Below are 57,671 nucleotides of genomic sequence, written 5' to 3'. Positions count from 1 at the left end.
TTGTTTTTTCGGTAGATAATTGAGGTGTTTTTGCCAGAACAGCTTCAGATTTCAGCAAGGTAACTGTTTCTCTTAATCCGTTTTTGAATAAAGTACTTCCTGAGCTTACAATATCACAAATTCCATCGGCCAAACCAATATTGGGAGCGATTTCTACAGAACCGGAAATAATGTGAATATCAGAAGTAATTCCTTCTTTTTCTAAAAAATTTCTAAGGGTATTGGGATAAGAAGTCGCAATTTTTCTTCCCTGAAAGTAAGCGGGATCATCGGTTTCTATTTCTTTTGGAACCGCTATGGAAACTCTGCATTTTGAAAAACCAAGCTTCTGCACGATCTGGATATTCTTTTGTTTTTCAATCAAAAGATTTTCGCCTACGATGGCAATATCCACCACTCCATCTTCCAGATATTGTGGGATGTCTGAATTTCGCAGGTACATAATTTCCAGGGGGAAATTGTCTACAGAAACTTTAAGCTGGTCTTTTCCGTTATTGACCAATATTCCGCAATCTTTGAGAAGCTGTAGAGATTCTTCGTAAAGCCGGCCGCTTTTTTGAATCGCAATTTTTAATTTACTCATTTCGCCTTTTTTGAGTCTGAGTAAATAAAAACTGATCTATTGAAAATTTCTGAGGTGAATTCAGGAAACAAAAAAACCGCCTATTTACTCAGACGGTTTTAATTATTTTTGATTTTAGCACAAACCTATATCAATCAATTCCGCCTAACAGAGATGATGATAATAATGATGTAATGCTAAAATAGTTGGTTTCATTGTATTGAATTATGATGCAAATGTAGGACTTATTTTTAAACTGCAAAGTTTTTTTATAGTAATTTTTGATAAAAATTCATCAATTCCTGAGCAATAGGTTCGTCATTAAACCTCTGAACAAACTCGAAACCCTTTTCCTCACGGCGTTTTCTTTCGGATTCATTTTCCCATAGAAATTTTATTTTAGCTCTTATATCCAGTTCGTTATGGGGATCAATATAAACGGAGTCTTTTCCTCCTGCTTCAGGCAGACAGCTTGTATTGCTGGTTACCACAACAGTTTTTGAGAAAAGAGCTTCTATCACCGGGATTCCGAAACCTTCGAAGAAACTTGGATACACAAAAATATCAGCCAGTTTATAAATAACAGCCAGTTCATCCATGGAAACGCCTTCCAGAAAAAGAACTTGTTTATCCATTTTGTTTTTTTTGAGGAAACCGGCAATTTTCTGATAATAATTAGTCTTTCTTCCTACAACAACCAAAGGAATTCCGGTTCCTTTAATGGCTTTTACCACATTCAACAGATTCTTTCGGTCTTCTATGGTTCCTACATTCAAAATAAATCTTTCGGGAAGATTATGTTTCTGTTTTGTTTTTTCTATTAATTCCTGAGATTGTTGCTCTTTAAAGGCATGATGACAACCCTGGTAGATCACCTCAATTTTAGATTCCGGAACTTTCAGAAATTGTATAATATCTCTTTTCGTTTGCTCTGAAATGGCAATGATTTTATCTGCCATATCTGCCGCTTTTTTAAATTTCCAAAAATGGATTTTACGATCAAAAAAAGAATAATACTGTGGATATCTCACAAAGATCAGATCATGAATGGTAACTGTTTTTTTGATCTTTTTCTGGTCCCATTGCAAAGGTAATTCGCCGGATAAACCATGAAAAATATCTGCTCCAAGCTTCTGAGCATCTTTTCCCATTTTCAACTGACGGGAGAATTTCCCTTTTGAAGTGGCTACAAATTGAACATTTGGACGCTCAAGAATATCTTTTCCGCGTTCAGATTTGTTTTTATTCAATAAGAAATATTCGTTGTCCGGTTCGTATTGTGAGAGTATTCTTACAAGATCTCTTGAATAGTTGCCCAGGCCGGACGTATTATGGAAAAAACGTTTTGCGTCAAAGGCAATTTTCATATGTTTTTTATTTTTTATATCGTTGATAGTCATTGTTTTTTATAGCATTATTTATACTAAAATTTAACCAATAGCATCAACGTTCTATCTGTTTTTGAAATTCCTGAAATGTTCCAAAAGTATGACCTTTTTCTTTAAGCCATCCAACAAATGAATCGAATCTTTCTACCATATCTTTTCCTGAGTTTTTTACTGTAAAACCAGGAAGTTTAAAGGCTTGATCTTTAATTTCCGCAAATTCCCAAGGATGGAAATAAATATTCAGATATTGATCCTTTTTAAGGACATCTGACACCAGTTTTTTATACACTGAAAGAGGAAAGTTGTGAAAGCTCAACCAAAACAGAGGAACCCTGAAATTGGGTGATACAGAGGCTGGAACCTGTGTTACATTTCCTTCTTTATAGTAGGTTCTGGATACTTTTAAATTGTTATATCTTCCCGGTAAAAAGGTTGGGTTGATCGAAGAATTGTAAGAATATCCTGCTTTTTCCACTTCTTTGTCGTCTACAGGCATCATTCTTGGCATTCTTAATCCTGTTACTTTTGTTGAAAATAACTCTTCCAGTCTCTCACGTGATTCTTTCAGATGTTTGTTTTCAAATTCTGAGTGAAACCATGTATGAGAAGCCAGTTCGTGCCCCTCTTTCAGTAATCTTTCAATGAGATATTTGCTGTTTTCTGCAAAAACTACCGTTGAAAAGAAGGTAGCTTTAGCGCTATGTTTTTTAAGGATATCAAGAATCCTCTCTAACCCTGTTTGTGAAATTGAAATTTGCTTTTCAAAGGGAATCTCACCCTTATATTCTAATGGCATATCAAATTCTTCAATATCAAAACTCAATAAAACCATTCTAAAAATTTTTGTTTTTAATAATATAATTAGGTCTGTCTTTCACCTGTTTAAATATTTTGCCTAAATAAATCCCCATGATTCCGAGGATAATCAATTGAAGTCCTCCAAAGAAGACAATGGTCATAATCAATGACGCCCAACCGGATATCTCGGTTCCGGCGATGAAGGAATGCAGAACATATGCTCCATAGCCAATAACTGAAATAGCGGAGAAAAGAAACCCTAAATAAGCCGCTAAATAAAGGGGTTTTACACTGAAAGCTGTAATTCCTGTGAAGGCAAAGGTAAACATCTTTTTAAGATTATAACTGCTTTGTCCGGACAGTCTTTCATTGGCTTTAAAGTCGATTCCTGCTTGTTTGAAACCCATCCAGCTCGTAAGCCCTCGCAGGAAAAGATCGTCTTCATTAAAGGATCTCATCACTTCAACAGCATTGGCATCCATAAGTCTAAAATCTGAACCACCGCCTTTGGTTAAATTAACATCCGACAAACTTGATAAAAGTTTATAGAAAAGGTCCGAGGTTTTTCTTTTGAAATACGAAATTTCTTTAGGATAGGTTCTTACGGTAAAAACAATATCATATCCTTCTTCCCACTTCTGAATCATTTCCGGAATAAGCTCCGGCGGATGCTGAAGATCACCATCCATGGAGATTACGGCATTTCCTTTCGCATTATCCATTCCAGCTTTTACAGCAGGCTGATGACCAAAGTTTCTTGAAAATTCAATGAATTTAACTTCGTTATACTGACGGGAAAGTTCTTCTAATTTTTGTTGTGTATTGTCACGGCTGCCATCATTTACAAATATGATTTCAAAGTCATAGTTGTGCAGACCCTCAAAAACTTCTTTTATTTTCTGATGGATCATGGCAACGTTTCCTTCTTCGTTATAGGCAGGAATTACAATTGAAATTTTCTTCATATGTACTAGTTCAGGCTGTAATTTTTCTCAAAATCTTTTGTTAAAAGCTCATAAGTTACTCTCAACCAGATCACAATACAAGGTACTGCTTTTAATGAATATTTAATAATATAATTCTCTTTCACAAATTTCGGGAATAAATCGGAAGTTGAAAAGCAAGTGAAAATAATCACAAAAACAAGCAATCCGATGATAAGCGGTGTTCTCTCTTTTTGAAGGAAAAACCACAATAAAACTCCCACCACAGCAATAATGTATGTTGGAGATTCTGAACTGGAGCTGAATAAAACCAGGAACAGCAATGTGGAAGCAAGGATCATCAGTTGGAAAGCATAATGCTTATACTGCTTTATTCTGATATAAGGTAATACAAACAGCGGTAAACCAAATCCAAGGAATACCAGGTTGGAAATAGATGCATCCCCCAAAATTCTTCTTACGAAGCCCATTAAGGAAATATCCTGCATATTACCCAACACCTGATTTTCATTGTTCTTTTCTACAATAGACTGAAACCAGTCTGAGTAACACTGAATTACAAAGCTTGGGCTTGAATAGACCATAGGAAGTACAAAAAACAAAATGGCAATTCCAATTCCTGAAAGAATAAATTTAGTTTTGTTTTTAATGAAGAAAAACTGGGTAAGTCCTACAATTCCGTAGATTTTCACAAATACACCTACCAATATTGCCGTAACCGATTTTACTTCTTTTCTTTCGTAAATATATACTGCAGATAATAGTAAAAGCCCCGTTAATGCAACATTAAACTGCAAACTTAAAGCCGCTGTAATATATTCCTGAAGGCAAAGCAAGCCGAAAATCGCTTTTTTAGCATCAGAAAAAGGAAGCTTATAAATTCCGTAGATGAAGATGAATGTATTGGCAATATTCCAGAGAGAGATTCCCAACCAGTCAGGCATCATCGCAAAAGGAGCAATTAATGCACTGAAAAAGACTCCGTAATGATTTAAATCAAAATAGAGGTTTGGATAATGGATGAATAGGTTTTTCTGATGGATGGTATTAAAGAATACATTTTTAAAAATCAGATAATTATTGATCGCATAATCTCCTCTGAAGTACTTGGAAATTGCTGTAACAACCGATATAATAAGATAAACCCCAAATATATATTTAGGGTTTAAAAGTATTTTAAGAAATTTTTCTTTCAAGATGTGTATATTAGTTTAAAATATAATCTTAAACAGCTACATTGTTATCTCTCAATGCATCATTCAGAGACGTCTTCTTATCTGTAGATTCTTTTCTCTGACCAATGATCAATGCACAAGGAACCTGATATTCTCCTGCAGGATACTGTTTAGTATAGCTTCCAGGAATTACCACTGAACGTGCAGGCACTCTTCCTTTGATTTCAATAGGAGTATCTCCTGTAACATCAATAATTTTTGTAGAAGCCGTCAATACTACGTTGGCACCCAATACTGCTTCTTTTTCTACGTGAACTCCTTCTACAACGATACATCTTGAACCGATAAAGCAATCATCTTCAATGATAACCGGTGCAGCCTGTAATGGCTCCAATACACCACCGATACCTACACCACCGCTTAGGTGAACGTTTTTACCGATTTGTGCACAGCTCCCTACTGTAGCCCAAGTATCTACCATTGTTCCAGAATCTACATAAGCACCAATATTTACGTAAGATGGCATCATAATTACTCCCGGAGCAATATAAGCTCCTTCTCTCGCCACCGCATGGGGTACAACTCTCACACCTTTTTCAGCATAGTTTCTTTTCAAAGGCATTTTGTCATGAAATTCGAACGGACCTACTTCAATAGTTTCCATTTTTTGGATCGGGAAATACATTACTACTGCTTTTTTCACCCATTCATTTACCTGCCATCCGTTTTCTGTAGGTTCAGCAGTACGAAGTTCACCTTTATCAACTAAAGAAATAACCTCTCTGATCGCCTTCTGGCTGTCTTCATTCTGTAATAGATCTCTATTATCCCAAATATTTTCAATAGTTTGTTGTAACGACATGTTTCTTATTTAAATTAGTTTGAAAAATTATACCGGCCAAAGATACAAAAAAGTTCAGCAAAACTGTTTTTAACATTATGGTTTTAATAAAGGTTTAATATGCGTCTCACCTTCTTTTTGTAAGCCAGATAATTTTGTCCATACTCTTTCAGCAAATACTCTTCTTCAAGCCTTATTTGAATTTGCATCAACATACTTCCTATCACCAGAAAAGAAAGTGCAATGATAGTTGGAAAAGCAATAAAAAATCCCAAGAGACTGATGGTCATTCCCAGAAATATAGGGTTTCTTGAAAATCTGAATAAGCCATGCGTTACCAACTCTGTTTTTGTTGTATTATCGATCCCGATTCGCCATGAATCCTTCATTTGCAATTGAGCTATAATAACCCATATTAAAGCAAAAGCCATCAAAACAACACCTGTGCATTGAAGAATATTACTCTCTAAAAAATTGATTTTAAATATTCTAAAAATATATTCCGGTAGAAATAATATCAGCATTGCATAAATAAAAAGCGTAAGCAAAATCAGCTTGAAGTAAATTCCTACAAGTACGTATGCTGAACCATCTCTCGGAAGAACGTTAGGACTTTTCCCAATCTGTTTGGCCACTTTATAACTGATCCCAACAAAGGAAACCGAAAAGAAACATATAAAGTACAAAGGAATAAAGAATCTGATGAAATCTGTCATATATTAATAATTTTGAGCAAATTTCACACATTTCGTGATGCAATGCTATTGCATCAAAAGTGAATCACAAAAGAAACATTTTTTTAATATTTAAATCTCCAGCGTCAGGTATCAATAGTATACATAGGTTTTGGTTAAAGTCTGTTTCTATTAAATATCTTATTTGATTTTTTTTAAGAAGCTTCATCTTATCTAAACTAATGATTTAGCCGCGCTCTTATTTTTTTTGAACTCTGTAAGGCTTATTTTATGCTTTTTTTTAAAAAACTTATTCAGGTGACTTTCATCTGAAAAACCAAACTCTGTAACAATCTCATTGACTCTCATATCACTGAAAAGAAGTCTGTGCTCAATCAATCTCAGTTTGTAATTTAAGATATAATGTGTTATCGTTTCTCCGGATTGGTTTTTAAAATAACTTCCAAGGTAAGTTTCTGAAAGTCCAAACTTTTGAGAGATCACAGAAACTTTTAAAAGAGCAGGATCGTGTATATTTCCCTGGATATAGTCAATAATGTCCAGTATTCTCTTATCCGTATTGGAGCCCACATGCTCAGCACGCATCTTTGAAATATTCCTGGCAGCAATGACAATGAGTGCATTTACATAGTGGAGAGTAAGTTCTTCCTGATAGATGTCAGGATAATTGATCCCATGAAGAAGTGATGAAACAATAGATTCCACCAGGATCACATCCGGTTTATTCTGTAAGATGCATCCGGAAAGGTAAGAGGCACCATATAACAAACATCCTATTGAATTGATAGTTTTCCATTTATAGTCTTTCACATACCGTTCGCTGAACTTTACCAGCAGTAGTTCAGTTTTTTCTTCAATGTCTAGATGATGTTGATCATCAGGGGTAAGAAGAATCAAACTCCCTTTACTGTAAGCAGAAATATTGTTGTTGATTGTAAAGGCTCCTTTTCCGGAAATGACATACACAATCTGAAAAAATGAGAATCGGATGTCTTTTAAAGGACAGTTTTCTGTTTGGTGATATTCAACTTTTACCAATTGATCTATATTCTCTCTTTTCATGTAGCAAAATTACTTATTTATCATTAAATTATACTGATTTTTTACATTTTTTCTGTCCAAATTTGCTACGTAAAAAATTTAAGATTTAATGAAAAATTCAATTTATGTCCTGGCTTTGGGAGCTTTTGGCATTATCACTACCGAATTCGGAGTTGTTGGTATCCTTCCTACCATCAGCCGTCAATTCGGAGTATCCATAGATACAGCAGGTTGGCTGCTAAGTGCTTTTGCCATAACCGTTGCTATCTCATCACCTTTTATCACATCTTTCACAACTAAAATAAACCGAAAGCTGCTTCTATGTCTTGTAATGAGCGTATTTGTCCTTTCCAATGTGTTATCTGCTTTTTCCACCAACTTCACCATGCTCATGATTGCCCGTATACTACCGGCTGTATTGCATCCGCTTTTCTGGAATATCTCCATTGCCATTGCCTTTAAAGAAAAAGGAGCAAAAGGAGTATCTACCGTAATGCTCGGACTTAGTCTTGCAACTGTTCTCGGTATTCCGATGACGACCTATGCTGCTGATCTCTTTCATGATTGGAAGGCTTCTTTTTTCCTAAGCAGTATAATCAGCTTGATTGCATTTATTGGATTATTACTTTTTATTCCTTCTCTACCGGCAGAAAAAGAAAAGTCTTCACAGAATCAATTAACCCTATTGAAAAATCCTTTTTTATGGATTAACCTTATTTCTACCATCGGTACATTAGCTGCTATGTTTTCCAGCTATACTTATCTTACTGCATATCTTGAAGAAATAACCAAAATGGATGGAGCGCAAATCAGTATTATGCTTCTCCTTTTCGGAGGGATGGGAACACTTGGAAACTGGCTGATCGGGATTGCTTTACATAAAAATGTACAACTCACAACAAGGCTTTTCTTACTGCTATTAATTACAGTACAAATTTTCGCTTATTTTCTGGGAGGTATTTTTATTCCTATGATTATTATTGTTTCTCTTTGGGGAATGATCCATACCGGAGGATTTTTAGTTTCTAATATCCGTACCACACAGCATATTCCTCATCATGCATTGGAATTCGTTAATAGCTTACTCACATCATCTTTTAACATTGGAATTTCATTGGGTGCATTTCTTGGAGGAATTGTTAGTTCCTATTATGGAGTCCAGCATATTCTTTCAGTAAGCGTTTTACTTCTTAGCGTTACATTTGTTCTGAGTTTCTTTTCTTTCCCAAAAAAGATTGAAGAAGATGAAAATGAAGAACAAAATGATTTTGCCCCCCCTGTCTGTGAACAAATTTAACTGTTCATCAGAAAGATGATATTTCCAAGACAACCCTTCTCGAAAGAAGGGTTGTCTTTATTTTATCGTATTTATCATTTTATGAAGAGTACAAATTATCTGTTAGGTTTTGACTAAAGTTTGCTCTTATTGAATACAAAATGTATTTTACAGTTATTATTCTCTTCGCAAATTTAAACTCCATCATTTTTTAATATACTTTTTCAATCAAATTTTTTAAAGACCTGTAATAATTATATTTTTCTGATCTGTGGTCAAAATTTCCACATAGTTTCCCGATCATTTAATAATGGTGATGTTATTATAAAAGACCTTAACCGTTTTTGCCTGTTTTAATAAAGGTGAAACTTTGGTTTTTCAATTTCTATGAGGATCAATGGAGCAAGGCTTATATTACAAAACCCTTTGAGCATGAAGATAGGCTTTATTCCAGTATTTTTCGTTCAGAGACGAAATAATAACTCCTTTTGAAGTAGACGCATGAATAAATTTAACTTCACCATCCGGCCCAATATCGTGAACAATTCCCACATGAGATACTCGGCTTCCTCCAGCGGTTGCAAAAAATAATAAATCTCCGGGTTTCACTTCTTTGATGTCTATATTTTTTCCGGCTTCAGCCTGATCAGAAGATCTTCGGGGAAGGTTGAAATCATTTTCTTCAAATACTTTTACCGTAAAACCAGAACAATCAAATCCGGAGGAAGTATTGCCCCCAAATTTATAAGGGGTACCCATGTATTTTTCAGCATCCTTTAAGATATCGTTGATGGATCTGGAAATTTTGCCATCAAATTTCGAATCCAGTTTTCTTAGATTCTCAGATTTCGCAATGTTCTTCGAATTCGAGTTTTTACTTGCGGAAGCACTTTTGGATGAACCGCAGGAAACTACAAAAACAGAAGCTGCCAGTACAACAACAATCTGTTTTATTTTAATTTTTTGTTGAAATAATTCCGTTCCCATACTCTTCTGATTTATAATTAATTAACAAAACTTATGACAAATATACATTTTATATTTTAATAATACTATAACTATACTACAACTATATGATAAATATATGTTAAAATTTTGTTTTCAAGTATTTATTGGTATCTTTGATTTCTATTTTGAAGATATGGCAACCTATGAAAGTATAATCAAGATCACAGGATCTGTGGGCGATTTGGTATTTTATAATCTGAACGGAAAGAATGTGGTTCGGAAGAAAAGTGGATTCAATAAAGCTGCTTTTAAGAAAAACCCTTCTTACGAAAAGGTACGCCAGAACAGTTCGGAGTTCGGACATTGTTCTAAAATCGGTAAAGCGATTAGGAAAAGTCTTGAGAGGTACATCAAAAACGCGGGCGATCCCCTCCTCTACCAGAAGTTTGCCAAGGTGATGACCGAAATAAAAGATCTGGATATCGTTTCTGAAAGAGGAAAAAGAAATGTAGAAAACGGATTGAAGACTTCGGAAGGGAAAAAGTTATTAAAGGCATTCCAGTTTGGAGAGATAAAGAATATACCGTCAGATATTGTCATTGAAAATCAAACGTTATATCTGAAAAAAGATTATAAAGCAGATAAAGCTGTCGTTTTAACAATAAAACTGGATTTTGAAAATTATACTACTGAATTCGCAGAAGAAACTATAGTTCTGAATTCATCACAAAAAATAGATTTTAAGAAACACTTTTCTGAAGATGCTGTTCTGCTCTACTTTCTAGCGTTGAAAAGTGAAGAGGATGAAATAATTTATATGGGATTTGTGTAAAATAAAAAAGTCTGCAGATTACTGCAGACTTTTTGTTTTATTTTTTCTCTCCTTTCCATGAACCTGATCTTGCAGGCGTTGGAATTGAGTTGGACCAATTTCCGCTTCCTTTTTTATCTGTTCCCAGTTTTCCTTTGAAGTCTCCTTCTGAAGGAAGTCCTACTGATGCATTAAGATCTCCTGTTTCACTTAAATTTCCGGAAATGTTATAGTTTTCTTGATTTACATCGGAATGCATTGTTCCCACCACTTTACCGTTGGTGTCCACTACAATATTCCAGACTCCTTTATCGCTTCCGTCATAAGTACCAGACCACGTTCCTACATAATCATAAATGGTATCATCATTGGAGCTACAACCGATAAATAAAAACGCCATTAAAAAAAGTAAAAAAAATTTCTTCATAGTTTCAGTAGTTTTATAACCTAAAAATCCCTGTTATTCTCTGTTTTTCATTTCTGAAAAATGACACACAAAGAATAGTATTTAATATTTATTATTTTTTGTTCCGTGCAAATCTACTAATTTTTTCTTCAAATTATCTGAATTTTAATTAGTGGTCAATATGTTTATTAAAAAACAACATTTTCCTGCTAAAATACAAATATTTTTCAAACAAATTTAAGATGTGGAAATTTTGAGTTATTTTGAAAATTTCATAAAAAGACATCTTTGTTTTTAAAATTTATTTAAGTTTTTTTTAACCCAAATACTGTGATCACTTTTCGCCATTTTTTAATTTAAATATTACTATAATCTTTTATTTCTAAGTATAATATTACTTTATTTCATTTTAAAGTAAATTATTATTCCTTTTTACAGGATATTTCTTACCTTAGTGAAAAAAATAAACTTATTCAAATTATAACATGAAAACAAAGACATTTGCATTGTCCTTATTGGCATTTTGTGGGAGTATAAATGCACAAGTAGGAATTAACACAACCTCTCCTACACAAACTTTAGATGTTAACGGGCTGGTAAGGGTAAGAGCACTTTCAAACCCTGACAATAAAATTGTAGCGGCCAATGCTCAGGGAGTTTTGACCTTGATTTCTCCTGAGGAAATTTTTGCACCGAAAGCTTTGCTTAATACTTCAATGTCATCCGCTGAGCAGCGGTTTACCATATATGAAGGAAAATGTTTCCAACCTACAGATAACGCTTCTTCATGCACTGTTTCTCTGAATCATTATACATCTTGTGCAGGATTTACGAATCCTGTGGAAACACAAATTGTTGTAGGACAGGGAATTAATACAGGAAACGGTCAATTTCTAGGAAGCTGGACTGCAAGATATGTTGACAATAAAGGGCTTGTATCAGCAACCTCTACAGGTAATCAAACCCCACCGGATTATCCCAGAATTACCTATAACACAAATCTCGCTAACTATTTAGGAAGTGGGAGCTTTGGTGGTCAGTGTAATACCGATATTACTACTACTATTAATCAGACAACCGGAGATATAAAAGTAGAATCAGTAAAAAGAAGCATGTATGCTCATCTTGTTTACCTTATCAATATCGCCCGCTCCAGAACGCAATAATAAAACGATCTGATTTCATATAGCCTGCTGTGACGAATTCGTACAGCGGGTTTCTTTTTATATAAGAATCGCATAAATTCAGTAAGTTAAATATTATAAAAAGAGAGGTAATAATAAGGAGATAGTGGTCTATTTCGTTATATTTGAGTTAAATTCAAAATCAGATCACATGGAATTCAAAATTGGAGATACAGTTTATTTAAAATCGGATGCGAGAACAATAATGACCATTAATGGTGCTTCGGCAAAGGGTGACGGCTACTATGAATGTGTATGGTTTTCACAGGAACTTTTACAGATTGGTCACTTTCATAAAGATACATTGGTAAAATATGACAGAGAAAAATAAAAAAGCCCTTTATCAGGGCCTTTTTTATGTATTCACATATCATTTTAATATTCTTTTAACAATATGCTCAGAAAGTTTCCTTTCAAATTCTTCTAGCTTTTTTGGAAATATATTTTGTTAATTATCTGGTGCACGATCTAGTACACGATTAATGCAATTATAAGACAAAAAAAATGACAAACCCTCTATTGAAAAAGGTTTGCCACAGTGGAGAATACGGGATTCGAACCCGTGACCTTTTGACTGCCAGTCAAACGCGCTAGCCAACTGCGCCAATCCCCCATTTTTTGCTTAAAGCGTTACAAAAATAAGTATTTAATCGGTATTTACAAGGATTTTCTTTACTTTTTATGAAACTTATTTCCCATTTTCATAACACTATAATGTAAGTTATTGTTTATCTGAAAAATATAAAAAGAGATATGTGACAATAAATGTAATTTTGAAAGCTTTGAAAGAAAATGCATAAGGGCTTTTATCTATTAAATATGTTAAAATTACTAACAGAAATCCCTCATTTTTGAGAAATTATACCTTATTTAGAAATGCAATTGCAATACATACAACATCTAATCCGCAGAAACAAGTTGCTTTACTAATTATGGAAATCCACAATTGGTTTACTAACAATAACAGTATTTTAGAAGAATGAAATTCACATTCCAGAACTTTATCATCCTTACTATTATAGACGCTTTGAAGAATACTTCATATGGCCAAGGAATTAGGATTCTACATGAAATTAAGATAATAAGAGGTTCGCAACAGTCTTCTATAGAATTTATACGTAAAGATGGTAAGGAAATAAAGTTTAATGAATTCTTTATGATGGCTTTAATATGTGAGTGGACGAAAATATAATTTTGTTAAAATAAGTAAATTGTAAAACTGATAAAACAAAAATCCCCAGATCTTTCTGAGGATAAATGTAATAACTATGAAAAACTCAAATTACATATGAGTTATACTTTAATTAATAGCAGCCTTCCCTTTTCACCTATGTGTAAAGTGTGCCTATTATAAGAACAGCTATCAGAATAGTCTGAAGAAATTGTATCATTAGACCTTTCGCGAGAATAAACTGTAATAAAAATCTATAGTAAAATTATTTTTTTCATGTATGAATGATATATTTGATGCAAAAATATATTACCTGGGTAAAGATAAAATACGGCTTTCCGTAATAGTTCTTATATTTTGGAAAACTAGTGTTTGATAGCTATCTTTGAGAAGCCCTTTTGTTGTATTTGGGTGAAAAAGCTAAGTAAAGGAATACAAACTTGAGGTATTAAAAGAAGATAAAGTAAAAGATCATTCGATCATTTAATAAGATAGAGTCTTATACTAAATTAGCAAAAAACAACGCAATTCTGCAATAGCTTCTAAGTATTTCATGTAGCGCGTTTGACTGGCAGTCAAAAGGTCACGGGTTCGAATCCCGTATTCTCCACTGGTATAAATGAAGAAATCAGGGTTCTGGTTATAAAGAAAGAATATTCCAAAGGAATTCATACCCGCTATGTCACAGCAAGATCCTATGTCCAAGATTTTATAAAGTATAAGTATACAATGAGCAACAATATTCATTTTAGGTGTTTGAAAACTTTTCCCTCCAAATTCGACTTTTTGGGGAAATATCAAACACCCAATCGTTCTATAGTCTCTAGCTTTCTATCATAGATAGCAGTCTTATTAAAAAAGATTTTAACATGATTATCACTAAAATTTGAATTAAAAGGTTTGAACGCATTTTAAACCCGGGATCGAAGTGTTCTTTTAATAAATATTATAGCATATAATAATATTCTCAAATATAAGAAGTCTATAGGAATCTTCTACACTTTCACTTTCAATTTTAACTTTATACCACATTATATTTGTTTACTTTAATTCGAGTTACAAAATAAGAAGCCAAAAGAAATAACACTCCAGCGACTGAAATGGCGTAAGACGGATTACTGCCTAATACATATTGATACACTGTTCCGAAAGTAAGCGTTTGTATAAGCATAGGAATGACAATCATCATATTGATAACCCCCATATAAACACCCCTTTTTTCTGCAGGTATCGATGAAGAAACCATCGAATAAGGTAATCCCATCATGGCAGCCCACCCTATTCCAAAAAGAACCATCGGCAACAGGATCAGATATTCATTATGGATGTTGGGTAAGATCAATAAAGATATTCCGGTAGCAAAAAGACAAAATACGTACACATATTTGGAAGAATATTTGAGTGCAAAAGGAATTAAGAGTAATGCTGAGATCATTGTAATAAAATTATAGAAACCATTCATTAATCCTGTTTGTCCTACCGCTGTTTCTACCAAATTCTGGATATTTTTTGCCCAGAACAGATCACTTTGAGAAACTGACAGTCCATCTTTTGAAAGTTCAATAAAATGATTGGCTCTTTGTTCATCAGTTTCAGAAACTTTATACAAAGTCTGCTTGATCATCGGTGTTATGAATTGCCAGTAGCAAAAAAGTGCATACCACTGAAATAGATAGACCAGCGCCAATTGCCAAAGGATTTTAGGCATTTTCACAATAGCTGTGAAAATATCAACGAACGGCGTGAAAACCGTATCGTTTTCTTTCTCTGCTTTTAGCTTTACCAATTCTTCCTCAGTTGGTGGAATTTCGGGAGTTTTATACACGGACCAAACCACGGAAGCAATGGAACAGAAAGATCCTAAAAAAAACGAGTAATAGACCCATGCAGGAATACCTCCGGATTCTGAGCTTCCACCAAAATATTTCTGAAAAACAAATAAAGAGAGATTAGCCAATGTAATTCCGCCTCCTACAAACAGACTCTGCATCTGAAAACCATAGGTCTGTTGTTCTTCAGGTAGCTTATCTCCGATAAACGCCCGGTAAGGTTCCATAGCGGTATTGTTTGCGGCATCCAAGATCCATAAAAGTCCTACTGCCATCCAAATTGAAGAACTGAATGGAAAAACAAATAAAGCCAAGCTGCAGAATATTGCACCCAATAAAAAGAAAGGTTTTCTTCGCCCCCATTTCACACTCCAGGTTTTATCACTTATTGCTCCAATCAACGGCTGTATCAATAATCCTGTAACAGGACCTGCCAAATTAAGGATCGGCAGCTGATCAGCATGAGCTCCCAAAAAAGAATACAAAGGATTAACAGCAGTTTGCTGAAGCCCAAAGCTGTATTGAATCCCGAAAAAACCAACATTCATATTCCAGATCTGCCAAAAATTAAGCTTAGGAATTATTTTTTTATTCATCATTTATGGCTTTACAATTTGATAGTTTTTACCTAGCACAATGTCTGCTTTCTCTTTGAAACGGCGGATAATCTCGTGTTCAATTTCCAATACTGCTTCAATAAAATCACTTTGTTCATCTCGGTTTCTTTCCATTCGCTTTTCGTAGGTATCCTTGTAAATACGATCAATAAAAATACTGAAGTCAAACTCATGAATACTCAAAATATAAGTCCCTTCAATAATCAATACCTGAACATCTTCAATATCAATAATTTCCTGAGCGATCGAATTATCCTGATAATGAATCAAAGGCTTTTCAATACAGAGTTTTCCATCTTTAAATTCCTTTATATTTTGCTCAATCAAGTCTAACTGAACTTCTTGTAATCCTACATTATCAATACTTTTTAGGCGGTTCTCATGATTCGTTTTGGGTGGAAGCTTAAAATAGTCATCCATTTGAATCACATAACCTCTGATTCCTTTCTCTTCCAGAATTTTTTTCAGTGCAAATGCTGTGACTGATTTTCCGCTTCCACTTTCTCCGCAGATTCCTACAGTCCATTTTTCAGTGTTCTTTTCATTCTGCTTTATTATTCTGTAAATGCTTTCTGCGGTATCCAAATGTCTTTGCTCCAAATTAATTACATCTCCAATCATTGTTTAATCTGTTATAAAATTAAATAGTTTTTGTTTATATTTCTTGGTCAGCATCATTCAACTTCATCAGAAGATATCCGGAAGCTGAAAAACATAATTGATCTGTTCCTGAAGGAATTAAATGATCTGTAGAATAATATTCTTTGAAACTTGCTCCTTTTTCACGGAGAAGACTCTCATATTGAGCGACAATCTTTTCAGGAATTTCAAGGTACCCCCTTCTTTTCAACCCAACACAAAGCCATCCAAGATAAATTGGCCAGGAACCTCCGTTATGAAACTGATAGGGCCTATTTTTAAAGTCATAGCTGTAATTGTTTTCAAGTAAGTTCCAATCAGTATCTTTTGGGAAGATGATTGGATAAAAAACTGGAAGCATCCAATGATTAAACTCTTTGTTTACTTTTTCTAAAAACTGAGTGAAAGAATCGAGATCTACATCAAATCCTAAAAGGACTGCCAAAGCATTTCCTGCAAGGTCGAAGCGTTCGTCATAGCCATTGGCATTTAGTGATGCCCATAGGTACGGTTTTTCATTCGCTTTCTGATAGGCAGTTGGGTGGTATCTGCATTCATCAGAATTATTTTTCCTATAATTATTTTCGATTAGTTTTTTAGTAGTTTCAGCTAAAGATTTCAATTGTTTATCTTGATATATTTCCGCTGCATTTTTAAGAGCCCAGTACCGGAGAACATTATCGTACAAAACATACCCTGAGGTAACATATTCGTCTGCCCAGTTTCCACCTAATGGGCTATATATAAGACCTCTTTGGTTAAACTCCCAAGTTTTCAGACATTCAAAGGCTTTATAGATTTTATCTTTTAAGGTCTCTTTTAAATCTTTATCTTTAGAATATATCAAATATTCACAAGCTCCGACAATCCACCAAATCGTTGCATCAGTTCTTCCAACAAGCGTCCCATAACTGGCCTTTTCTCCATACACATTGGAAGGAATCTGCCCGTTATCTGTCTGATGATCCACCAAAGTTTTTATTGATTTTTCCAAACCATCAACAATCAGCTGATTTTGAATCAGAATTCCTGTAATTCCTGTCATCATAGAATCTCTTGACCAGACTCTTGCATAGTTGTCCTTTTGCTCGCAAGATGCAAGAATTCCCTGTTCAGAAACGGCCTGTTCTATAACGTGTAAGGCTTCTTTTGTAAACATATTTTTTTTAGTAGAATTAATTATATCAAATGATTTTGTTTTAAATTACGATCCGTAATAATCTGACATCTATTGTTCATTATTAAAAATCAAATTTCACGCTCGCTCCGAAAGTCCTTCCCGGAAGTGTTCTCGCTCTGATGATTCCATTCGTACCTTGTAAAGTTCCCTCTTCTGCTTCTGTAATCGCTAATGCATTAAATACATTATTGGCATTGACATTTAGCGTTAAATTACTCAACAATCTGTATGAAATGTATGGATTTACAATAATGTATCCCGGCATAATCAGTTTATTACGGTCTTGGGTATACGCTTTTGTAGATCCCACCGCAAAGAAACCAAAGCTTAACTTTTCAATATTCACATTTGGATTAAAGGAATACATCACTTTCGGGGTTCTTCTCGGTATATTGCCAATGATCGTTTGATCAATCGCATTTTTAATTTCAGCGTGGGTATAGGTCAATCCGGCTTTGATATCAAAGTTTTTATTAAATTTATAGAATCCATCAAACTCTACCCCGAATGATTCGTATTTATTTTCTGTTCTCAATTGAGTGGTAGCTTCGTAATTGGCTTCAATCGTTCTTGCCTGAAACAATGTGGTATTAAGAAAATAGTTTGAACCTCTCAATTTGTAGCCTACTTCAATCTGATTTAGTTTATTCACTTTTACAGCATCTAAAGCAGGATCATCATTATTGGTATAGTTATATCCTGCAAAAAGAATTCTATCGGCTGAAGCACTTCCGCCCTGACTTACTCTTGCAAAAACTGCGTTACGGGAATTCAAAGTATAATTAGCTCCCAATGAATATCCGAAAATACCATATTTGTAATCAACAGGAACCGTTCCGTTTACCACTTCAACTGCCAGTTCAGGGGTTTCCAGAGTTCCGTTTTGATTAACATCAATAGCTTTTGTGATATTATGTACTCCTGAAAAACTTCCTGATACATTTCCGAAATCATATCTTGCACCGATATCCAGGGTAAGATTTTGAATAGGATTGATTTCAATTTGAGCATGTGGAGCAATGACAGAATATTTGGTATCGTAAATTCTGTTTACACCTCCAAACGCAGGAACCCCATAGTTAAGAAGTCCGTTATCTGTGATCTTAGTTCCGGTACTATTCAAAACATCCACAAGTCTCGCATTATTGTCTGAAACTTCCATCAGATAGGTATTCCAATTCCACGAAAGATTGATATTTTGGGAACTGTTATAGACCCCAGCATTCATCTTTACTTTATCCCATTTTTTGATGACGTTCACATCACTGAAAAAATTATTCAGATTATTCAGTTTCGTATTGAACAGGACGGTTTTCATATATTTTGCATTGCTATCCACTACTGTATTGGTTCCTGCATAGACTGCACTTCCATATCCTGCAACAGATTCTAAAATTTCAGCTTTACTCCCTACAGAAGCGGGGAATGGGGCTAAAAACTGTCCGCCATTGGCAGCATACCTCGCTTTCGCATCTACTTTCCAACCTGAACCAAAATCATAATTGAACTCCATCCCTACGGCCTTAGATACTGAATGCATTCCATCACGGATATCACTCTTCAGGATTTGTCCGTTTGCACCAAGGGTAATATCATTTTTGAAATTAGAAGACTGGAGAGCACCGGTTAAGATATTATAATTTGTTAGAGAGCTGTAATCCGGATGAGAATCTGATCCTGAAACAGCGATTGGCATCGGCATATAAGCTGCCGTTCTATCGTCCAAATATTTACCATACACACGGATACTTCCTTTTTCAAATTTCTTTAATAAAGATAATCTGAACTGCCCTCCCTTATTGGAAGTATATCCTGTTTTTCTAGGTCCGTCTCCACCCCTGTAAAAACCACCGACTCCAATATAAAAATCTTTGCCAAGAGGTGTTCCATAGTCAATATCGGTTCTGAAATTTTTATAATTCAATCCTACCTGCTGAGTGATACTACCACCTTCTTTTTCACCGGTTTTTGTTATAAAGTTGATAATCCCTGCAGGTGAGTTGGAGGCAAAAACTGATGCAGAACCGCCTCTTAATGCTTCAACACGAGATACAAAGGTATCAAATCTTGTAAACTGATCCTGAGTCCCAAAAGCAATATCTCCGAACTGCATTACCGGAAGCCCATCTTCCTGAATTAAAAGATACCTTGAACCACCTGCAGAGACAGGAACTCCTCTCACAGTAATATTTGAATTTCCTTCACCTCCTGAAGATTCGGCCCGTATTCCTGGAATGGTTCTGAAAATTTCAGCAGTAGTTCTTGGAGCCGAATTGATAATATCAGCCGGTTTCAAGGTAGAAATTGATGTGCTGGTTTTAATGGAAGCTTTAGGATTAGAATTTCCTGTAATTACAACTTCATCAATTGTTTTGTTTCTGGTAGATACCGTATCTGCTATTGTCGTCTGAGAAAACATAAAAGCAGCGATGTTCATTGTACCGAAAATCAGTAGTTTCTTTATTACCTGTGATTCCATAATCTAAATGAGTTTTTGTTATGTCTCAAAAGTATTTTTTTTACGATAGCAAATATGAATTTAAACAGAGTGTTAACAGTTTGAAAATATCAACCGTTTGCGCAATCGTTTGCGGTGGAAAACTTTTCATTAAATTAACGTTTCATTAACAAATAAGATGTAATTATTTAACAATTATTAACAGAATAAATGAGTATAATTATTCATTATTTCTCCCAATAATTGATGTGAATATTCAAAATGAAAAGAACAACCATAAAAGACCTTGCTGAGATGCTTAACATTAGCGCCTCTACAGTTTCTAGAGCATTGAAAGATCATCCTGATATCAGTAGTTCCGTAAAACTCAGGGTAAGAGAGGCTGCTGAGACTTTTAACTATATTCCTAATGACTTTGCAATCAATTTCAGAAAGAAATCTTCTAAAGTAATTGGGCTTATCGTTCCTGAGATCTCTATGTTTTTTCTGCCATCGATCATCAATGGTATTTCATCTGTTCTCAATAAAGAAGGATACCGATTTTTCATCCTGTCCTCTAATGATTCTTTTGAGACTGAAAAAGAACATATAGAAACCTGTATCAATTCCAGAGTGGATGGAGTTCTGATCTCCATGACCAATGAAACAAAGGATATTGAGCATTTAAAAAAATTAAGAGAAATGGAAATACCCACTATAATCTTTGATAAGACGGTGAACCAAGATATTTTCGAATCTGTAACTTTTGATAACAAAAAGAATGCTGAACGTTCTGCAGAAAAGCTGATCGATCACGGATGTCAAAAGATACTGGCCATATTCGGTGATGAAAACTTAGAAATTACCCAAAGCAGATTGATGTCTTTCAAAAATACAATTGAAAAATCTCCTGAAATTTATCTTTACACCATTTTCTGTAAATCAGCTGATCTGGTAAAGAAAAAATTAGATGTATTGTTAGATAATCAATCATTTGATGGCTTCTTTGCGATGAGTGATGAGACACTTATGGGACTTCACAGCTCATTAATAAAAAGAAATCTAAATAATACCAATAAAAAAATTGTTGTCATCAGTGAAGGAAAGCTCCCTAAATATCTTGATGAAAATTATGAATATCTAATCAATGACGGATATGAAATGGGAACATTTGCGGCTACAAAATTGATGGACAATATCAAAAATTCGCACACTGATCCTTTAAACAAATCTTCCCAACATTATTATTTATAATATTGGGAAAGTTTTGATAAAAGATTTACAAAACTAATTGCCTACTATCTGTATACTGAGAAATAAAGTACAGTAATTTTTAGTACGTTAAATAGGATTGATCTTATTTTAATCCGACTTTATTTTTGAAAGGTCAACACCCAATTTTGTAAATTCTTTTTCTCCTTTTTCAGTAATATAGTAATGTCTGTCAGTAGGGTTATCTTTAGTAATCCAGCCTTTATCAATGAATTGTTCTAAAAGAAGCTGACCTAGTTTTCCTCCAATATGCTCATAGCATTTTTTTGCAGGTTTTCTGTTATTCAATTGGTTCATAAATTATGATATAATTTTTAGATATAACGATTTCTTGTTAAGTGAATTTAAATGAAGAAAATTTCAGGATTTCAAAGCTGTAAAACTTTTCCAATCTTTATATAAATTATTATCTGTAAATTTTTATATTAAATACTACTCATTTATTCAGACAGTTTTTAGGTAACATTTTTATTAGAAATAACACATGGTTTTCTACAATTGTTAGAACCAGAAATATTGATTTGTATCAATCCGGGCATTGACCTATAATCTTCTTGATTATATGGGTCCTCTGTGCCATCTCTACCTCCTCCTTTAATATCATATCTTATTTTAGCTGTGCCGATAAATCCGTTATTTGGTTTGAAAGAAACCTTTCCGGTTGTTGAGTAATAAGTCCATACCCCTTCTGTTGAAATATAAGCTCCGTCTTTTATATCCGGAATCACTTTTCCATTTATATCTAAAAATCTGAATGAATTGAAATCAATATTTTCATAGGAAGGTTTGGATGGGTTTTGACCATTTATTGATGAGTAGGCGGCATCATTTAATAACGGTGAATAAATAGATCTAATTTTCGGACACCCTGAATATAAGTCATCTGTCACTTCTGCAGCAAAAGGTTTTGTAACTCCTAAGTTTTTTAATAAATGTATGTTTTTAGCATCACCTGTTGATGCCGCAAAGCCAATTCTAAAAGTTGCCGGTGGAGAAGTATCTAAAGATCTTACCTCATTGTTTTTTGTTCCATTCTCTATATATTTTAAATTGGTTGGATAATAATAATTATCAATTATTTTTTCTTTAACAATACCATGTTGTATTTCTAATGTTATATTAAATCCACCTAAAGGATTGGGAACCAATGTTACATATGCTTTACGGAATCTTGCATCATTTTCATTTTGAGGTATAGTGCTCCCCCCACTTTCTAAATTAAATTTTTCAAAATTTGGATTTTTGATAGCTATATGCTTACCTGTCTTAACATCTAAATATATTGAACGATTATTACTGAGGGGGGCTACATTTGTTGCTGTGCTATAGAATAAAGGATAGCCATTGTAACCTGCGGGTTCAGCTTGGGATATATATTTATTTCCTCTTTTACCCCTTAGTGTTACATTACTTCGGAAGCTGGCTATAGATACTGTATTAAGTCCATTTCTTGTTCTGTCTCCCTGTTTCCATGTATTTTTAAAATTTCCGAACTCGTCTAAACCAATTCCTAAGTAAGCCCCTCTCAATCCCTCTAAATTCCCATTATGTTGGCGTGTTCTAAGAATATAAGTGTAGCCTAATCCTCCCCCAAAGTATCCTAAGTTAAGTTGAGTTTTAGGAATAGATCCATCTACTAAAAATATGGAAATACCATCTCCCCCATCTAAATTACCACCATAAATGGCATATTCAAACTCGAATTTAATTCCTTCATTACTGTTAAATATCCTATCAGCCAATATAACACCTCCTGATATATTTGTTACATTTCTTGTTAGTCTTAACCCATCAGTAGTAAAAGTTGCATCATTCTGCATACCACTTGTTACTATTTTGTATGCTTCCATAGGTTGTGATCCCTCTGTAAAATTAACGAAATATGGATAACCTGTTCCTTGCGGATTTTGTGCAGTCACATTTTGGAAAAAAATAAAAAACAAAAAACAAACGAAGCTTTTATAATCTAAAATTTTAGCATCTAGCATCATAGCTTAATTATTTTACAACAAAAACAATATTAATAAATGAACAATCAGTCGCCGTTCCTTTCACATCATAGGTCATTACTCCAGAATCTGAAATTGAAATATTTCTGAATACGTTTGGATCAGCATCGGTTACATAATAGTATATATCAGTACTCGAGGGGAAATAAGGAATTGATGATGGAGCACTCGTACTTTTTGCCCTTGGAGATGCAAATTGATTTTTATAAAGAGCATATAAATCTTTGGTTTCACCATTTATATCCTGGCTGGTGTCGAAAGAAATGCTTGGCATATAGAATATTTTGGCAACATTACTACTAATACAAAACCAATCGGGCATCGAAGGTGTACCAATATTCTGGCTCAAACATTTTTTATCAGTATCATAAACTAAAAGTGAGTGAGCTGGATTAGGAATTTCTTCTTTATTTACTTTATTGAGTCTTGGAATAAGCATCCCTTTACTTTGGCTATAAATATCCAGCATTGCACTTCTATCCGGAGACGCTGTATTTATCCCTACTTGAGCAAATGCTTGAGAACTGATTGAAAAGAAAGCAATTTGTAAAATAAAATTTTTCATCAAAATCTAATTTATTATTATTTGTGACTTTTATAAGCCATTAAAATGTTATTTCTGATATTTTAATTTGTCTTAATTATGTGGGTGATTTCCTGCTTAACAAATATATTTCTGTATAACTATTTATCTTCTTACTTTTGATTTTAATGTTTTATATAAATAAAAACCTCCCTAATTTGTCTTTTATCTTTATAGTTGATTGTGTTTTTTTATAGGGAGGTTGAAGAAAAAAATATACTACATTTAGTTTTCAAACAATATAAATTACCTTGTATTTTTTACTGGAAGATCATTAGTCAATTCACTTACTTACATAAAATTAATAATGAAAATAAAATCTTAACTATCACTAAAATCATTGGTCAAAAGTATTAATATTTCTAGGTAAAATTACTTTTTAACTCTTTCACATAGATATCACAATTACATAACACATTATTATACAACGAGTTTAAAAAACAACAAATGCAGATCATTAAGTACAAAAAAAACACGTGCACTTGCTTTAAAGATTTTCTGTATTTAAACTGAAAGAAATATTTAGAAACAAAGTGAATTTCTTTCTATACTGTCATGCTTAAGATTTTAGGATAAAAATATTTCAATCTTGTTTCTGAACTTATACTCTAGTTCTAAAATGATTTTCTTAAAAAGAAATGACTTAAAAAGTAGTAATGCTATCATTTGGATCCTAGCATTTAATAATTTTAGATTCTCAAAATAAACCGAAACAAATTAAAATTATACATTTTAAGCTTTAGAATTATTAAAACTTGGCAAGTTTTTTGATATTAAAGAGTGATTTTATCTTTAGCTGATAATGATTGAATAAGTATTGCCAAGATTTTGTTGTCCATCTAGGCTGTAATTCGTTTTAATTTATTCAAAATTATTAATTATTTCCTTTCTTTTTTATAATTCCTCCACATCAGTATTGATAGTTAGCGGGTTTATTACACATATAAATTTTAATTATTTAAAATTTATCAATATTTAAAAATGCAAAAATGAAATTTCACCTATTATTGTTCTTATTCTTAGCTAATGTTTTTAAGGTAAATTCAAGTTGTAAAATAGAAATTCAATCTCTTTTAAATAAAGCAGATAAAGAATTTAGGGAAATCAGATATTTGGAATCCCTTAAAAGTGCCAACAAAGCTTTAGCTATCTCAAAAAAAAATCAGATTTCGCAAGGCATTACCGATGCCAATATATCCGTAGCAAAAGCATTACTAGAAATAGGAGTATATAAGCAGGGACTTAACTATTTAATAGATGCGGAGAAACAACCCTATTTTAAAACTTCCATACACTATACTATTGAAGTAGCAAGGCTTAGAGGACGGGCCTATGCTAATCTTAAAATATATAAACTATCATTACAAGAATTTCAAAAACAGTTAACTTTTTCAAAGAAACTGGATGATAAACAGGAAAGATATAGATATATTTTTCTGGCTCACCAAAATTTATCTGTTTTGTTTCAAAGGCAGAACCAAATGGATTCTTTACAGAAACATTTAGCACTTCAAGAGAGCCTACTGAAAGAATTTAATGAAAAACAGGCCAGCATAATGTTATCTACTACATATGTCCAAAAAGCAGAAGAAAGGATATTGAATAAGGATTATAAAAAGCGGGCATATATTTAAACAATTCCTTAGCTATCCTAAAAAAATATAATATAAGATATCTGCATTATACTTTTGAAGTAATGGGAGATCTTGAAAATTTTAAGGGTAATAAGAAAAAAGCGATTTATTTTTATGATAAAGCTTATGAAAATGCTCGAGAGCTCAATGATTATGCAACCATTAATCATTTAAATAAGGTCATAGGAGATTATTTGACAAAAAATGGTTTGGAACCTGAACGTGCAAATAATTATCTTTTTAATTATCAAAAAGGACATGATTCCATTGAAACTGAAAATCAAAAGGCGATTGAAATAGCTTTAGATGAAATATTAAGCAAGAATAAAATTGAACATGAGCAAACAATTAATATATATATTTATATTATCATATCTATATCTGTATTAGCTTTGCTTTTCGTATTTTTTTATTATTCCAGGAAAAAACAGAATAGATCTTTATTAGATCAACAGATCAAAATTATTGATGAAAATGAGAATTAAAAAATTAGCTTGGAAGACGTAAATACTAAGAAAATTGAAGAACTTATTACTCTCGCTAAAGTTAATAGTCCCGAGTTTTTAATTTTGTTCAAGGAACTTTATCCAGAATATATTTTTAAACTCACCACTTTGGATCCTCAAATAAGAAATTCAGAAATACAGTTTTGTGCTTTTGCATATTTGAATTTTTCTACCAAAGAAATCTCTCAGTATACATTTGTCACTGTAAGAGCTGTACAGATAAGGAGAAATAGACTACGAAAGAAATATAATATTCCATCTGACGTTGACTTTAATCATTGGATGCATACACTCGGCACAGACAAAGTCTAATAGCTGTTATGTCTTATTAAAGTCTTTAGGAATTCTCAAAATAGAGTTTTAGGTTAATAATAATTTTGTGTTATCATTTTAATCTCTTCCCAGGAAATGTGGAAACCTTAAATTTTATTAAAAGAGCAGTTCAGATATAAGTATTAATTATTCGGATTATTTATTATTTTAGTTATGAAAAAACCTCCCGTGTCAATAGGGAGGCAAAAGTTCAAAATGAATTATAAGTAAAGTGATGTGGTGTTAAACAAGTTTTCTCTTAAAAAACCTCTTTTAACATTAACAATGGGCATGCCACATACATCACTGTTTATGGAAAACTGCATTTTTGTGGTATCTTTTGGTCAAAAATATCCGCTCTTGTTTTTTATTGATCCATAAAGTTAACTCAATACACTAATTTTTTATTTTCCAATATACCTAAAAACTCAGCTATTTTAATCAGTTACTATAACTGTTTGACACTATCAGATTCTAAAAGTTTAGCATAGTAGCCATTCTTTTCAAGCAGCTGCTGATGTTTTCCTTTTTCTACAATCTTTTCATGATCCATTACTACGATCTGATCTGCATGACGCACAGTGGATAATCGATGGGCAATTGCTATGGTGGTAACATTCTGCATAGAGATATTTAAACCACATGAAATCTTTCCATGATTCTCTCCATCCAGGCTATAAATTTTGTTCTTTCGATATTCATAACTGTGATTTTTATGATTATTGGTGATGTAAAATTCAACAAGAAAAATCATATAAAATCACTACCTTTTCGTAGTACCGAAAAGATTTTTACTGATTTTTTATTGCTTTTAAGAATGATCGAGATGTTGATCCTAAGATGATAAGGGAAGAAATAAAATTGTTTTAATTAGAAAATTTAATACTAAGTATCTGTTAAGATATTTTTTATTTTGAAACAAAAGCCATATTTTTATTAATGATTTAAGTACATCAGCTCATATAGGGAATCTATCTGTTTTAATATATGGAATTAATTTTATTGTTCTCCTATTAATATCCGTCATTAATGGCCAATAATCGCAAATCAATTTACAGTGCACTTTCAGCCGTTCTTCCATTCTCTTTCCCTTCCCAATATGGTTCATCAGGAACACTCTCATAATCAACTTTATTTCCACCCTAAACCCATAATTTAAAGCCTTCGATAGTAGGTGGATAAGTGTTATTATCTGACTCGAATTCCTAGAGAAGAGTCATAAATTCTTTTATAAGGGTAAAATTCCTTTTAATAAATACTATACAAATATACCAGCTTTTAAATTAATATCAATTCTCTAATCATCGCATGGTAAGTCTGTTCAAAAATGATAAAAAAGAAACTATTACTATTTTATACCCCATTCATTTTACATAAATCATAAAAGTATATTAATAAACTATATACAAGAAAAACTGTCCGAAACTTTATCAGCTTCGGACAGTTTGTAGTATGTAGTCTTAAAAATTAATTTGTTTTTTTTCTCCATTCAGCCTTAACATCTTCTGCTGCATCTTTTGTACTCTCCCATGCTTCATCGGCTTTATCTTTGATATCTTCCCATGCATCAGAAACATTTGATTTCACTTTATCTAACCAGTCCTGCTGCGTTGCTTCTTGATCATTATCTCTTTTTTCATTGATATAATCTTTCGCTTTATCCGCTAATTCATTAATCTTCCATTTCGCATTATCCGCTGCATTCTTTAAAGATTTTTCTGTTTCATTAACTGCATTTTCCGCTTTGTTATAATCTGAATTGTTCATAATATAATATTTTAGTAATTGGTATATAAATAAACAATGTCTATGCCTAAAATATTATTCAAAACGTTAAAATTTCTTAAAATATCAAATTATCATTTACAAAAATTACTGCATACTGAACTATTGACCTCATATTCAAAGGTATAATTCTTTCTATCATGGAAGCCTAGGATGATTATGTTTTTACGACTGATGTCAGCCTACTTACCTCCCCCAAGGTTTTTAACCATTCCTTTAAAAATAATTCCATGAAACGGAAGGACCATAAACCAATATATTCTCCCCCACAGGCCTTTCGGGCGGAATACAGCTTTCTGCCATATCTTATTTCTATACACTTTAAACATGAGCCAGGCCTCTCCAGGAAGTTTCATTTCTGCCAATAAAATCAGCTTACCCTCTTTACGGTCCGCATACAAAACCCTCCAGAAATCCAAAGCATCTCCTTCTCTAAGGTCTGAGGGATGCCTTCTCCCTCTTCTAAGTCCTGGCCCGCCAAAAATTTTATCAATTAAACCTCTTATTTTCCAGAGTTCCTGCCCATACCATCCATTATTACCTCCCAGCTGGAAAATTCTATTCACGCAGGCTTCCCTACTGTCATACTCTTTACTCCTTAGATCTGTAAAACAACCATATTTAGGTACATCCTGATATTCTTTTAAAGTTGAATCATTCCGGCTGCTGATAAAACTGTCTTTCCAGCTTGAGATGATTTCATTGGACTGAATTTTTGCCAATGTTCTTTGGAGTGCAGTTTCATAAGAAAATGGCTGTATCTGTGTAATGGATTTAATCTGTAATAAGCTTTCCGGTCCGCACACAACTTCTACTTTCATACTTCCCACAAGTGCCTTTGCCAGATTATAAGAGGTTGAAGTAATAAAATACAGCCAATAGGAAGAAAGCTTTGGAGTCATCACCGGAAGGGTAAAAATAGTTCTTTTCAACCCTCTCACTTCGGCAAACTTCAGCAACATATCTTTATAAGTGAGCACATCATCACACCCTATATCAAAGTCTTTGCGATAAGCCTGTTCTTTAAATAAAACGAAAATCAAAAAATCCAGGACATTTGCAATTCCTATGGGCTGACATTTCGTATAAAGCCATTTAGGAGCGATCATTACAGGTAATTTTTCAACAAGATCTCTTATAATTTCAAAAGAAGCACTTCCTGAGCCAATAATAATACCCGCCCGAAGAACAGTGACAGGAATTTTGCCCTCCATCAGAATTTTTTCAACCTGATACCGGGAACTTAAATGCTTTGACAATTGTTTTTCATTCACCAGACCGGAAAGATAAACGATATGTTTACATTGTGTCTTTTCTATATATTCAGAAAAATTACGGGCACATTTCTTTTCGGAATCTTCATAATCTTCAGCAGTACTCATTGAGTGCATCAGATAATATGCTCCAGTGATATCTTTAGGGATATTCTTTAATGTTTCAGGCTTCAGAAAGTCAACCTCAATAACTTCAATGCGCTTGTCATCGATATCCATTTCAGTTTCAAACCGATTGACATCCCTGCAGCAACATATGACTTTATATCCTTGTGCCGCAATAACACTGATCATTCTTTTTCCAATATATCCGGTAGCACCGGTAAGCAAAATTTTTTCCATGGCATCTGAATTTAAATGGATCATAAAAAACATTATCCTGCGGATACACTCTTATATCTTCTCCAAAAGATGGCCAAAGTATTTTTTCTTCTTGACAAGATAGCTTTCATTCACTTCATTAGAATCAATTTCTAAAGGAATTCTACTATTGAGAATGATTCCACTGTTCTCTATGGATTTGATCTTATCTGGGTTATTAGTCAGAAGATTAATCTTTCTTATTTCCAAAACATTCAGCATTTCAACAGCTACATCAAAGTTTCTTCCGTCTGCCGGAAGTCCCAGTTTCAGATTGGCCTCAACGGTATCCAATCCTTTTTCCTGAAGTTCATAAGCCCGGAGCTTGTTGATAATCCCAATATTTCTTCCTTCCTGACGAAGATAGATAATCACTCCACCCTTTTCAGACATATATGCCATCGCAGCATCCAGCTGTTGTCCGCATTCACATTTTTTGGAATGAAAAACTTCTCCTGTAATACATTCCGAATGAAAACGTACATTTACGGTTGTACTAAAATCTGTATTCTCTGCAACCCAAACCAAATGAGGGCTCCAGTCTTCCTCATTGTCTGAAAATGCATATACTGTGAACACCCCATAATCTGTAGGTATTTTTGATTGTGCTTGTATTTTGAGCATTTTTTCTCTTTTTAAGTTTATATAATTATTTATCAAACGGGCTTTTTTTGTCCTGTTTTACCCAGATAAGTTTTGATGTATCATAACCAATCTCCTGAGCCTTAGATATAAAACTTTGTTTTATGTTCTCAGGAATAGTCTTCTCACGGGACAGAATCCAGAGATACTCTAAGTTTTTGCCTGCAACCAACGCATATTTATAATCTTCCAGCGCAACGACATTATAACCCGCGTAAAAAGGACCGAAAAAGCTCACTTTAAGCGCAGCAGCATCCTTATCTCCTCTGAATTTAGCAGTACCATTGACTGATACCCATTTGTTCTTCTTAAAATTATAGCCACTGTTAACTACATCTACATTTCCATCCGCATTAAGGGAATACTGAGCCATTGCATTATCAAGATCTTTTTCAAAATAATAATCGAATCTTGCTATTTCATACCATGTGCCTAAATACCTATTGACATCAAATTGTCTGACAGGCTGAGCTTTCTCAGGTATAGACGAACAGGAAGTCATACTATTTAACAACACAAAGCATAATATGACTAGAAGAATTATTCTATTTTTCATTTTCAGTTATTTTTTTAAAGAAATAAATATTGAGTAAAAACTGGGTATAACCATAGACGGCATCTTCAACAGGGATTGTCCCCATTCTAACGCCTAAAAAATCATCAGGATTATAATTAACTACCGGTGAAGGAATCAATGAGCCTGTCAGTATTCCATTCACTGCAAAGAAACCAGGTATCAGAACCAGGTATACAAAACTGGCTTTGCCTAACCATTCTTTTTTAACAATAAAATGAAGATAACAAAGTGTAAGTATGGTTACAATTACCGTCAGCAATGTATATATTTTTTCATAATAAAGTAGCCCTACAACACCTAGAACAATAAAAGAAGTAAATACAATAAGATTATTAAAAGCACTCGTCCAGCCAAGACTAAAATACTTTTCAAGGCAATAATAAGTAAAAACACAAGCGAAAGGAATACAATAAAAAAACAACCATTCCTCTACTGGAAGTCCCGCTATTTTAAATCCTAAGGTATAATTGAGATCAAACCACCATACTCCCTTTGCCGTGAACCAAATATCCCAGGCAATAAAGGGAATGGCTACAATGGTGGAAGACAGCAAAAATTTCCCAAAAAGCTTATTAAACTGTATTCTTCTGTCAAAAGATGCCAAAAAGCAGATAATGACAGTAAAAAAGTTAATCAATATGTAAGTATAAGGCATCATTTTTTATTGAAATACATTTTAAAATATTTAACAGGCACCCACAAAAAACCGAAACATTCTCCATCTTCTTTTCCCAGATGCTTGTGGTGCTGTTTATGAGCACGTCTGATGGCAAGAAAATACGGATTCTTTGTTTTAGTAAAAATCTTAGCCCTCTGATGAATAAAAATATCATGCACAAAGAAATAGGCCATGCCGTAAAGGCTTATTCCCAGACCGATAAAAAACCAATAACTAAAATCCTGTTGTACTCCCAGATACAATAAGGCAATAGACGGGCTTGCAAAAATGAAAAAGAACCAGTCATTTCTTTCTAATTGGCCATCATGGCTGTGATCATGATGATCCCGGTGCAGAATCCAAAGGAAACCATGCATAATATACCTGTGAATAAGCCATGTAGCTCCTTCCATAGAAATAAACACACCCAAAACAATCAGAACATTCATGATTCATTATGTTTATCGTTAAAAAGATCATTTAAAACCCTGTATCTGAAATCGAAAATACTTTTAAGCTTTTCTTTTACAAATAACTGATGAGCTATTTCACCTAAAAATCCCATAGGAAGTTCATAGTCTACCGTATCTTTCATGAGTACTCCATGCTCATTAGGAATAAATTCATGAAAATGATTCCAGTGCTTATATGGGCCTTTTTTCTGAAAGTCTGTAAAACTTTTATAATCTTCAACCTGGCTGATAATGGTTTTCCACCTCATGGGAATCCCCAATATAGGAGAGACTGTATAATCTATTTCCATTCCTTTAAAAATAGGCTTATCCTTCACATCGGAAAGAACTACAAAACCCATACTCTCAGGGGTTATTTCTGATAAATTATGAGGGGATGAAAAAAACTCCCATGCCTTTTCAATATTGCAGCTAAGCTGTTGTTCTCTGTATAATCTGTACATCATTTATTTTTATTGATTATTAAACGCTTCACAAAATCATTTCAAACGGATTTCTACAATTAGAAATAAGCAGACTTGTAACGAATATAACTTTTGAAAGCAACCAGCAGCTTTTGTGAGTTAGCAATCCTGATTCTCTGCTGTAATATATTCTGGGAGCTTGTTTTTTTTATTTTTTCAAAAAGGGAAAGATAATATCTATAGGCTAGATATACTCCGAAAATGGATGAGCCCGGCAGTTTTTTAATTCCCTGCAACGCTTCTTTGAATTCTTCTTCAATTTCCTTTTCAATCAGCGTTTTAACTGTATTATCAAAGACTGACATATTCAGGAACGGAAAATAAGTTCTTCCTAAAATTTGATAATCATCTTTCAGATCCCGTAAAAAATTAACTTTCTGAAAAGCAGATCCCAGTTTCATGGCAAAGGGTTTCAGTTTCTCATACTGCTGTTTGTCACCTTCTGTGAATATCTGCAGACACATCAATCCTACAACTTCCGCAGATCCATAGATGTATTCTTTATACAATTCGGAATTATAATCAATTTTATGAAGATCCATCTCCATACTGTGTAAGAACTGATCAATTAGCTGCCTGTTTATATCATACTGACGAACGGTTTCCTGAAATGAATGCAAAATAGGATTGAGTGATATACCATCTTCAAGCGCTTCATAGGTTTCGGACTTTAATCTCTTCAAAAGTTTCTCTTTATCATAGCCATGAAAGCTATCCACAATTTCATCTGCCAAGCGAACATACCCGTAAACAGCATAAACAGCAGGTCTGATGGAAGGCTTCAATGCCAGTATTCCCAATGAAAAACTGGTACTGTATTTTTGCGTAGTGTACTTACTCACTTCGTAAGACAATTCATCAAACAATTTTTTCATATTATTTTATTTTTAGTTTACTGACTTCAGTCGCTACAATTTTTCCGGAAATTACTGATGGTGGAACTCCTGGGCCGGGAACAGTTAACTGTCCTGTATAAAAAAGATTTCTGATCTTTCTGTTTCTTATTTTGGGTTTCAAGACAGCTGTTTGTGATAAAGTATTGGACAGTCCATAGGCATTACCTTCGTAAGCATTATAATCAGAAATAAAATCACTTACACAATAGCTTCTTTTATATTCTATTCTGGAAATAAGATCAGCATCACCGGTATGTTTTTCAATTCTTTCAAGCATCTCCAACAGGTATTTTTCTCTGATAGATTCTTCATCATGTATTCCAGGAGCAAGGGGTAACAGTAAAAAGAGATTTTCACAACCTTCAGGCGCTACCTCCGGATCTGTTTTAGATGGGCAACAGGCATAAAAAAGCGGTTTGGAAGGCCATTTCTTATTTATATATATACAGTCTATATGATTATCCAGTTCATTTTCAAAGAACAAGGTATGGTGTTTTAAATGAGGAATTTCACCTCTGATTCCAAGATAGTAGATAAGACAGGAAGGAGCAAAGGTTCTGGTTTTCCAATATGCCTCATTGTAATTTCTCTGTAACTTGGGAAGCAATGTTTCTGTATGATGGTAATCTGAGGAAGCAATGACTGCATCAAATTCATACATTTCATCATTTATTGTTATGGAAGATACCCTTCCGTTTTCTGTATTGATTCTCTGTACTTCGTGATTAAAATGAAAGGTTACCCCTTGTCTTTCCGCCACTTCCTTCATCGCGAGAACAAGCTGATAAAAACCTCCCATTGGGTATTTTGTTCCCAGAACATACCCTCCGTAATTCATAAGGCTGTAAAGTGCAGGAATTTGCTGAGGGGATGCCCCAAGAAATATAACCGGAAATTCCATAAGGGATCTTAGTTTCGGATTAGTAAAATATCCAGAAACATAGTTCCTGAAATTACTTAAAAGATCAAGTTTCAGAGCACTACCTGCTATTTTTAGAGAAGCAAATTCCAGCCAGTTATAACAAGGTTTTGTGACAAATTCTTTCATCCCAACCTCATATTTAAATTGGGCAGACTGCATAAATTGATCGTATTGCATAGCGGCTCCTGTTTCTATTTTTTCAAAGAGATTGCGGATGTCTTCATTTTTCCTGGGAACTGCAATTTTTTCTTCTGAAAAAACCATTTCAAACTGAGGGTCCAAAGAAACAAGATTAAAAAAATCGGATGCTTTATAGCCAAAATCACTGAAAAACCCCTCTATAATATCTGGCATCCAATACCAGCTGGGCCCCATATCAAACACATATCCTCCATCTGTTTTAAATTGTCTTGCACGCCCCCCTGGCTGATGATGTTTTTCAAATACATGTACTTCATTACCTGATTTTGCTGCATAAGCTGCGGCTGAAATTCCGGAAAATCCGGAACCTATCACCGCAATTTTCTTTCTTAAGTTTCCAGTATTCATTGTTGTTTATTTAATAGTTTTACAGACTCTCTTAATATGTTATCAGCTCAGTCTATTGTAGACAGTACTCAGCAAGTCTGTCGCTTCGATATTCATACGGTAAAAAGAATCATGGAATTCATCCAATTTAGAAAGTATAGCAATAAGAAGCATTTGTTCAGAATGGTTCAGATTTCCCACTACCACCTTTGAAGCTTTCCGGATCTCATCCATGTGCTCATCCAGGACAGAAAGTCCTTTTTCAGTTATCTGAATATGTTGAACCCTCCTATCTTTATGAGAGGCAGTCTGTTCAGCCCAGCCATTAAGAATTAAGCGGTTAATAATAAGCATCCCGGAAGATTTCTCACTAACATTATGCCTTATAAGCTCCATTTTTGTCATAGCTCCCATGGTTTTCAGGCTTATCAGATAAATAAAGTCATCTTGGCTTGAAAAAACTGAATTACCAATTGAACGGGAGTATGTTTTTGCATACCTTCCCATTCTTATCAATAAGGTGTTGATGACACTATCAGAACTTCTTCCTAATTCCTTCCCTACCCAATCCGGATGCTGCTGCTCAGAATAAGATTTCGAAGAAGCGTTGATCCATTCTGTAAATCCCTGAAGATCGTTACTATATTGAACTTTCTCTTCATTCTGTTCCATGAATTGCTGAACAAGTTCAACAACGGCTTTTATAAGATCAAAATTCATATCAAATAAATTAGTATACAAATATACTTATTTAAGTTTATAAATATACTTTTATTTTTTTATTCTTATTCTTACTGGATTATGACTAAATATTAAAGCCACTTGTTGAAATAGAAAAACAACTAATAATCAATATTATATAAATTTTCAATAAAAAAAACCGCCTTTAAAAAGGCAGGTGTATAAAGTATATATTACACATATATAGTATATTAATAAACTATTTTTCCATTCAAAAATATGATTTACTTACACGATGTATCAAAAAATAATTTGAATTGAGTTTTCCAAAAACAACAAAAGGTACCAACTTTATTAATCTCTGCTTTCAACATACATATCATTCCTATACCATATCTGAACTAATTTCTCACGATATAGATTTAACAAAACCCCATTGAATTGACAGCCAAATTACTTTTCATATCAAAAACTATCATGATGAAAGGCTGAAAAACAAAACCTACAATTTTTACTTCATTAGCAGTAATGGAGATTATTCGTAAAGAATACATTTCGGGTATTGATGTTTACAGCCAGGATATTTTGATTTCTCAAATTGAATTGCTTTTAAACTATTGCAACCGATTTTACATTCGTCATTTTATTACAAGAAAAGCTGCAAATAATGAATTACTGATTAAATTTGAACGATTATTAACCGACTATATAAATAGGGGAGATTTACAGCAAAAGGGCATTCCATCTATTCATCTTTTTTCAAGTGAATTAAATCTTTCCGCCAACTATTTAAGCGATATGTTAAGAAATCTTACGGGGCAAAGTACTCAACAGCATATACAAGACAAAATAATTGAAAAGGCAAAATACATTCTCACTACAACAAATATTACCGTTAGCGAAATTGCTTTTGAACTCGGCTTTCAATATTCTTAATCTTTCAGCAAATTATTTAAAAATAGTACTAATCAAATACCTTTGGAGTTTCGGGCTTCATTCAATTAGATATACAACCGTGAATGGGAATCTATGCTTTTACAATGCCGAATAAAGCAAACAGCACCAAAAGAACAGCCTAAAAATGCTTTGTTTAGCATTTGAAATGCTTGTCTTTTATTTCCATAACATAAACTGGATGAAGCCTAAATATGTTATATTTAGGCTTTTTCTTTAGGCTATCGAAACATCAATAACTGAATGAATAAATTTTACAATGAAACGCTAAATAAACTTGAAACGAAAATTAAGGAATTGGAGATTGAAAACGTTATACCCATTATCATATAATGTATTCCTGAAGTAAAAGAATATGTTTTAAAATACGGATTTAAGAACACTGAAGAGGAAATCAGCTTTTTCAAAAATCAGAAACCTGCCATTGTCTCAAAATTGATTTAGTTATTTATTAATAGTTAAAAAAAGTAAACCTTATTTGCCCATCGATTTAGAAAAAATGTTTATTATTAGGGAGGTTTAGATTTAGCATATATCTATTTTGATATAAATCAATAATAAAATAGTTTTCTAAAAAACTACTCATCAGTTTCCAAACACAGATTAAATTACCATTCCAATTTATACTAACTTGAGATTCGTGTAAAACTTAAGTCATCATAATAAATAAAACCATCGGTCGTAGACTGCCAATATTCCTGACTTCCCCCTCTAAATGTATGGAAAGTAATGTAACGTATTTTTCTATAGTTATCATCGGTAGTCCAACGTATAGATTGGCTCAAAAGATTAACACCGTCAACCTCGTACAAAACAAGACCATTTGTATCTGAACCACTATTACTTTTTACTCTGATTTTAACAGTATACCATGTATTCTTACTTAGTTGCTGGCTCTGCTTTCCAAAACTGTCTCCACATGTTTGAGGCATATCCCGATAATAAACATAAGGCCTAAAATAAGTGCCCGTTGTGACAAAATTTGTCTTGGTACCAGTCTCATTATACCACATAAGCCTTGCCGTTCCTCCCAAACCATTATCTGCTTTATTACAACCAGTATATCCATTACCAATATGAAACCCAAAACCTACTTTCCCCCCTCTGCTCCAATCGAAGTTTGGGCCAAATCTTACTTTAAATGACAATTCATATTCAGTTCCGTCAGCTACATCAATATTTACAATGTTACCACTGGAAAGTGTATTGGCTGGAATACGAACACGTGCCTGGTTACTATAAATATCTATATTTTGCCAATTATTCAAAATACTTCCCCCAAAATCAGATTCAGCCTGAGCTTTAGTATATATGCCATCCGCCCTATTAAAATTGACAACCTTGGAAGCAATGGCCATAGGCTTAAGAATCATATCATTGTCTACAACAAATTCATCCTGGTTTAATGATAACTCTCCTTCTTTATCACACCCAATCAACATGAATGAAAAGAATGCCAAAATTAACATTTGCAACTTTTTTAATTTTCTTTTTGTTTTCATAAATTATAATTTTTAAATTGGTTACTCACATATTAGTTTATTACAACTTTTTTTTCTTCAATAATCTCCATTTTTTCATTTAGATATTCTATCATTGCTGAACGGCCAATAGTATCTTCTTTCAACAAACCAGCATGTTTGATTTGTGATTTACACATTGGCAAATCTCTCTTTATAAGATAGCATTCTGCTAGTTCAAGGGCGGCTTTACAAGAATTTGGATATTCATTTGTACTGAATTTCATAATCTCAATTGCGGCATTTGGTTTGTTTTCTCTATGCGCAAGGTTCATTCCCAGCTGTAGTAATGAGGTTAGAGAAAGATCATATTTGCTAGATTTTTCTTTTTTAATTTTTTGATAAAGGTCTATAGCTTCCTTCGTATTCCCAGTTTTTTTGATTAAAAGTCCCATCTTTAAATGCACTGGTGTCTTAATACTTAGGGCCGTTCCATTAACTAGCCAGCTCACAATTAAGCTTGTAATTTTTGAAGAATTGAAAGCATTGTATATATTAGAAAGCACAACAACACCTATTTTTAAAGAAGGAATCATTATCATCTGTGAAGTAAATCCACCAAATTCACTGTCTTTAGAAAAAATATCAACTCCAGATTCATCTGTATAGATATCCCAACCAAAACCAACAGCTGTTTGGTATCCTGTTTTTAATTCTTTATTGAAAAAAACAGAATTCTTCTCATTCAGAACATGAAACATCCATTTTCCCATATCAACTGCTGAGGCATGGCCTCCCCTACTTCCTCCATTCTCTCTATTATAGGGATAGAGTTTTTGTTTTTTAAAAGAATAATCTAAAAAATCAACTGTCTGAAAGGGCTCAGCAGAACCTGAAGGTCTAGAGAAACTTGCATTTTCCATTTGAATCGGCATAAAAATAGACTTTCGAACATATTCCTCAAAAGGAATTCCAGCAACTTTACTAATCAGATCAGCTAATATATCATAGTTGTAGGCAGATCTTAAAACTTGTAACTTAGGAATCTCCCATTTTGGGGTCTGATTTTCAATACTTCTAGTAGTGGTTTCCAGTGCATCAAAAGAAAAAGACGGATTATCATAGAAAAGTGAATAATGATCAATACCTGAAGAGTGAGTAAGAAGATTCCTGATACTAATTAGTTTATAACTTTCTCCTCGCATCTTAAAATAAGGTAAATATTTAACTACCTTATCATCAAGATCAATCTTTCCACTTTCAGACAATTTAAGAATCGCATATGCTAATAATGGTTCGGATAAGCTTCCTGTAGAAATTGCAGTAGTTGGCACAATAGATTCCCCATTATCGTTTTTTATCCCAACCGCATTTGAAAATATAGAATCTTGATGTACTATAGTGAACGCTATTCCAGGTATATGGTAAGTATTTTTAATTCCATCTACAAAACTTGTTACCACAGCCTTTCTATCTTCTTTAAAGCTACTTGGTTTATGAGTTACTTTAAAGTCACAAGAGATTAAGATAATATTAATCAAAATCACACAAATTCCAATGAAAAATGCTTTAAGAAAATAAGTTATTAGTACTTTCATATAATGTGGGTTACAGGTATTCAAGGATATTTAAGTTATGATCTTTAGCTTGATCCCATGACAATCCAAAGTCAATAAAAATATATTATACAACACTTTATCCATAACATGTATGTATAATAAAATCATATATCAGAATTAAATTTTGACTAGAAATTCAATCATTTATACTCAAAATTTCAATTATCTGCTATACTCGAAAGTATTAATTGGTAAAATCAGCTTCAATGAAAGACATTACTAATATTCGAAATAATATTCCTTAAATTTATTTTTCACCAATATGAGAAAAATAAATTAATTGCAGAATACTTTCTTTAATTAATTTATTATTTTTCTAAAAAGAATACATTACTTAGGAAAGCAATAAGAAAATTATCAATACGCTTTAAAACCTAAAAATTTACGATTAATATATACTGGTAGAAGTTAGAAAGTTGTATCCACTAAGAAATCTATCTATTTAATTGCAGGAGTCAGGTTATTACAAAAGTTAAAATAATTAATCACATATAGACCTTAGCCCAAGTGTATAAGAACCGATAACGGTCCAGAATTCCTCTCCAAAGTATTTGTGGATTTCTGCAAGCTGCAGAACATACAACCTGGAAAGCCTTCTTAAAACGTATATATTGAGCGCTTAAATCGTAGATTCAAAGAAAATGTTTTAGACGCTTATCTGTTTGAATACTTATGAAACATTTTTGAAATCTTGTCCCTTGACCAATATTCATTTTTCTCCGTCAAATCTTTTTGAATATAATCAAAGGTTTTTCTTCTGAAGTTGTGGACTTCTGAATGGGATTTAACAGCTTTGAAATTAATCGAGCTTTTCATTTGTAACTTAAAAACACAAATTAGTAAATCAACTCACTATCATTTAAAATATCGAATTAAATGTCTTTATTTGGCTTTAAGTTTTAATAACTTAAATTAAAAAACCACTGCTAGTTGCAGTGGTTTTTTAATGTTTTCTGATTTACTATTAGAGACAAGTAATATAAAAATTATGTCCTAATAAAGCTAACAAGTCAATTCATAAATTTATACTCTTTTTTAATTTACCTTTAAACAATCACATCTATTTGAAAATCAAATAAAATACCCATATTTTCATCTTGTCGTATAAAAATAACGGGTAATTTTTAAGTTACCCGTTTGTGAATTATTTCATTAATGTCTAAACATAAATTTTACCTACATTTATTATTGTAAGAAAGTACACTAATATTGTTATTATTGCTGTAAAGACATCTATAATGAGGATCATAGTGATCAAAACTCGGTTTGAATTTATATATAATTTTTACTTTTTCAGTGGATTTATTCTTATAAAAGTTATTAACATCTAGATGCTCATTCTCAACAAGTAAATATATGGTATCCTTTTTTGAAATTTCAACACCTTTCATATGTATCATTTTAAAATTAGGTTTGTAATCCCCTATTTCAATAAAAGTACTATCATTCCTTTTTGAAAAAAAAAGGCATATACTATTTGACTCTTCTGCCTGCATTCTCCTTAAATCCTCTTTGTAAGATAAAATCTCTTTTTTAAGGATATTATTAATTATTATACTTGGATAGGAATATTCCGCAATATTTTCCTCTTTCTTTTCTTTACAAGAAAACAAAACGAGAAAGACCAAAAGTACTTTACTTTCTTCTAAAAGATGTTGTATCATAATATATAAAATGTGGTCTGTTATCTGGATTTGATATGTATATCCATGGATTAGCTTTGATCTGGCTACCGTAATTTTCCAGTAAATTTTCTTGGGTTATTCTATCTCCATCTATAGCTTTATAATCAACACTTCCATCGTGATTAAACCCGGAAGGAAAACTGATAGCATCATAACGTCCTTTCAATAAATGGTTATTCTCAGGATGATCATAAATCATCATTTGATGTGAATGACCAGACCCTATCAAATCGTATCCCGCCTCTAAATATTTAAAAATTGGACTTAATTTAACCTTACCATCTAAGTGATTACTATTAATTATAGTCACTGAACCCTCTGAAAGCCATCCGCTTTTCTCTAAATGATTGAATCCCCACTCCTTTTCAGTATTGGCAGCTAAAAAATAAAAATAATTTTTAATCTGCTTGGTTGAAACAGATGAATTTTCGAATGTTATTACAGTTTCATCTGGCTTATATGTTTTAAAATAATCATCCTTTACTAAATCTTGACGAGTATTTTTCATAAATTCTTTACTTAGCTTTATGACTTTTGATTTATTCCAATTATATAGCCTATCAAATTTATCCTCTGGCCTGCTTTTTATAAGTTCAAATTTACCATTTCTATTAAGTTTGTAATCATCAGTTGGAGCCTGCCCATCAGGATCTATAAATCTGATTGGGTTATCAAATGCATAATTATAGGGAGAATGTCTTCTCATCTTATCTGACAATGGATCGATCACTCCCCATCTGCCCAAATCAGCCATATAGAATCTTGCCCCATAATCATACATCCCAGTCTCCTGCAATTCCTTTCCATTATATTTGTAGCCTTTATATCCTCCTAACTTGGATTTAGTTCCTCCAATATGGTTTGCTCCAAAAGCGTAATAGTTGTTGCTATCTGTAATTTCAAGATTACCCTGACTATTTTTAGCATAGCTTATCCTTGCATTTCCCAAATGATCTTTATACTGGTAAATATAACGATTTTCTGTAAAGCTGTAAAAACCTTCTGTTGTTGGTACAAAATCCAATAGCCAACCTAAGCCAAAAGGAGGAGGATCAAGAAGAATCGGATCTTTAAATGCTTCCTGCTCATAGGCTACGCTCGTTCTACACCAAGGGCACGGCTGTACAACTTCTGAAAAACTATACTGAAAACCATCCAGATAATCAGTATAGGCATAGGAAGTTGATTGACCTCTTCCTCCGCCTGATATATTGGTTTTTCGAAGTTTTGTTCCATCAGCACGATATAGATAGCTTAAACGAAAGTTTACAGCTGTACCAAATGGATCTGTTTGGCTAATAGCAAAATCATCAGGAAGGTTCATATAATTATACGAAATATTTTGAATTCCTTTATCCTTCATATTAGTCATACTTCCATTCAGATCATAATCAATAAGGTTATTTCCACCTTCGTACCCAGTATGATTCGGTTCATTTTCAATAACTTGATACAGACGATTTCCTGTATATTTATATTCGAGATCATCAATCTTTGTGGATGTTGGTGAAAAAGCAAGGGGAGCAAACCTTTTCAGAGTCATGATATTACCATTCAAATCATATGTCAAATACTCATCAAAAAAATTACTAACCCCAGTTGTTGGCTCTTTGTAGAATGCATTTTTTAATCTGTTCAAATTGTCGTATTCATAATTGTATCTTTTCAAAATACCATCTTGTGAATTTGCCCAGTCAACCTCTGTAATATTTCCGTTAAATCTACCCTGAGCTATATTTGAAGACACAGGATTATTGTATCTCATCTCATATCCGAACAGCTTTCCGTTAAGATTGGCTGGATCATTAATCTTGGTCATCCAACCTCGGATATTATAATTATAGGCAATTTCTTGCAAAGGTACAGAGGCTGCAATCCCCCCAACTTTTTTATTGGTAACCTGAGAAAGCTCATTGTAAGTATTTTGAGTCAGATACTCGACAGGATTATTGTCAACTTGATGGGTATGAGTCAATAATCTATTTTGAGGATCATAAGTAAAGTTTTCTATGATTACTCTGTCTGTATCAGTATCCAACCTTTTGTGAGTTGTTACTGTTTGCTGAACCATTCCCACAAAATCTAATTTAGAATCAACTTTTGTACGTCCTCCTAAATGATTGATAGAATGAGATCCGATTAATCTTCCTTTTTTATCATACCATGTATAATTTTTTGTCCAGTTATCATCCTCAATATTTTTAATGTAAGCAGCAACAGGAAGACTTTTGGTACTAACAGATGAGTTTTGACTATCTTGAGGTAAAATTTCCTGACCTAAAACCACGAGAGGAACAGTAGGAGTTCCTACAGGATAGGAGTCATAATAATTAACCATCAGTAACTTACTAAAAGAAGTTGGATAACTGGTATTCGCATCATTGCTATAATAAACGTCCATACCACTATTTGTAAATCCTATCATCGATAATCGTCCTACATTGTTGCTTCCTTTTGAATCAACACTAGCCTGCTCTACTTTTCTTCCTTCGCTCCCAGAAATTTGTGAGCTTATATAGATTCCTGTATAGGCAATTCTTCCAAATTGATCATATTTTGTAAAAAGCCATTGTTTGGATACTCCCATATTAGTGTCCTGACTCATCACCAATCTGTCCTGCTTATCATAAACCATATATTCCCACCCTTTACCAGGAATTCTCTTTTCAACCAGTCTATTCCATTTGTCATAACGGTATTGATAACAAAGATCACTAAGCACGGAATTGGGATCTAAAACAACAGCCGCTTTTGGTGAAATGACAAAGGCAAGCTGATTAAATTCATTATACACATAATAAGTATCTGCATTTTCTGTAGCACTGATTACTTTTCTAACCAATATGATCTTTCCTTCACCGTTTTTGAATTCTATTGTGACATTACCATCCTCATCAGTTACTGTATTTTTATACAATTGTGAATTTCCATAATTTGTAGATTGACTAACAGCACTTATAGTTGCGTCGTTCTCCCAAGTGGTAATGGTGGTATATTTTTTAACGGCATCCCCAGTGGTATTGGTGTCATAACCGAACTGGATAGGTTTGTTATTCCAAGCAATTCCAACCTGCTTTTGCTGTGAAACTCTGTCTAAAGGAGATCTTTCTAATATTTTCTCTGAAAAAGCTCTTTCATTCGTATACGCTGACGTAGGATCACCTACTGGAAAGTCTCCTGAAGTTTGAGGGTAAATTGCTCCGTTATTTGCCGATACTTGTGGTACAGGTAGATATTCTCTCGTCTTTTTTCCATATACATCATATACAATAGGTGTTACGACATCTTTTTCTAAAGGAGATGTTTTGATATTGACGGTCTGTTTCGGCCGGCCTAGTCCATCATAATATTGAACGGTTTCTGTACTTTTTGTTGGAGTATTGCCATTATAATCAAGATAAGTTTTGCTATAGACATAGTTTTCGACTGTGCTTAGCTGTGCATATGTGGTACTTGAAAAGAGTAAAGCACCTATAGGAATTATTATTTTTTTCATGGATTCGTTTTTAATATACATCATAACTAAAACTTATGCTATACGGAACACCTGTAGAAGGATTGCCACTGCCTAGCCATCTTATTACCGTCTGCCCAGATCCTGGATAAAGAGTAACTTGCCAATTCCCAGAAGATTTGGTAACTGTGGTGATTGGCCAACATAAACCAGGAATGTTTCCTAATTGTACGGTATCAGACCAGTTTACACCTTGGCTTGAAGTAACCATAAAGTTTAATTGAGCATTAACAACGTTATTTACTTTTTGGAAAGGTGCATATTGTATCATAATATACTGACTGGATGCCAGAGCATTAAAGTTACAAGATGGATAGAAGCATGTTAAGTTTGAGTTGGCATAATTCTGCCCATTTAAATTAATATCATCTAAAGCTTTTTGATCAGCGTCTTCCTGACTGATCGTTGACAAATGTGTACCTTCAGGAACTGTGTAGGTTATCGAATTTGATATCATACCAGTAGCACAATTATTTTTTGTAAATGGCTGACTTTTTATAGCGTTATAATATGTTGTTGGAGCATTATTGTACTTATATTCTTTGATTAATTTTCCATTATTATCCACAACTTTCTCTAACCGATTGGCCAAATCATAACTGTAGTTTTCTCTTATTCCAGTTGGAGGAGTTATGCTAGTCACCCCGATTAATGGATTATAAGTATACGTGGTGATGTTGTAGCTTGCCAAGGCAGGATTTTTTCTAAAATTATCCAGCGCTTCAATTAATAATTGCTCAGAAGGGATATCAATATCTGCATTGGATTTTATATAAATCGGCAGATTTGTATATCCTGAAGATGAGCTGTTTACTCCTAAAGCAGACATGATGGTACTATAGGAGCCTCCTTCTATTTTAGCAATAGGTAAAGTTTGGTTATACCCCCAAATAATTGTGTTTGGTTTACCATCTTTACTGGTATATTGTAGAATATTACCTTTAGGATCATATAAGTCATAGGTAATTTGTGTTGTTGGAATAGGAGAAGGACTATTCAAATCTTTAAGATTATGCGATATTACCGATTTGGGCAGAGGCATACCACCGGTATTTATATTCGCATCTGATTGAGAAACAGGATAAACAGTTTCCCACCTGGTAAGAATTTTATTGGCAGGATTATCTACTTTTGTTGTTTCTGTAACCAATGGAATTCCTACCATATTTTTACTCATCAAATACTGATTGTTTATAGCAGCATCATTCGCATATTGATAGGTTTTAGACGTTACTTTATTGTCTGGATATGTCGTTTCTTCTTTTCTTAGAGTACCATCATTAGAGCTATCATAAAAATACTTTGTAGTAGTGGAAACATTTCCGTTATCGAAATAATCTTTTCTGGTTTCTGAGTCTAAATAATGATTGTAAAAATAAAGTCTATAGGCCGAAGCATTAATGACATCACACGTGTTATCTAGAGCGTGGCCTTGTGCATTCCACCCCATTGGGACAGGGCCAAAAGGACGTCCACTAATTTCGACTATTCTCGCATATTGCGAAAATCTTGTGGACGTACTGTTATAATTATATGTTGTTTCAGATAATAATATCTTAGTGTTCGTATATTCTTTTTTAAATAATATCTTCATCCTTTCTTTTTGGAGAGAACTGAAAGAGTTTATTCTAGTACCATTATTTTCAAAATATTCAGTATATGGGCCAATCCATACATAATTATTGGTTCCTTGTGTGATTCTTTGCATTTGCGCAGTAGACATTACTGTGTTATCAGCTTTTTGATCAATAAAGCCATTATCTTGATTGCTGAATGCATATTCAGTTAGTCCACCATTACTTTTTTCTTCATAAACTTTTGAATATACAATATGTGACCCATTTGTGTAATTTAATGGCCAACCTACTGGTGAAATTTCTCTATAAACATACTGATTATGATTGTAATCTGTCGTATTTGACAGGACACCACTGGAATTTAAGTTACTGGCAAGTAAATCTTTATAGTAATAGAACTTTCTTTGGGAAGGCACACTTGCAAAACTATAATCTACCATCTGACTCACCCTGAAACCACTTGTTAATCTTCTCGGATTCACCTCACTGATGAAAAAATCATTGTTATAACTGGTTGCTTTAGTATAATCATGAGGTTCATAATAAAAACGAGTACTTCCTCCCGTAGGATAAGAGATTTTTTCTAAAATTTCATTTAACTTGAAATTCGGTTCTTTTGCTTGTCGGTACGCTGCCGCAATAGCATTAATATCCGTAGAATTAACTGCATAAAAATTAAATGTCTTATCATTGAAATACCCCCAATGATCGGTACTTCCACTATTAAATTTTGGAAATAAGTTATTATTATATTGGAATTCGTATTTATTGTTTTCTGCTTCACCAATTTTTATTTTCTTTAATTTTAATCGTCTTGCAGGGTTTTCATCGTACTCAAAACGGATCGTTTCTACATTTTTATTGTTGACGCTATAGGAAATATTATCAAGTTTATACCAATGTTTAGAATTATAATAACTATCTGGAGCTTTAATTTCATTTCCATCAATTAGGTATACATTTTCATTGGTAAATTCAAGGCTATTTGCCAAAGATCTATTAAATTTTATCTCAACATTTTCAAAATTAATTTTATCCAAATAACTAAACTGCCCTTCTTCAAAACTTGAAAGGTTAAAACAGTTGTGTTTATCAAGATCCTTTACGCAGCCACTAATATTATAACCGCCATATGTAAATTGTTTGTACCCCGAATATGAACTTCTAAAATAAATAGGTTCCGCAGATTTATTATAGCTGAAATTAACATCTTTTCCATTTGAATACTCGATTTTAGTTAAATGCCAATTTTTAACATATTTATAAGTTTCCGCAGCGAGTTTTGGATTCTGATTCTTTTTTCTACTTCTATACACCTCAATTGCTGAATATTGATTTCCAAAAGTATACTTGTTTCCGAGACCATCCGTAATGATAAAGGAATATATGAAAGAACCCATATCGAACTCATTATTTTTTAACGTATTGGTAACAGACAAGTTAGGTGTATCCGAATTTACAATCCATTTTCCTTCATGATTTTTAATAAAAGTACCTGATATTCCATTCACAGAAAAACTAAAAGTATCAGGATTTAATGCTTTTTCATTATTTTCATATTCAAAACGAGACGAAAAGGATTTTAGCTTATCTAACGAATTCCAATCACCTGAATTCAAAAGGCCATATTTATAATAATAAGCTTCTGGATCAGACTCATCTGCCATGCCGCTTAAATTTCTTGTAACAGTTCCTGAAACACCTAAATTCCATGCTAACCCCGTCCATGAAGGGTAAGTATCTGGCTTATTCAGAGCAACATCATAATTAATATTTACATCAAGCTTGTTTATATGATCAATTTTTAAGGAAAGCAAGCTGATATTAATATCAGGTTTACCTAGTGAAAGATTTAAATTAGTTCCTCCATATACTTTAAATTCACTTGAGTTTGGACTTTTAGAAAATTCAGGACTATAAAAGCCTTCCTCACCATTAAACTGTCCTTTTACTAATGATACTGAAATGAGACAAAATAGAAAAAAAAATTTCATAATTTACTTTTTAATAATTTTTGCATTTGCGGTTTTATTCATGTCTGTTTTTATGACAATCAAATAAGCTCCCTGAATCAAATTCTGAGTATTGATCTTGGTCACCTTATTCTTAGTTTTCAAGCTTTGTAATTGTCTTCCTCCCATATCATACAATATAATATCAGCTTCTTTGAAATCAAATCCTATTTCGACATACGCATAATCAGATACTGGATTCGGATAAATTTTAATATCTTGTTTTTCGATTAATTGATCGATTTGCTTGTCTCCAAGTTTGACAATCTTCCAATTCTCTTCACCTAATTCCTCTGCGCTCGTTCCTGCCAAAATAATTGAACCATCTCTGTTTAATTTAATATCAGACAATCTTTCCTCTCTTTTTCTGGATTCTCCTTTTACATACTTTCTCCACTGCTCATTACCGTTGTAATCCAAGTACAGCATCCAGAAAGTCTCATCATCATTTTCAATTCTACCTTCCGCCTGAGTATAACCTCCAAGTAAAATTCCTTTTGAAGACTTTTCATCTGAGGAATGCAAAACGCTCATTCCCATTAAAACATCTCTGTTTTTAAAATTATAAGATTTCTGCCAGATTTCTTCACCTCTTTCATTTAAAGAAAGTAGCCATAAATCTGTTCCTTCTTCAATTCCGACAGTTTTATTTCCCGATCTCTCAGACCTTGATTCTCCACCAATTAAATATCCTGTTGATGTTAAAGAAAGAGTTCTCAAATGATCGTCACCTTTTCCTCCGAAATTCTTTTCCCATTCAACTTTTCCATCTTTTGAAAGTTTAATGATCCAATAATCTCCTTCTCCGAAGTTTTCCGTTTTCTTTGATCCTCCTGCATTGCTTCTGGAATAAGCTCCTAATAAAGCTCCACCATCTTTTGTTGGAATCATTTTTTCAACTTCATCAAGTCCTTTTCCTCCTAAAATAAGTTGTGATAATTCTTTCCCGTTTTTATCCAGTCTTACAACCAAAACATCTTTAGAACTATAACTATTTGAAGAGTTTTCAATATTACCTGCTACAAAAAATCCTAAATCTGTAGTCTGGATAACGGATCTTGCTTCTTCATCAGAAGTTCCGCCAATAGTTTTCTGCCACATTTCATCACCGGATTCATTGATTCTGATCAGCCAGATATCAGATCCGCCTTTAGATTCTTCTTTTTTATCCTGTCCCTTCCCACTATAAGAAGAACCTGCTAAAAGAAACCCTCCTTCTTGGGTATTGACTGTTGCCGATAAAAAATCATGGTTATTTCCTGAAAAATACTTTTCCCAGACTTGTTCTCCTTGCTGGTTCAACTTAACCAGATGAAAATCGTAGCCGTTATTTTGTTTGTTTTCTGTAGAAAGTTTCTTCGATTGAATCGAGCTTCCTGAAACCAGGTACTGCTGGTCGACAGTTGTAGTGACTTGTGAAAGAAAATCCTGTGTAGAGGATTTGATATCTTTCTGCCAAATCACTTCTTGAGCAGATACGCTCAAGACAGAGCATAGTGATAATGCCCCTAGGTAGAATTTCTTCATACTTAGCGTCTAGATTTGAGTTATTGTTATTAATTTTTAAAGTATGGCAAATCTACATATTTTATATCACATTGATAAGATTTATGAATGAGATTTAATGTATTATCACCTTTTCCTTTTCTAAATTGATTTAAAGTAAAGATATCTCTATGAAATGCAAAACCTTTCGTATTATAAACACATTTTGGCATATAATTAAGGTAAAAATATATATTTTGTGTACCAAATCAATTTCGATAGATATTTTATGAGAAAAATATATGATCATATATTTTTGTTTAAGTTTCTCACATTGAAGTATAACCTAAATACCATTTAACACCTTCAAAATATTGTCTATATCTTCTAATAAATGATTTCGATAGAGTCCTGTCCAGTTCACTTGACAGAATTAATACCTTTCACAAAAAACATTTGTTCTAAAGTTCTAAATTCAAAAAATACTTCAATAGTATATTTTGGTATATTTGTATATTAGACTAAAGTGTTCTTTCGATTATAGTTAAAGACTTTTGCAGATTATAAAGTAGTCTGGAAAGATAGAGGATCGAACCTCAAGTAGCGCGATAGATTGTGGCTAATTCATGACAATAAAAAAAACAAACCCATTCAAACATCATAAAATCAATTACTTATCGCTAAAAGCTTCAAATTCCTCCCTTTCCGCAATTGCGCTTTGAAGACGTTTACATGAAGGTTTTTTATAAAGTGTGGCAAAATCGTGGCAAATAAAGCCACAACCACTAAAAAACCTGATAAATACACAGAAGAACGAAAAAGTTCGAATCCCGTATTCTCCACTGGTATAAATGAAGAAATCAGGGTTCTGGTTATGAAGAAAGAATATTCCAAAGGAACTCATACCCGTTATGTCACAGCAAGATCCCATGTCCAAGATTTTATAAAGTATAAGTTTGAGCGTAATGATATTGAATTTACTGCGTTAAATTATGAATTCGCAAAGAATTATTATATGTATCTGAGAACAGTTCGAAATTGTTCAAATAATACGGCTATTAAATACATAAGTAATCATTACTAAAGATCCTTTCAAACTTTTTATAGGAAAAAAAAAACGAAAGTAAGAAAGCAGCCCTTAACACGATTGGAACTTAAGAGGCTTGAGGACTTTATTTTTGATTCCGAGAGACTAGATATTCTAAGAGATATATTTATTTTTCAATGTTACATACATCAATGTTTACCAACTTAAATGGAAAGATATCAAGGATGGTAACGATGACGGCCTATGGATTATGAGTAGCCGTCAGAAATCAAAATCTCAAACTGATATTCCCCTACTCTCTAAAGCTGTTGAAATTATGGCAAAATATAAAAACGATCCGATCTGTACACAAAGAAAAAGTGTTTTACCTGTTCGGTCTAATCAAAAGATGAATGCATACTTAAAGGAGATTGCTGATATATGTGAGATTTCGACAAATCTTAATACACATAAGGCCCGTAGAACTTTTGCAAGTACTGTGACACTCAATAATGGTGTCCCTATTCATGTTGTCAAGGACATGTTAGGTCATTACTCTGTGAAGCAGACAGAAGAATATGCAATTACTGAGCAAGAGGCTATTGGTAAAGAGAAATATATTCAAGATCCAATCTTTGCCTAATAGAATGAAACTTGCTATCTAATTTTATCCTGCATCTGAGCCAAATTGAGGACTTTTAGATTTTAAGTGAATCAAAGTTATCATTTTTTTTTATCTATATTTAGTCGCCAATTAATAACTATATATGTACAAACACTTACAATATACTGATGATACATCTAACAAATTCTGGCAGATAGAAGTAACAGGGAATTCACATACGGTAACTTTTGGGAGAAGCGGTGCTTCCGGACAGGCCAAAACCAAAACTTTTGATACTGATGAAGCCTGTCTTGCCGATGCAGGGAAATTGGTAAATGAAAAAATAAAAAAAGGATATTCGGAAAACGGGGCGGCAAAGGAAACGCCAACAGCCAAAGTCTCAACTGCTTCAAAAGTTTCTGCTAAAGAAGTGAAAGAAAACATCTCCAGAGAATTGAAAGAGCTCATCAGCAAAACTAATTATGACAGCATTATACCTTTTCTTGAAAAATATGCAAAACAGCATAAGGATTTGCTTAAAAAAGAAATAAAGACATACTCAGGTTGGCTGGGTACCGACGAAAATGAAGTAGCCTCATGTGTTGCATTTGCTGTTTTCGAACTTTCGGATACCCGCAACTGGGAAAAGCTGGCGGATGCTTTACGCTCCTATCACAAGCTTGATGAAGTAAAAAAAGCATTGGATTGGGCAAAACCAGCATGGATAGAAGAATATCTTTTACAGCATTTTAGGCAATGGCAGAGAAATGGCAGGAGTATATTCTTTCATTATAACCACTTGAGAAAGCTTGAAGAATGGGGACATGTGAAACATAATCCCGAATTGTTCGCATTATATCTCAGCATCTATTCGGATGGGCTGAATTATATCTGTACTGATGAAGTAGCCTATGAGCGTGATCTTCCTTTGCTATTTGAATACGAAACCAGTCTCCATACTACCTGGATCTACAAAGGGAGTGATTCCGCCGCTGCCTGGCCTAAAGATCTTTCCGTTTTTTGGGATGTTGCTTTTTGGCGTTTGCTCGAAGAAGGAAAATTAGATAAAGAACTCCTGCTTACCCGTGTGCTCGGGGTACAGACAAAGAACTGGCACAATCACCTAAAAGCTTACTTAAGGAAAGTCCTGTTAAGGTCCAAGCTGGAAAAAGATATGGTAATAAAGCACCAAGCGCTGTTCCTGCCACTACTGCATTCGGAACAAAGCTCCATCGTCAACTTTGTGATAGATTCCCTGAAACCGTATTTTGCAGAACAGGATTTTGACCTTGATGAATTCCTCAACTGGGCAGAACCTGTTTTTATGCGTGCCGAAATGAAAGGAGGCGTTAAAGCATTGCTTATTCAGCTGGATGTTGTAATCACAAAGAAAACAGAACTGAAAGACAAAATATGCAGCCTTGTAGCCGATGTGTTTATAATTCCTGATCTTCAGCTCCAGGAAAGAGCAGCAGCCTTTTTGCTGAAACATGGAAAAGAGGCAGAGGTTCGCGAGAAATTGGCGATTTATGCTTCGCAAATGCTGGGAAAAGTTGCCAACGACCTGAAAGCATTGATGGTTCAGGATACATCAGACGAAGAATCAAATATTACTGCGGATGATAACGAAGAATATACCTTCAATCCTATAAGAGTTAAAAAACTAAGCGAAAAAATTACCTATCCCGAAACATGGAACGACATCCTTTTTCATATGGGAAAAACTGTTAAGTCAGATAACACTATTGACCTGGAAATTTTACTGCAAAGCTGGGTATGCAAAAGAGATCTTTTCCCACCGGATTACAAGAAACAATCAGAACCTTACATAAAACAGCTGGATAAATACAGGCCGGAATCATGGCACCGTAATTTTTCCCAAGAATTTATCCCTTTCCTTAAAAAAGAGGATATGGTCTATAGATACGAACGCTATAATGACAAGGCCACATACAATATCCACATGTGTTCAGATCTGGTTATCCTGGCACAGCAGAGGATTTGCGATAAAGTATCCCTACCTTTTCTCAGTACGCCAACACACCTACCTTTTTGGGTAGATCCCTCGGTATTAGCCGAAAGGATAATAGCTTACGAAAAGGCCACCCAAAAAATTGACCTTACAGATCTTGCCATTGCACTCAGCAGAATGCCAAGAGAAAATACACAGGAGGCCACGAAAAAACTGTCTGAAATACAAGATGATGATATCAGAGAGCTATTGAATTACGCTTTAGGAAATACCGATAAGGTATTGATTGTAAAAGATCATGATTGGGCAGGTTTGTGGGCATTGGTGGCAAGGACACATCAGCAAAATGCTGTTTTCAATGAGTTCTCGGCATCATTTGGTGATGTTCCATTTATGATAGAACCTTACAGGCCTGGGCTTCAGACAAAAGAGAAGTACTGGGGGGCATATAATGTTACATTAAGCGATCGCGAAAAAACGAAATACGTAGCCGATGTTCTTGATATTCCCTTCCCAAAACGCATTGATATGCCTTATACTTTTATTTACGGCAAAGATATTTATATGAGGGAGGAAAAGGGAGCGTGGTACATCGATGGTTCCGATATAACGTTTATGTACAGCCTGATGCCCCAGAACACAGAAGCTTTGGCATTATTTCTCGCTTCGATCTTTAATAAAGATGAGGAATTTGATTACAGGTCGACCCCTGTTCTGCTTAGTCATATGCTAAATAGTTTTTACACGCTCGACCCAGGTTCGGTTATCTACCTGGCAACCTCGATCTTCAATAAGAATAAAAATGCGAGGGCTATAGCCGGTGAAGTATTGATACGAAGCATAGAGGAAAACCGCCTGCCGATAGATGATATGGGCTCAAAGCTTGGCATACTTGTCAACAGGCATTATGCCCCGGCTAACAGGATGCTTGGGATACTAGAATCTGCAAGAGATATTTCATACAAGCACAACGATGCATTGTTTAAATTGTTGGAATACATACTGCCTGAAATCAAGCTTTCGGACAATATGCCGGGCAACCTCAAAAAGATACTGGAGTTATATTACGACCTGAAGCACAAATTGAACAGGCCGATAGGTCCATCAGTAGAAGTAGCTTTAAATGAACTGCAAAGCCTGAAAATAATGCAACCGATTATCAATAAGATAAAGAAATAAATGGATTTAACCGATTTAGATATTGAATACCTGGGACAATCCTCATTGACAAACACAGGCGGCATCAATCAGTTGGTACTGTCCCATCAGTCGGAAATTCAGGAGGATAACGACATTCCCTGCTTTTTCTGGGGAACCCTAACGGAGCCTTTTTTGACGTCGAGGTGCTTGCTTGTCTTATCAAAAGTAGTACGCTCATCGTTTACTCCTATACCGGCACGGTTACGCGACCCGATTGTTTCCGCAGGGACGGGCCAGCTAAGGTTCGAAGGGTTTTCCTCTTGTAACGGTGTTTATGCACGCTTGGATTTGCTGAAAGATGCTATAGACGGCGAATTCATTGCCAGCGGCACAACCAATGTGGATTTCAATGAGCCGATGCTGAATGCCCTGAACGCTGTTAAAAAAGAAGAAAAAATGATATTGGGTGTGGGCAATAAAAATTTGTCCATAAGTACCGGAAAAGGAACCGTAACCGAAAAAAAGGTAACGCTTCCTGAACGATGGATCAAGGGGCTCACGAGCGTACAGCTATACCTTGCTGATATGGAGGAAAAATTCACACTTAACAAGATCCAGATCATTCAATTGTTCCAAAGTATTCCTAAAGGCACTACGAAAGGAGCATTTTATTTGACCCAACGTGCCAATAAACACATATGGTCGCCGGTTGAGAGCAAAGATGCCATCCGTTTTGGAGGCGTTGCTCGTTTGCGACTGCTGGATGGCATTGCCACCTATTTTCAAAACATGTCCATTTACCAGTCAAAGGGTGGGGAAAGTGTGGCAATAGTTGCAGATTTGGGGAAAATGAGGTTCACTCTGGCCTTATCGCCGGATAATTACAGAGGCTTTTCAGGAGAAGGCAATGTGCTGGAAAGCATGGCTCTTGAAATACCCGAAAAATGGGTACGAGCCATGGACAGTCTGCTGAAATCTAATGAGCAATTAGACCTAACAATGCTTTCTATAGAGCACGATATTCCATTTGATACAATGGATAACCTAACATCTTCACTCTCTTCCATGGGATTGTTGGGCTATGACCTTCACGATCGTCAGCATTATTACCGTCGCCTTCCTTTCAAAACAGAACGTATTCTAACGCTCAATCCGCGCTTAAAGAATGCACAAAAGCTAATTGATGAGAATGCGGTGGTCTTCATACGAAAAGAGCCCGGAAATATTGAAGCAAGGGTTGAAGGCACAAATGTAAAGCATACGGTGATTATCCAAAACGAACTATCAAAGTGTACCTGCGACTGGTTTACCAATCATCAGGACAAACGCGGGTTGTGCAAGCATATTCTGGCCGTGAAAATATTGGTTGCTTAGAGTCGGTGCAGGGTACTGGAATTAGTTAACACTGCTATTGACGCCTACAGCCTTCCATAGGACAAAAAGTAACCTCATTTTTAGGACGGAAAACCCTTGATATACTTCAGCAATTCCCAGGCGACCCAAAAGCAATATTTCCAAATGCAGAACTAGTTGTACTTTCTCAATCCAAAGGCGATGGTCGACAAATTCAACGGCGAATCCTTATTTCATACAAAAGCCAGTCAGTTTGTATTAATAATACTTTATTTTCATCCAAAAATCGACTTCGAATGTGAGTAATCACATTCTGCCCCTGTAAGAAATGCACTATCTGTACTTAGTAACATCATAATTTATTTATTCTCCGAAAAATATTGATTTCAATTTTTCTCTTGGAAGAAATAATTGGAAGGTTTATTAATACTGCTGACTATTACTATTTACCCTTAAGGAACTTACTTAGAAGAATAACAACTTCTACACTAGTAACTTTTAAAACAAAAAATCATGTTGAACAATATCAATTTAGAGGCTTAAGTAAATTATTAAAATATCACTTAAAAAAACTCTCTTGGTTTGTGATGAATCTCTCAACGAGCTTTATATTTAGGATACAAAAGCATATACTTACCAATAATAACATCATTAATATTCTTTTTCACGATTAATACTTCACTATTTTGATTAAATGTATAAGAAGAAAGCTCATTCCCTTTAAAATCCTGAGAAACAATTTTTGATTCTTTTACTATATTGCATATAATCTCCCTTAGATCTTTATCTTCAATATAATAGTATGATTTATCACTTGAATGAATTTTTTTCTCTTTTTTTCTTTCTTCAAAGAGCTTCTCAGTATTATAAATATATAACCTTTTATTAGCTGTTGATATAGCGCTATCTTCAATAGGATAATTAATAAAATAATTGTCATTACCCTTTTGAAAATAAAAATACATTTCTTTTTCTTTAGTAAGGACTGGTTTAAGTCTGAACTCTACATCAATATATTTAACGTTGTTGCTTTCGCTTAGAGTCAATATTATTTTTTTTACGAGGGGTTTTTCATTTTTTTCATCGACTGGTAAACATTTCTTATAATTATTATTATTTGAATTACAACCTAATAATAATATAGTACTAATTACCACCATTTTGTTGATAATATTCATTATCCGCATTTTGTTGAGTTATAGATGTATTTTTATAATATGGTTTTGACCTTTGAAACTCTATTGAAGATCGTTCTTTTGCTTGTGGATCTGAGCTATTTACAAGATCATTAACATTTGCTCCATTATTTAATGATGACTTAAGATCTAAATACTCTTTATAGTGATTATATTCATGATCGGTTACTGATACAATATCAAAAAAGGATGAGCCTCCTTTTTTTAATCTCCCGTTCTCGTCTAACACAAATCTTATACCTGAATTAATTGTGTCATTTGAAAAAATATTATGTTCGGCGCCCGGAAACGTATACCATATTGTACCTGGCTTAACGTCAATATCTTTTTCATTTATAACTTTCGAAGTTTAGATGTTGATTTATAATTTTCTGGATATCATAATATTTAAATAATATAAGTGGGTCAATATGGTAACCGTATGCGCATTGTAAATTTAATCCAGTTCAGTTTAAAGTAAATATCTAAGTTCAGATTAAATTGGCAGCAAATATAAGATCCTACGATTATTTTCATACACCTTCATCAGCAGAAAAAATTATTTTAAATATAACG

At 33.7% G+C, this 57,671-nt stretch carries 48 protein-coding genes and 2 tRNA genes (1 of these 50 only partly in view); 13 read left to right on the top strand and 37 right to left on the bottom strand.

What is annotated here, in order from left to right; genetic code table 11:
* The 8 genes from hisG to ACL9RH_RS05195 all read right to left on the bottom strand — a co-directional run.
* Window positions 1-583 carry the 5' portion of an ATP phosphoribosyltransferase gene (gene hisG, locus ACL9RH_RS05230; RefSeq protein ID WP_422692286.1) on the bottom strand. 275 nt of this gene lie to the left of the window's left edge, so only the first 583 of its 858 coding nucleotides appear in the window; it begins with the start codon at window positions 581-583; the stop codon falls past the left edge of the window.
* A 248-nt stretch (window positions 584-831) separates the two neighbouring features.
* Window positions 832-1,929, bottom strand: coding sequence for a glycosyltransferase family 4 protein (locus ACL9RH_RS05225; protein WP_422692285.1), 1,098 nt, complete (start codon window positions 1,927-1,929; stop codon window positions 832-834).
* A 76-nt stretch (window positions 1,930-2,005) separates the two neighbouring features.
* The gene (locus tag ACL9RH_RS05220) at window positions 2,006-2,782 is read right to left on the bottom strand and encodes a polysaccharide deacetylase family protein (protein WP_422692284.1); all 777 of its coding nucleotides are present in this window, start codon (window positions 2,780-2,782) and stop codon (window positions 2,006-2,008) included.
* Window position 2,783: 1 nt separating this feature from the next.
* Window positions 2,784-3,713 carry a glycosyltransferase family 2 protein gene (locus ACL9RH_RS05215; RefSeq protein ID WP_422692283.1) on the bottom strand — a complete coding sequence of 310 codons (930 nt, stop codon included), beginning with the start codon at window positions 3,711-3,713 and terminating at the stop codon, window positions 2,784-2,786.
* 5 nt (window positions 3,714-3,718) lie between these two features.
* Window positions 3,719-4,888, bottom strand: a complete 1,170-nt coding sequence (locus tag ACL9RH_RS05210; RefSeq protein ID WP_422692282.1) for a glycosyltransferase family 87 protein — start codon at window positions 4,886-4,888, stop codon at window positions 3,719-3,721.
* 28 nt (window positions 4,889-4,916) lie between these two features.
* Complete coding sequence (locus ACL9RH_RS05205; protein WP_422692281.1) at window positions 4,917-5,729, bottom strand: 2,3,4,5-tetrahydropyridine-2,6-dicarboxylate N-succinyltransferase; 813 nt, start codon at window positions 5,727-5,729, stop codon at window positions 4,917-4,919.
* Between the two features lie 83 nt (window positions 5,730-5,812).
* Window positions 5,813-6,424, bottom strand: a complete 612-nt coding sequence (locus ACL9RH_RS05200) for a methyltransferase family protein (protein WP_422692280.1) — start codon at window positions 6,422-6,424, stop codon at window positions 5,813-5,815.
* Window positions 6,425-6,616: 192 nt separating this feature from the next.
* On the bottom strand, window positions 6,617-7,465 hold the full coding sequence (locus tag ACL9RH_RS05195) for an AraC family transcriptional regulator (protein WP_422692279.1): 849 nt from the start codon (window positions 7,463-7,465) through the stop codon (window positions 6,617-6,619).
* Between the two features lie 88 nt (window positions 7,466-7,553).
* Between ACL9RH_RS05195 and ACL9RH_RS05190 the strand changes: the two genes are divergently transcribed.
* On the top strand, window positions 7,554-8,741 hold the full coding sequence (locus tag ACL9RH_RS05190) for an MFS transporter (RefSeq protein WP_422692278.1): 1,188 nt from the start codon (window positions 7,554-7,556) through the stop codon (window positions 8,739-8,741).
* 393 nt (window positions 8,742-9,134) lie between these two features.
* On the opposite strand, the gene ACL9RH_RS05185 is transcribed toward ACL9RH_RS05190, so the two are convergent.
* Window positions 9,135-9,707: a C40 family peptidase gene (locus ACL9RH_RS05185; protein WP_422692277.1), complete on the bottom strand. Its 573-nt coding sequence runs from the start codon at window positions 9,705-9,707 to the stop codon at window positions 9,135-9,137.
* 154 nt (window positions 9,708-9,861) lie between these two features.
* Between ACL9RH_RS05185 and ACL9RH_RS05180 the strand changes: the two genes are divergently transcribed.
* Window positions 9,862-10,500 carry a hypothetical protein gene (locus ACL9RH_RS05180; protein WP_422692276.1) on the top strand — a complete coding sequence of 213 codons (639 nt, stop codon included), beginning with the start codon at window positions 9,862-9,864 and terminating at the stop codon, window positions 10,498-10,500.
* A gap of 37 nt (window positions 10,501-10,537) precedes the next feature.
* On the opposite strand, the gene ACL9RH_RS05175 is transcribed toward ACL9RH_RS05180, so the two are convergent.
* A complete protein-coding gene (locus ACL9RH_RS05175) occupies window positions 10,538-10,906 on the bottom strand; it encodes a hypothetical protein (protein ID WP_422692275.1) in 369 nt (122 codons plus the stop codon).
* A gap of 464 nt (window positions 10,907-11,370) precedes the next feature.
* Here ACL9RH_RS05175 and ACL9RH_RS05170 point away from each other — a divergent pair, with 464 nt between their 5' ends.
* Both ACL9RH_RS05170 and ACL9RH_RS05165 read left to right on the top strand, forming a co-directional pair.
* On the top strand, window positions 11,371-12,051 hold the full coding sequence (locus ACL9RH_RS05170; RefSeq protein WP_422692274.1) for a hypothetical protein: 681 nt from the start codon (window positions 11,371-11,373) through the stop codon (window positions 12,049-12,051).
* 169 nt (window positions 12,052-12,220) lie between these two features.
* Window positions 12,221-12,400: a YodC family protein gene (locus tag ACL9RH_RS05165; protein ID WP_422692273.1), complete on the top strand. Its 180-nt coding sequence runs from the start codon at window positions 12,221-12,223 to the stop codon at window positions 12,398-12,400.
* A 208-nt stretch (window positions 12,401-12,608) separates the two neighbouring features.
* On the opposite strand, the gene ACL9RH_RS05160 is transcribed toward ACL9RH_RS05165, so the two are convergent.
* Window positions 12,609-12,682: transfer RNA gene (locus tag ACL9RH_RS05160), tRNA-Ala, on the bottom strand.
* Window positions 12,683-13,761: 1,079 nt separating this feature from the next.
* On the opposite strand from ACL9RH_RS05160, the gene ACL9RH_RS05155 reads away from it, so the two are divergent.
* Window positions 13,762-13,850: transfer RNA gene (locus ACL9RH_RS05155), tRNA-Ala, on the top strand.
* 411 nt (window positions 13,851-14,261) lie between these two features.
* Here ACL9RH_RS05155 and ACL9RH_RS05150 read toward each other — a convergent pair.
* From ACL9RH_RS05150 to ACL9RH_RS05135, 4 genes are all read right to left on the bottom strand, one after another.
* Window positions 14,262-15,665, bottom strand: a complete 1,404-nt coding sequence (locus ACL9RH_RS05150; protein ID WP_422692272.1) for an MFS transporter — start codon at window positions 15,663-15,665, stop codon at window positions 14,262-14,264.
* A 3-nt stretch (window positions 15,666-15,668) separates the two neighbouring features.
* The gene (locus tag ACL9RH_RS05145; protein WP_422692271.1) at window positions 15,669-16,307 is read right to left on the bottom strand and encodes a uridine kinase family protein; all 639 of its coding nucleotides are present in this window, start codon (window positions 16,305-16,307) and stop codon (window positions 15,669-15,671) included.
* Window positions 16,308-16,341: 34 nt separating this feature from the next.
* On the bottom strand, window positions 16,342-17,484 hold the full coding sequence (locus ACL9RH_RS05140) for a glycoside hydrolase 100 family protein (RefSeq protein ID WP_422692270.1): 1,143 nt from the start codon (window positions 17,482-17,484) through the stop codon (window positions 16,342-16,344).
* Window positions 17,485-17,566: 82 nt separating this feature from the next.
* Entirely contained in the window at window positions 17,567-19,984 is a 2,418-nt protein-coding gene (locus ACL9RH_RS05135) for a TonB-dependent receptor (RefSeq protein WP_422692269.1), read from the bottom strand.
* 240 nt (window positions 19,985-20,224) lie between these two features.
* Between ACL9RH_RS05135 and ACL9RH_RS05130 the strand changes: the two genes are divergently transcribed.
* Window positions 20,225-21,196, top strand: coding sequence for a LacI family DNA-binding transcriptional regulator (locus ACL9RH_RS05130; protein WP_422692268.1), 972 nt, complete (start codon window positions 20,225-20,227; stop codon window positions 21,194-21,196).
* A gap of 108 nt (window positions 21,197-21,304) precedes the next feature.
* On the opposite strand, the gene ACL9RH_RS05125 is transcribed toward ACL9RH_RS05130, so the two are convergent.
* From ACL9RH_RS05125 to ACL9RH_RS05115, 3 genes are all read right to left on the bottom strand, one after another.
* Window positions 21,305-21,511 (bottom strand): ArsR family transcriptional regulator, encoded by a 207-nt coding sequence (locus ACL9RH_RS05125; RefSeq protein ID WP_422692267.1) that lies wholly within the window; start codon window positions 21,509-21,511, stop codon window positions 21,305-21,307.
* A gap of 158 nt (window positions 21,512-21,669) precedes the next feature.
* The gene (locus ACL9RH_RS05120) at window positions 21,670-23,205 is read right to left on the bottom strand and encodes a lectin-like domain-containing protein (RefSeq protein WP_422692266.1); all 1,536 of its coding nucleotides are present in this window, start codon (window positions 23,203-23,205) and stop codon (window positions 21,670-21,672) included.
* A gap of 7 nt (window positions 23,206-23,212) precedes the next feature.
* Window positions 23,213-23,788 (bottom strand): hypothetical protein, encoded by a 576-nt coding sequence (locus ACL9RH_RS05115; RefSeq protein ID WP_422692265.1) that lies wholly within the window; start codon window positions 23,786-23,788, stop codon window positions 23,213-23,215.
* 1,007 nt (window positions 23,789-24,795) lie between these two features.
* Here ACL9RH_RS05115 and ACL9RH_RS05110 point away from each other — a divergent pair.
* Together ACL9RH_RS05110 and ACL9RH_RS05105 are read left to right on the top strand one after the other, a co-directional pair.
* Complete coding sequence (locus ACL9RH_RS05110) at window positions 24,796-25,440, top strand: hypothetical protein (protein ID WP_422692264.1); 645 nt, start codon at window positions 24,796-24,798, stop codon at window positions 25,438-25,440.
* 62 nt (window positions 25,441-25,502) lie between these two features.
* On the top strand, window positions 25,503-25,925 hold the full coding sequence (locus ACL9RH_RS05105; RefSeq protein WP_422692263.1) for a hypothetical protein: 423 nt from the start codon (window positions 25,503-25,505) through the stop codon (window positions 25,923-25,925).
* Window positions 25,926-26,706: 781 nt separating this feature from the next.
* Here ACL9RH_RS05105 and ACL9RH_RS05100 read toward each other — a convergent pair.
* The 11 genes from ACL9RH_RS05100 to ACL9RH_RS05050 all read right to left on the bottom strand — a co-directional run bounded on the left by ACL9RH_RS05100 (window position 26,707) and on the right by ACL9RH_RS05050 (window position 35,557).
* The gene (locus ACL9RH_RS05100; RefSeq protein WP_422692262.1) at window positions 26,707-27,012 is read right to left on the bottom strand and encodes a hypothetical protein; all 306 of its coding nucleotides are present in this window, start codon (window positions 27,010-27,012) and stop codon (window positions 26,707-26,709) included.
* A gap of 713 nt (window positions 27,013-27,725) precedes the next feature.
* Entirely contained in the window at window positions 27,726-28,025 is a 300-nt protein-coding gene (locus tag ACL9RH_RS05095) for a hypothetical protein (RefSeq protein ID WP_422692261.1), read from the bottom strand.
* 200 nt (window positions 28,026-28,225) lie between these two features.
* A complete protein-coding gene (locus tag ACL9RH_RS05090; protein WP_422692260.1) occupies window positions 28,226-29,659 on the bottom strand; it encodes an SDR family oxidoreductase in 1,434 nt (477 codons plus the stop codon).
* Window positions 29,660-29,710: 51 nt separating this feature from the next.
* Window positions 29,711-30,301: a GTP cyclohydrolase II gene (ribA, locus tag ACL9RH_RS05085; protein ID WP_422692259.1), complete on the bottom strand. Its 591-nt coding sequence runs from the start codon at window positions 30,299-30,301 to the stop codon at window positions 29,711-29,713.
* Window positions 30,302-30,326: 25 nt separating this feature from the next.
* Window positions 30,327-30,875, bottom strand: a complete 549-nt coding sequence (locus tag ACL9RH_RS05080; RefSeq protein ID WP_422692258.1) for a lipocalin family protein — start codon at window positions 30,873-30,875, stop codon at window positions 30,327-30,329.
* Window positions 30,865-31,554 (bottom strand): lycopene cyclase domain-containing protein, encoded by a 690-nt coding sequence (locus ACL9RH_RS05075; protein WP_422692257.1) that lies wholly within the window; start codon window positions 31,552-31,554, stop codon window positions 30,865-30,867. The genes ACL9RH_RS05080 and ACL9RH_RS05075 overlap by 11 nt, the downstream gene beginning before the upstream one ends.
* Complete coding sequence (locus ACL9RH_RS05070; protein WP_291935058.1) at window positions 31,551-32,003, bottom strand: sterol desaturase family protein; 453 nt, start codon at window positions 32,001-32,003, stop codon at window positions 31,551-31,553. Before ACL9RH_RS05070 ends, ACL9RH_RS05075 begins: the two co-directional genes overlap by 4 nt.
* Window positions 32,000-32,473, bottom strand: a complete 474-nt coding sequence (locus ACL9RH_RS05065; RefSeq protein ID WP_422692256.1) for an SRPBCC family protein — start codon at window positions 32,471-32,473, stop codon at window positions 32,000-32,002. The genes ACL9RH_RS05070 and ACL9RH_RS05065 overlap by 4 nt, the downstream gene beginning before the upstream one ends.
* A 56-nt stretch (window positions 32,474-32,529) precedes the next feature.
* Window positions 32,530-33,366 (bottom strand): phytoene/squalene synthase family protein, encoded by an 837-nt coding sequence (locus tag ACL9RH_RS05060; RefSeq protein WP_422692255.1) that lies wholly within the window; start codon window positions 33,364-33,366, stop codon window positions 32,530-32,532.
* Between the two features lies 1 nt (window position 33,367).
* Entirely contained in the window at window positions 33,368-34,858 is a 1,491-nt protein-coding gene (locus ACL9RH_RS05055; protein ID WP_422692254.1) for a phytoene desaturase family protein, read from the bottom strand.
* Between the two features lie 42 nt (window positions 34,859-34,900).
* Window positions 34,901-35,557 carry a MarR family winged helix-turn-helix transcriptional regulator gene (locus ACL9RH_RS05050; RefSeq protein WP_422692253.1) on the bottom strand — a complete coding sequence of 219 codons (657 nt, stop codon included), beginning with the start codon at window positions 35,555-35,557 and terminating at the stop codon, window positions 34,901-34,903.
* Window positions 35,558-36,046: 489 nt separating this feature from the next.
* Here ACL9RH_RS05050 and ACL9RH_RS05045 point away from each other — a divergent pair, with 489 nt between their 5' ends.
* Window positions 36,047-36,454 (top strand): helix-turn-helix domain-containing protein, encoded by a 408-nt coding sequence (locus ACL9RH_RS05045; RefSeq protein ID WP_422692252.1) that lies wholly within the window; start codon window positions 36,047-36,049, stop codon window positions 36,452-36,454.
* 644 nt (window positions 36,455-37,098) lie between these two features.
* On the opposite strand, the gene ACL9RH_RS05040 is transcribed toward ACL9RH_RS05045, so the two are convergent.
* From ACL9RH_RS05040 to ACL9RH_RS05015, 6 genes are all read right to left on the bottom strand, one after another.
* A complete protein-coding gene (locus ACL9RH_RS05040) occupies window positions 37,099-37,932 on the bottom strand; it encodes a polysaccharide lyase (RefSeq protein WP_422692251.1) in 834 nt (277 codons plus the stop codon).
* Window positions 37,933-38,006: 74 nt separating this feature from the next.
* The gene (locus tag ACL9RH_RS05035) at window positions 38,007-39,530 is read right to left on the bottom strand and encodes a serine hydrolase (RefSeq protein ID WP_422692250.1); all 1,524 of its coding nucleotides are present in this window, start codon (window positions 39,528-39,530) and stop codon (window positions 38,007-38,009) included.
* A gap of 1,193 nt (window positions 39,531-40,723) precedes the next feature.
* The gene (locus tag ACL9RH_RS05030) at window positions 40,724-41,215 is read right to left on the bottom strand and encodes a hypothetical protein (RefSeq protein ID WP_422692249.1); all 492 of its coding nucleotides are present in this window, start codon (window positions 41,213-41,215) and stop codon (window positions 40,724-40,726) included.
* Window positions 41,187-44,732 (bottom strand): DUF6443 domain-containing protein, encoded by a 3,546-nt coding sequence (locus ACL9RH_RS05025; RefSeq protein ID WP_422692248.1) that lies wholly within the window; start codon window positions 44,730-44,732, stop codon window positions 41,187-41,189. The genes ACL9RH_RS05030 and ACL9RH_RS05025 overlap by 29 nt, the downstream gene beginning before the upstream one ends.
* 10 nt (window positions 44,733-44,742) lie before the next feature.
* On the bottom strand, window positions 44,743-48,321 hold the full coding sequence (locus ACL9RH_RS05020) for a DUF5977 domain-containing protein (protein WP_422692247.1): 3,579 nt from the start codon (window positions 48,319-48,321) through the stop codon (window positions 44,743-44,745).
* Between the two features lie 3 nt (window positions 48,322-48,324).
* Window positions 48,325-49,866 (bottom strand): T9SS type A sorting domain-containing protein, encoded by a 1,542-nt coding sequence (locus ACL9RH_RS05015; protein WP_422692246.1) that lies wholly within the window; start codon window positions 49,864-49,866, stop codon window positions 48,325-48,327.
* A gap of 832 nt (window positions 49,867-50,698) precedes the next feature.
* On the opposite strand from ACL9RH_RS05015, the gene ACL9RH_RS05010 reads away from it, so the two are divergent.
* From ACL9RH_RS05010 to ACL9RH_RS04995, 4 genes are all read left to right on the top strand, one after another.
* Window positions 50,699-50,908 carry a phage integrase SAM-like domain-containing protein gene (locus ACL9RH_RS05010; protein WP_422692653.1) on the top strand — a complete coding sequence of 70 codons (210 nt, stop codon included), beginning with the start codon at window positions 50,699-50,701 and terminating at the stop codon, window positions 50,906-50,908.
* Window positions 50,909-51,122: 214 nt separating this feature from the next.
* Window positions 51,123-51,494: a tyrosine-type recombinase/integrase gene (locus ACL9RH_RS05005; RefSeq protein WP_422692245.1), complete on the top strand. Its 372-nt coding sequence runs from the start codon at window positions 51,123-51,125 to the stop codon at window positions 51,492-51,494.
* Window positions 51,495-51,618: 124 nt separating this feature from the next.
* Window positions 51,619-54,606 carry a DUF6493 family protein gene (locus tag ACL9RH_RS05000; RefSeq protein ID WP_422692244.1) on the top strand — a complete coding sequence of 996 codons (2,988 nt, stop codon included), beginning with the start codon at window positions 51,619-51,621 and terminating at the stop codon, window positions 54,604-54,606.
* Window positions 54,607-55,941 (top strand): SWIM zinc finger family protein, encoded by a 1,335-nt coding sequence (locus tag ACL9RH_RS04995; protein WP_422692243.1) that lies wholly within the window; start codon window positions 54,607-54,609, stop codon window positions 55,939-55,941. It abuts the gene before it with no gap.
* A 575-nt stretch (window positions 55,942-56,516) separates the two neighbouring features.
* On the opposite strand, the gene ACL9RH_RS04990 is transcribed toward ACL9RH_RS04995, so the two are convergent.
* A complete protein-coding gene (locus ACL9RH_RS04990; protein ID WP_422692242.1) occupies window positions 56,517-57,098 on the bottom strand; it encodes a hypothetical protein in 582 nt (193 codons plus the stop codon).
* Entirely contained in the window at window positions 57,067-57,345 is a 279-nt protein-coding gene (locus ACL9RH_RS04985; RefSeq protein WP_422692241.1) for a hypothetical protein, read from the bottom strand. The genes ACL9RH_RS04990 and ACL9RH_RS04985 overlap by 32 nt, the downstream gene beginning before the upstream one ends.
* Window positions 57,346-57,671 lie beyond the last annotated feature (326 nt).

The sequence above is a fragment of the Chryseobacterium sp. Mn2064 genome, from assembly GCF_049319685.1.
Taxonomy (GTDB): Bacteria; Bacteroidota; Bacteroidia; order Flavobacteriales; family Weeksellaceae; genus Chryseobacterium.
The sequence above is the reverse complement of the archived record's forward strand: the minus strand, read 5'-3'. Positions and strand labels throughout refer to the sequence as shown.

What these genes read in the sequence shown, in the direction of transcription:
- ACL9RH_RS05010 (WP_422692653.1), top strand. Translation starts at nt 50,699, where the DNA reads ATGAAGAAAGAATATTCCAAAGGAACTCATACCCGTTATGTCACAGCA.
- ACL9RH_RS05005 (WP_422692245.1), top strand. Translation starts at nt 51,123, where the DNA reads ATGAGTAGCCGTCAGAAATCAAAATCTCAAACTGATATTCCCCTACTC.
- ACL9RH_RS05115 (WP_422692265.1), bottom strand. Translation starts at nt 23,788, where the DNA reads ATGAAAAATTTTATTTTACAAATTGCTTTCTTTTCAATCAGTTCTCAA.
- ACL9RH_RS05110 (WP_422692264.1), top strand. Translation starts at nt 24,796, where the DNA reads ATGAAATTTCACCTATTATTGTTCTTATTCTTAGCTAATGTTTTTAAG.
- ACL9RH_RS05095 (WP_422692261.1), bottom strand. Translation starts at nt 28,025, where the DNA reads ATGAACAATTCAGATTATAACAAAGCGGAAAATGCAGTTAATGAAACA.
- ACL9RH_RS05215 (WP_422692283.1), bottom strand. Translation starts at nt 3,713, where the DNA reads ATGAAGAAAATTTCAATTGTAATTCCTGCCTATAACGAAGAAGGAAAC.
- ACL9RH_RS05145 (WP_422692271.1), bottom strand. Translation starts at nt 16,307, where the DNA reads ATGATTGGAGATGTAATTAATTTGGAGCAAAGACATTTGGATACCGCA.
- ACL9RH_RS05130 (WP_422692268.1), top strand. Translation starts at nt 20,225, where the DNA reads ATGAAAAGAACAACCATAAAAGACCTTGCTGAGATGCTTAACATTAGC.
- ACL9RH_RS05100 (WP_422692262.1), bottom strand. Translation starts at nt 27,012, where the DNA reads ATGATTTTTCTTGTTGAATTTTACATCACCAATAATCATAAAAATCAC.
- ACL9RH_RS05125 (WP_422692267.1), bottom strand. Translation starts at nt 21,511, where the DNA reads ATGAACCAATTGAATAACAGAAAACCTGCAAAAAAATGCTATGAGCAT.
- ACL9RH_RS05065 (WP_422692256.1), bottom strand. Translation starts at nt 32,473, where the DNA reads ATGATGTACAGATTATACAGAGAACAACAGCTTAGCTGCAATATTGAA.
- ribA (WP_422692259.1), bottom strand. Translation starts at nt 30,301, where the DNA reads ATGCTCAAAATACAAGCACAATCAAAAATACCTACAGATTATGGGGTG.
- ACL9RH_RS05220 (WP_422692284.1), bottom strand. Translation starts at nt 2,782, where the DNA reads ATGGTTTTATTGAGTTTTGATATTGAAGAATTTGATATGCCATTAGAA.
- ACL9RH_RS05015 (WP_422692246.1), bottom strand. Translation starts at nt 49,866, where the DNA reads ATGAAGAAATTCTACCTAGGGGCATTATCACTATGCTCTGTCTTGAGC.
- ACL9RH_RS05225 (WP_422692285.1), bottom strand. Translation starts at nt 1,929, where the DNA reads ATGAAAATTGCCTTTGACGCAAAACGTTTTTTCCATAATACGTCCGGC.
- ACL9RH_RS05200 (WP_422692280.1), bottom strand. Translation starts at nt 6,424, where the DNA reads ATGACAGATTTCATCAGATTCTTTATTCCTTTGTACTTTATATGTTTC.
- ACL9RH_RS05150 (WP_422692272.1), bottom strand. Translation starts at nt 15,665, where the DNA reads ATGAATAAAAAAATAATTCCTAAGCTTAATTTTTGGCAGATCTGGAAT.
- ACL9RH_RS05090 (WP_422692260.1), bottom strand. Translation starts at nt 29,659, where the DNA reads ATGGAAAAAATTTTGCTTACCGGTGCTACCGGATATATTGGAAAAAGA.
- ACL9RH_RS05045 (WP_422692252.1), top strand. Translation starts at nt 36,047, where the DNA reads ATGGAGATTATTCGTAAAGAATACATTTCGGGTATTGATGTTTACAGC.
- ACL9RH_RS05030 (WP_422692249.1), bottom strand. Translation starts at nt 41,215, where the DNA reads ATGATACAACATCTTTTAGAAGAAAGTAAAGTACTTTTGGTCTTTCTC.
- ACL9RH_RS05050 (WP_422692253.1), bottom strand. Translation starts at nt 35,557, where the DNA reads ATGAATTTTGATCTTATAAAAGCCGTTGTTGAACTTGTTCAGCAATTC.
- ACL9RH_RS05165 (WP_422692273.1), top strand. Translation starts at nt 12,221, where the DNA reads ATGGAATTCAAAATTGGAGATACAGTTTATTTAAAATCGGATGCGAGA.
- ACL9RH_RS05120 (WP_422692266.1), bottom strand. Translation starts at nt 23,205, where the DNA reads ATGATGCTAGATGCTAAAATTTTAGATTATAAAAGCTTCGTTTGTTTT.
- ACL9RH_RS05035 (WP_422692250.1), bottom strand. Translation starts at nt 39,530, where the DNA reads ATGAAAGTACTAATAACTTATTTTCTTAAAGCATTTTTCATTGGAATT.
- ACL9RH_RS05020 (WP_422692247.1), bottom strand. Translation starts at nt 48,321, where the DNA reads ATGAAATTTTTTTTTCTATTTTGTCTCATTTCAGTATCATTAGTAAAA.
- ACL9RH_RS05205 (WP_422692281.1), bottom strand. Translation starts at nt 5,729, where the DNA reads ATGTCGTTACAACAAACTATTGAAAATATTTGGGATAATAGAGATCTA.
- ACL9RH_RS05175 (WP_422692275.1), bottom strand. Translation starts at nt 10,906, where the DNA reads ATGAAGAAATTTTTTTTACTTTTTTTAATGGCGTTTTTATTTATCGGT.
- ACL9RH_RS05055 (WP_422692254.1), bottom strand. Translation starts at nt 34,858, where the DNA reads ATGAATACTGGAAACTTAAGAAAGAAAATTGCGGTGATAGGTTCCGGA.
- ACL9RH_RS05000 (WP_422692244.1), top strand. Translation starts at nt 51,619, where the DNA reads ATGTACAAACACTTACAATATACTGATGATACATCTAACAAATTCTGG.
- ACL9RH_RS05190 (WP_422692278.1), top strand. Translation starts at nt 7,554, where the DNA reads ATGAAAAATTCAATTTATGTCCTGGCTTTGGGAGCTTTTGGCATTATC.
- ACL9RH_RS04990 (WP_422692242.1), bottom strand. Translation starts at nt 57,098, where the DNA reads ATGAATATTATCAACAAAATGGTGGTAATTAGTACTATATTATTATTA.
- ACL9RH_RS05185 (WP_422692277.1), bottom strand. Translation starts at nt 9,707, where the DNA reads ATGGGAACGGAATTATTTCAACAAAAAATTAAAATAAAACAGATTGTT.
- ACL9RH_RS05170 (WP_422692274.1), top strand. Translation starts at nt 11,371, where the DNA reads ATGAAAACAAAGACATTTGCATTGTCCTTATTGGCATTTTGTGGGAGT.
- ACL9RH_RS05135 (WP_422692269.1), bottom strand. Translation starts at nt 19,984, where the DNA reads ATGGAATCACAGGTAATAAAGAAACTACTGATTTTCGGTACAATGAAC.
- ACL9RH_RS05075 (WP_422692257.1), bottom strand. Translation starts at nt 31,554, where the DNA reads ATGATGCCTTATACTTACATATTGATTAACTTTTTTACTGTCATTATC.
- ACL9RH_RS05180 (WP_422692276.1), top strand. Translation starts at nt 9,862, where the DNA reads ATGGCAACCTATGAAAGTATAATCAAGATCACAGGATCTGTGGGCGAT.
- ACL9RH_RS05070 (WP_291935058.1), bottom strand. Translation starts at nt 32,003, where the DNA reads ATGAATGTTCTGATTGTTTTGGGTGTGTTTATTTCTATGGAAGGAGCT.
- ACL9RH_RS05060 (WP_422692255.1), bottom strand. Translation starts at nt 33,366, where the DNA reads ATGAAAAAATTGTTTGATGAATTGTCTTACGAAGTGAGTAAGTACACT.
- ACL9RH_RS05080 (WP_422692258.1), bottom strand. Translation starts at nt 30,875, where the DNA reads ATGAAAAATAGAATAATTCTTCTAGTCATATTATGCTTTGTGTTGTTA.
- ACL9RH_RS04995 (WP_422692243.1), top strand. Translation starts at nt 54,607, where the DNA reads ATGGATTTAACCGATTTAGATATTGAATACCTGGGACAATCCTCATTG.
- ACL9RH_RS05140 (WP_422692270.1), bottom strand. Translation starts at nt 17,484, where the DNA reads ATGTTTACAAAAGAAGCCTTACACGTTATAGAACAGGCCGTTTCTGAA.
- ACL9RH_RS05195 (WP_422692279.1), bottom strand. Translation starts at nt 7,465, where the DNA reads ATGAAAAGAGAGAATATAGATCAATTGGTAAAAGTTGAATATCACCAA.
- ACL9RH_RS05105 (WP_422692263.1), top strand. Translation starts at nt 25,503, where the DNA reads ATGGGAGATCTTGAAAATTTTAAGGGTAATAAGAAAAAAGCGATTTAT.
- ACL9RH_RS05025 (WP_422692248.1), bottom strand. Translation starts at nt 44,732, where the DNA reads ATGAAAAAAATAATAATTCCTATAGGTGCTTTACTCTTTTCAAGTACC.